Origin of the sequence: Dongia deserti, assembly GCF_003574735.1 — a bacterium.
GTDB classification, from domain to species: domain Bacteria; phylum Pseudomonadota; class Alphaproteobacteria; order Dongiales; family Dongiaceae; genus Dongia_A; species Dongia_A deserti.
This window is the reverse complement of record NZ_QORW01000001.1, coordinates 559,075-616,745: the sequence shown is the minus strand read 5'-3', so window position 1 is coordinate 616,745 and position 57,671 is coordinate 559,075. Positions and strand designations below refer to the sequence as shown.

General features: G+C 63.5%; 49 protein-coding genes and 2 pseudogenes (2 of these 51 only partly in view). 30 read left to right on the top strand and 21 right to left on the bottom strand.

Annotated elements, in window-relative coordinates; all coding sequences use genetic code 11:
• The 6 genes from DTX69_RS03000 to DTX69_RS02975 form a co-directional block, all read left to right on the top strand.
• On the top strand, positions 1-528 hold the 3' portion of the coding sequence (locus tag DTX69_RS03000) for a carbohydrate ABC transporter permease (protein ID WP_119299977.1). It extends 399 nt beyond the left edge of the window; 528 of the gene's 927 nt are visible here — the last part of the coding sequence; the start codon falls outside the window, past its left edge; its stop codon occupies positions 526-528.
• Positions 529-532: 4 nt separating this feature from the next.
• The gene (locus DTX69_RS02995; protein WP_119299976.1) at positions 533-1,639 is read left to right on the top strand and encodes an ABC transporter ATP-binding protein; all 1,107 of its coding nucleotides are present in this window, start codon (positions 533-535) and stop codon (positions 1,637-1,639) included.
• 81 nt (positions 1,640-1,720) lie between these two features.
• A complete protein-coding gene (locus DTX69_RS02990; protein ID WP_119299975.1) occupies positions 1,721-2,989 on the top strand; it encodes an ABC transporter substrate-binding protein in 1,269 nt (422 codons plus the stop codon).
• Positions 2,990-3,069: 80 nt separating this feature from the next.
• A complete protein-coding gene (locus tag DTX69_RS02985; RefSeq protein WP_284735510.1) occupies positions 3,070-4,617 on the top strand; it encodes a GMC oxidoreductase in 1,548 nt (515 codons plus the stop codon).
• Positions 4,614-5,642, top strand: a complete 1,029-nt coding sequence (locus DTX69_RS02980; protein WP_119299974.1) for a glycoside hydrolase family 3 N-terminal domain-containing protein — start codon at positions 4,614-4,616, stop codon at positions 5,640-5,642. The genes DTX69_RS02985 and DTX69_RS02980 overlap by 4 nt, the downstream gene beginning before the upstream one ends.
• Positions 5,639-6,805 (top strand): Gfo/Idh/MocA family protein, encoded by a 1,167-nt coding sequence (locus DTX69_RS02975; protein ID WP_119299973.1) that lies wholly within the window; start codon positions 5,639-5,641, stop codon positions 6,803-6,805. Before DTX69_RS02980 ends, DTX69_RS02975 begins: the two co-directional genes overlap by 4 nt.
• Before the next feature lie 360 nt (positions 6,806-7,165).
• Here DTX69_RS02975 and DTX69_RS30930 read toward each other — a convergent pair.
• The 3 genes and pseudogenes from DTX69_RS30930 to DTX69_RS29960 form a co-directional block, all read right to left on the bottom strand.
• A pseudogene (locus DTX69_RS30930) lies at positions 7,166-7,438 on the bottom strand (peptide-methionine (S)-S-oxide reductase); the annotation flags it as partial.
• Positions 7,439-7,772: 334 nt separating this feature from the next.
• A pseudogene (locus DTX69_RS30925) lies at positions 7,773-8,045 on the bottom strand (GFA family protein); the annotation flags it as partial.
• Positions 7,987-8,445 (bottom strand): hypothetical protein, encoded by a 459-nt coding sequence (locus tag DTX69_RS29960; protein WP_162916574.1) that lies wholly within the window; start codon positions 8,443-8,445, stop codon positions 7,987-7,989. The gene DTX69_RS29960 and the pseudogene DTX69_RS30925, both read right to left, overlap by 59 nt.
• Before the next feature lie 115 nt (positions 8,446-8,560).
• Here DTX69_RS29960 and DTX69_RS02960 point away from each other — a divergent pair, with 115 nt between their 5' ends.
• Positions 8,561-10,087, top strand: a complete 1,527-nt coding sequence (locus DTX69_RS02960; protein WP_119299972.1) for a winged helix-turn-helix domain-containing protein — start codon at positions 8,561-8,563, stop codon at positions 10,085-10,087.
• Positions 10,088-10,389: 302 nt separating this feature from the next.
• Positions 10,390-10,989 (top strand): cytochrome P460 family protein, encoded by a 600-nt coding sequence (locus tag DTX69_RS02950; protein WP_284735509.1) that lies wholly within the window; start codon positions 10,390-10,392, stop codon positions 10,987-10,989.
• Positions 10,990-11,051: 62 nt separating this feature from the next.
• Here DTX69_RS02950 and DTX69_RS02945 read toward each other — a convergent pair whose 3' ends face one another.
• The 3 genes from DTX69_RS02945 to DTX69_RS02935 are packed head-to-tail and all read right to left on the bottom strand — an operon-like array spanning position 11,052 to position 14,613.
• Positions 11,052-12,644 carry a DHA2 family efflux MFS transporter permease subunit gene (locus tag DTX69_RS02945; RefSeq protein ID WP_119299969.1) on the bottom strand — a complete coding sequence of 531 codons (1,593 nt, stop codon included), beginning with the start codon at positions 12,642-12,644 and terminating at the stop codon, positions 11,052-11,054.
• On the bottom strand, positions 12,641-13,747 hold the full coding sequence (locus DTX69_RS02940) for an HlyD family secretion protein (RefSeq protein ID WP_119299968.1): 1,107 nt from the start codon (positions 13,745-13,747) through the stop codon (positions 12,641-12,643). Before DTX69_RS02940 ends, DTX69_RS02945 begins: the two co-directional genes overlap by 4 nt.
• A gap of 44 nt (positions 13,748-13,791) precedes the next feature.
• A complete protein-coding gene (locus DTX69_RS02935) occupies positions 13,792-14,613 on the bottom strand; it encodes an SDR family NAD(P)-dependent oxidoreductase (RefSeq protein ID WP_119299967.1) in 822 nt (273 codons plus the stop codon).
• Positions 14,614-14,729: 116 nt separating this feature from the next.
• On the opposite strand from DTX69_RS02935, the gene DTX69_RS02930 reads away from it, so the two are divergent.
• The gene (locus DTX69_RS02930) at positions 14,730-15,674 is read left to right on the top strand and encodes a LysR family transcriptional regulator (protein WP_119299966.1); all 945 of its coding nucleotides are present in this window, start codon (positions 14,730-14,732) and stop codon (positions 15,672-15,674) included.
• 359 nt (positions 15,675-16,033) lie between these two features.
• Here the strand turns inward: DTX69_RS02930 and DTX69_RS02925 are convergent, their stop codons facing one another.
• From DTX69_RS02925 to DTX69_RS02870, 12 genes are all read right to left on the bottom strand, one after another.
• Positions 16,034-16,405, bottom strand: a complete 372-nt coding sequence (locus DTX69_RS02925; protein ID WP_119299965.1) for a C40 family peptidase — start codon at positions 16,403-16,405, stop codon at positions 16,034-16,036.
• A gap of 107 nt (positions 16,406-16,512) precedes the next feature.
• On the bottom strand, positions 16,513-16,857 hold the full coding sequence (locus DTX69_RS02920) for a hypothetical protein (RefSeq protein WP_162916572.1): 345 nt from the start codon (positions 16,855-16,857) through the stop codon (positions 16,513-16,515).
• Between the two features lie 5 nt (positions 16,858-16,862).
• Positions 16,863-20,405 (bottom strand): YcbK family protein, encoded by a 3,543-nt coding sequence (locus DTX69_RS30540; RefSeq protein ID WP_284735508.1) that lies wholly within the window; start codon positions 20,403-20,405, stop codon positions 16,863-16,865.
• Positions 20,406-20,549: 144 nt separating this feature from the next.
• Positions 20,550-21,680 (bottom strand): hypothetical protein, encoded by a 1,131-nt coding sequence (locus DTX69_RS02910; RefSeq protein WP_119299963.1) that lies wholly within the window; start codon positions 21,678-21,680, stop codon positions 20,550-20,552.
• Positions 21,677-22,081, bottom strand: a complete 405-nt coding sequence (locus DTX69_RS02905) for a hypothetical protein (protein ID WP_119299962.1) — start codon at positions 22,079-22,081, stop codon at positions 21,677-21,679. Before DTX69_RS02905 ends, DTX69_RS02910 begins: the two co-directional genes overlap by 4 nt.
• Before the next feature lie 15 nt (positions 22,082-22,096).
• Positions 22,097-23,362: a hypothetical protein gene (locus DTX69_RS02900; protein WP_119299961.1), complete on the bottom strand. Its 1,266-nt coding sequence runs from the start codon at positions 23,360-23,362 to the stop codon at positions 22,097-22,099.
• Positions 23,359-25,749 carry a hypothetical protein gene (locus DTX69_RS02895; RefSeq protein WP_119299960.1) on the bottom strand — a complete coding sequence of 797 codons (2,391 nt, stop codon included), beginning with the start codon at positions 25,747-25,749 and terminating at the stop codon, positions 23,359-23,361. The genes DTX69_RS02900 and DTX69_RS02895 overlap by 4 nt, the downstream gene beginning before the upstream one ends.
• A gap of 244 nt (positions 25,750-25,993) precedes the next feature.
• A complete protein-coding gene (locus tag DTX69_RS02890) occupies positions 25,994-26,662 on the bottom strand; it encodes an AfsR/SARP family transcriptional regulator (protein ID WP_284735507.1) in 669 nt (222 codons plus the stop codon).
• Between the two features lie 564 nt (positions 26,663-27,226).
• Complete coding sequence (locus tag DTX69_RS02885; protein ID WP_119299958.1) at positions 27,227-27,751, bottom strand: PAS domain-containing protein; 525 nt, start codon at positions 27,749-27,751, stop codon at positions 27,227-27,229.
• The gene (locus DTX69_RS02880; protein ID WP_119299957.1) at positions 27,738-28,190 is read right to left on the bottom strand and encodes a response regulator; all 453 of its coding nucleotides are present in this window, start codon (positions 28,188-28,190) and stop codon (positions 27,738-27,740) included. The genes DTX69_RS02885 and DTX69_RS02880 overlap by 14 nt, the downstream gene beginning before the upstream one ends.
• A gap of 2,005 nt (positions 28,191-30,195) precedes the next feature.
• Positions 30,196-30,618 carry a response regulator gene (locus tag DTX69_RS02875; RefSeq protein WP_119299956.1) on the bottom strand — a complete coding sequence of 141 codons (423 nt, stop codon included), beginning with the start codon at positions 30,616-30,618 and terminating at the stop codon, positions 30,196-30,198.
• A 54-nt stretch (positions 30,619-30,672) separates the two neighbouring features.
• Positions 30,673-31,191, bottom strand: coding sequence for a response regulator (locus DTX69_RS02870; protein ID WP_284735506.1), 519 nt, complete (start codon positions 31,189-31,191; stop codon positions 30,673-30,675).
• A gap of 754 nt (positions 31,192-31,945) precedes the next feature.
• Between DTX69_RS02870 and DTX69_RS02865 the strand changes: the two genes are divergently transcribed.
• The 8 genes from DTX69_RS02865 to DTX69_RS02830 all read left to right on the top strand — a co-directional run bounded on the left by DTX69_RS02865 (position 31,946) and on the right by DTX69_RS02830 (position 42,073).
• Positions 31,946-32,692: a GntR family transcriptional regulator gene (locus DTX69_RS02865; RefSeq protein ID WP_119299954.1), complete on the top strand. Its 747-nt coding sequence runs from the start codon at positions 31,946-31,948 to the stop codon at positions 32,690-32,692.
• The gene (locus DTX69_RS02860; RefSeq protein WP_119299953.1) at positions 32,689-33,696 is read left to right on the top strand and encodes an adenosine deaminase; all 1,008 of its coding nucleotides are present in this window, start codon (positions 32,689-32,691) and stop codon (positions 33,694-33,696) included. Before DTX69_RS02865 ends, DTX69_RS02860 begins: the two co-directional genes overlap by 4 nt.
• Before the next feature lie 66 nt (positions 33,697-33,762).
• Complete coding sequence (locus DTX69_RS02855) at positions 33,763-35,529, top strand: adenine deaminase (RefSeq protein WP_119299952.1); 1,767 nt, start codon at positions 33,763-33,765, stop codon at positions 35,527-35,529.
• Between the two features lie 42 nt (positions 35,530-35,571).
• Complete coding sequence (locus tag DTX69_RS02850; protein ID WP_119299951.1) at positions 35,572-36,588, top strand: BMP family protein; 1,017 nt, start codon at positions 35,572-35,574, stop codon at positions 36,586-36,588.
• 42 nt (positions 36,589-36,630) lie between these two features.
• Positions 36,631-38,145, top strand: coding sequence for an ABC transporter ATP-binding protein (locus DTX69_RS02845; RefSeq protein WP_119299950.1), 1,515 nt, complete (start codon positions 36,631-36,633; stop codon positions 38,143-38,145).
• Complete coding sequence (locus DTX69_RS02840; protein ID WP_119299949.1) at positions 38,142-39,227, top strand: ABC transporter permease; 1,086 nt, start codon at positions 38,142-38,144, stop codon at positions 39,225-39,227. Before DTX69_RS02845 ends, DTX69_RS02840 begins: the two co-directional genes overlap by 4 nt.
• Positions 39,217-40,155 carry an ABC transporter permease gene (locus DTX69_RS02835; protein ID WP_119299948.1) on the top strand — a complete coding sequence of 313 codons (939 nt, stop codon included), beginning with the start codon at positions 39,217-39,219 and terminating at the stop codon, positions 40,153-40,155. Before DTX69_RS02840 ends, DTX69_RS02835 begins: the two co-directional genes overlap by 11 nt.
• A gap of 166 nt (positions 40,156-40,321) precedes the next feature.
• Positions 40,322-42,073 (top strand): adenylate/guanylate cyclase domain-containing protein, encoded by a 1,752-nt coding sequence (locus DTX69_RS02830; RefSeq protein ID WP_119299947.1) that lies wholly within the window; start codon positions 40,322-40,324, stop codon positions 42,071-42,073.
• 97 nt (positions 42,074-42,170) lie between these two features.
• Here the strand turns inward: DTX69_RS02830 and DTX69_RS02825 are convergent, their stop codons facing one another.
• The gene (locus tag DTX69_RS02825; protein WP_162916568.1) at positions 42,171-42,941 is read right to left on the bottom strand and encodes a hypothetical protein; all 771 of its coding nucleotides are present in this window, start codon (positions 42,939-42,941) and stop codon (positions 42,171-42,173) included.
• 465 nt (positions 42,942-43,406) lie between these two features.
• Between DTX69_RS02825 and DTX69_RS29955 the strand changes: the two genes are divergently transcribed.
• The gene (locus DTX69_RS29955; RefSeq protein WP_162916566.1) at positions 43,407-43,562 is read left to right on the top strand and encodes a hypothetical protein; all 156 of its coding nucleotides are present in this window, start codon (positions 43,407-43,409) and stop codon (positions 43,560-43,562) included.
• Positions 43,563-43,682: 120 nt separating this feature from the next.
• Here the strand turns inward: DTX69_RS29955 and DTX69_RS02820 are convergent, their stop codons facing one another.
• Positions 43,683-44,153: a mobile mystery protein A gene (locus tag DTX69_RS02820; RefSeq protein WP_284735505.1), complete on the bottom strand. Its 471-nt coding sequence runs from the start codon at positions 44,151-44,153 to the stop codon at positions 43,683-43,685.
• Positions 44,154-44,549: 396 nt separating this feature from the next.
• Here DTX69_RS02820 and DTX69_RS02815 point away from each other — a divergent pair, with 396 nt between their 5' ends.
• From DTX69_RS02815 to DTX69_RS02775, 9 genes are all read left to right on the top strand, one after another.
• Positions 44,550-45,983, top strand: a complete 1,434-nt coding sequence (locus DTX69_RS02815) for an AAA family ATPase (protein ID WP_284735504.1) — start codon at positions 44,550-44,552, stop codon at positions 45,981-45,983.
• A 168-nt stretch (positions 45,984-46,151) separates the two neighbouring features.
• Positions 46,152-47,468: a mechanosensitive ion channel family protein gene (locus DTX69_RS02810; RefSeq protein ID WP_119299944.1), complete on the top strand. Its 1,317-nt coding sequence runs from the start codon at positions 46,152-46,154 to the stop codon at positions 47,466-47,468.
• Between the two features lie 106 nt (positions 47,469-47,574).
• Positions 47,575-48,399: an alpha/beta fold hydrolase gene (locus tag DTX69_RS02805; protein ID WP_119299943.1), complete on the top strand. Its 825-nt coding sequence runs from the start codon at positions 47,575-47,577 to the stop codon at positions 48,397-48,399.
• A 123-nt stretch (positions 48,400-48,522) separates the two neighbouring features.
• Entirely contained in the window at positions 48,523-50,187 is a 1,665-nt protein-coding gene (locus DTX69_RS02800) for a PQQ-dependent sugar dehydrogenase (RefSeq protein WP_119299942.1), read from the top strand.
• A 160-nt stretch (positions 50,188-50,347) separates the two neighbouring features.
• On the top strand, positions 50,348-50,875 hold the full coding sequence (locus DTX69_RS02795; RefSeq protein ID WP_284735503.1) for a hypothetical protein: 528 nt from the start codon (positions 50,348-50,350) through the stop codon (positions 50,873-50,875).
• A 218-nt stretch (positions 50,876-51,093) separates the two neighbouring features.
• Entirely contained in the window at positions 51,094-52,269 is a 1,176-nt protein-coding gene (locus DTX69_RS02790; RefSeq protein ID WP_119299940.1) for an aspartate aminotransferase family protein, read from the top strand.
• The gene (argF, locus tag DTX69_RS02785) at positions 52,262-53,203 is read left to right on the top strand and encodes an ornithine carbamoyltransferase (protein ID WP_119299939.1); all 942 of its coding nucleotides are present in this window, start codon (positions 52,262-52,264) and stop codon (positions 53,201-53,203) included. The genes DTX69_RS02790 and argF overlap by 8 nt, the downstream gene beginning before the upstream one ends.
• Before the next feature lie 159 nt (positions 53,204-53,362).
• The gene (gene hslO, locus DTX69_RS02780; RefSeq protein WP_119299938.1) at positions 53,363-54,274 is read left to right on the top strand and encodes an Hsp33 family molecular chaperone HslO; all 912 of its coding nucleotides are present in this window, start codon (positions 53,363-53,365) and stop codon (positions 54,272-54,274) included.
• Between the two features lie 173 nt (positions 54,275-54,447).
• Positions 54,448-55,029, top strand: a complete 582-nt coding sequence (locus DTX69_RS02775) for a hypothetical protein (protein ID WP_119299937.1) — start codon at positions 54,448-54,450, stop codon at positions 55,027-55,029.
• A gap of 97 nt (positions 55,030-55,126) precedes the next feature.
• Here DTX69_RS02775 and DTX69_RS02770 read toward each other — a convergent pair whose 3' ends face one another.
• Positions 55,127-56,086, bottom strand: coding sequence for an arginase family protein (locus tag DTX69_RS02770; RefSeq protein WP_119299936.1), 960 nt, complete (start codon positions 56,084-56,086; stop codon positions 55,127-55,129).
• Positions 56,087-56,188: 102 nt separating this feature from the next.
• Here DTX69_RS02770 and DTX69_RS02765 point away from each other — a divergent pair, with 102 nt between their 5' ends.
• From DTX69_RS02765 to DTX69_RS02755, 3 genes are all read left to right on the top strand, one after another.
• Positions 56,189-56,719: a MarR family winged helix-turn-helix transcriptional regulator gene (locus DTX69_RS02765; RefSeq protein ID WP_162916562.1), complete on the top strand. Its 531-nt coding sequence runs from the start codon at positions 56,189-56,191 to the stop codon at positions 56,717-56,719.
• A gap of 90 nt (positions 56,720-56,809) precedes the next feature.
• A complete protein-coding gene (locus tag DTX69_RS02760; protein ID WP_119299934.1) occupies positions 56,810-57,223 on the top strand; it encodes a hypothetical protein in 414 nt (137 codons plus the stop codon).
• Between the two features lie 129 nt (positions 57,224-57,352).
• Positions 57,353-57,671, top strand: partial view of a MaoC family dehydratase gene (locus DTX69_RS02755; RefSeq protein WP_119299933.1) — the 5' portion only. Its footprint extends 137 nt past the window's final position; 319 of the gene's 456 nt are visible here — the first part of the coding sequence; the start codon lies at positions 57,353-57,355; the stop codon falls past the right edge of the window.

The following is a 57,671-nucleotide window of genomic DNA, read 5'->3' as shown; positions in this document are numbered from 1 at the left end:
TCGCGCTTTATCTATGGGCTGCTGATGCTCGGGTGCTTCACGCCGTACCAGGGCGTCATGATTCCCGTCGCGCGCACCCTGGGTTTCCTCGACCTCGCGGGTAGCCTTTCCGGCCTGGTGTTGATCCACACGATCTATGGCGTCTGCTTCACCACCATGTTCTTCCGGAACTACTTCCTCGATGTTCCCAAGGAGCTGACGCGCGCGGCGCGGGTCGACGGCGCCGGGTTCTTCCAGATCTTCTTCGCGATCATGCTGCCGATGTCTCTGCCCATCATGGTGGTGACCGTGATCTGGCAGTTCACCAGCATCTGGAACGATTTCCTGTTCGGCGTCGCGTTCACCACCGGCGAGAACGCGCCGATCATGGTGGCACTAAACAACATCGTGAACTCCTCCACCGGCGAGCGTGAGTACAACGTCGACATGGCTGCCGCGCTGCTGGCCGCGCTCCCGACGATCGTCATCTATGTCCTCGCTGGAAAGTACTTCATCCGCGGCCTGATGGCCGGCTCGGTCAAGGGGTAGGGTCATGGCAACGCTTGCAATCCGCAATGTGACCAAGAACTACGGCGACCTGGAGGTGCTGCGCGGCATCAACATCGACGCCGACGACGGTGAGTTCCTGGTGTTGCTCGGGCCTTCGGGCTGCGGCAAGTCGACCTTGCTCAATGCGATCGCCGGACTCGAGGCCATCAGCGGCGGCGACATCCTGATCGACGGCTCGATCGTGACGGGCCTGGAACCGCGCGAGCGGGACATCGCCATGGTGTTCCAGTCTTACGCTCTCTACCCGACCATGAGCGTGCGCAAGAACATCGAGTTCGGCATGCGGGTGCGCGGCGTGCCCCCCGGCGAGCGGCGGGCGGCCGTCGAGAAGGTGGCGCAAACGTTGCAGCTCTCGTCATTGCTCGATCGCAAGCCGTCACAGCTTTCGGGCGGACAGCGCCAGCGCGTTGCGATGGGGCGCGCCTTGGTCCGAGAGCCCAAGGTGTTCCTGTTCGACGAGCCGTTGTCCAACCTCGATGCCAAGCTTCGGATCGAGATGCGGGCTGAGATCAAACGCCTGCACCAGAACCTGGAAACCACCATCGTCTATGTCACCCACGACCAGATCGAGGCGATGACGCTCGCGACCAAGGTCGTCGTCATGCGCGGCGGCGTGGTGCAGCAGGTGGGTCGCCCGCAGGACATCTATGACCGGCCTGCCAATCTCTACGTCGCAGGCTTCATCGGCTCCCCGCCGATGAACTTCATTCCGGCCGACTTGACGGTCGAAGGAGAGCGGATCCAGGCCCGCATTGCCCGGAACGGCGCCGCTCCGGTAGCGATCGATGTCGGTCCAATCACGGCGGATCGCGCGGTCCTTGCCGGACGCGAGGTGATCCTGGGCGTTCGGCCAGAGGCTCTGACCGAGGCCGGTGAGGCTGTGAGGCCGGGCAAAGTCGCGATTGATGCCACCATTGAGATTCTCGAGCCCACGGGAGCTGACACGTTCGCTGTCATATCGCTCGGTGGCGCGGCAGTGACCGCCCGCTGCCATCCGCGCGCGTTCCACAGCCGCGGCCCCGCGCGCTTCGAGCTCGATACCGCATCAGTGCTCATCTTCGATCCGGGGTCGGAGCGGCGGATAGATTGACGCGGGGAAGCAACCGGACCATCCGCGCCGTCGGCGGGCGCATGGGTCCCGGAACCAATCAGCCGATATCAGGAGGAAGCTATGCGTTCGAGACGTTATCGGAAGTGCAGTGCAATCATTGCGGCGGCGGTGGCCGTACCGGCACTGGCCATTGCAGCAACCACCAAAGAGCTGGAAGTGATGCATCTCTGGACCTCAGGCGGTGAAGCCGCCGCGCTCCAGGTGCTGAAGGACGCAGTGGAGAAGGAGGGCATCACCTGGGTTGATTCCGCGATCGCCGGCGATGGCGGGCGGACGCAGCAGCAGGCCCTGCAGGCGCGATTTGCCGCGGGCAATCCGCCGGCTTCGGCGCTGGCGCCTGGCCAGCTGGTGCTCGAGTACTATGCGCAAGACTCGCTGGGTGACCTCACCGCAGTCGGCACGGCGGAGAACTGGGACGAGCTGATTGCGCCGGCGCTTCAGCCGTTCGCCAAGGCCGACGGCAAATGGGTGGCGGTGCCGTTCAACATGCATCGCGAGAACAACGCCTACTACAACAAGGCTATTCTCGACGAGAATGGCGGCAAGGTGCCGGAGACCTGGGACGAATTCCTCGCTTATCTCGATAAGGTGAAGCAAGGCGGCAAGGTCATTCCGCTGGCTCTTGGGGGCGACGATTGGCAGGAGACGGAGATTTTCTCCAACATCCTGATCGGGCAGGCCGGCGTCGATTTCTACAAGAAGGCGATCATGGGCCTCGATAAGGAGGCTCTTGGCAGCGATCATATGATCAAGGCTCTGGAGACCTTCCGCAAGGTGCTGTCCTATGCCGATGCCAACAGGCCGGGCCGCGACTGGGCGTTGGCGACGGGCATGGTGATGCGCGGCGAAGCGGCCGTGCAATTCCAGGGTGACTGGGCGGTTGGCGACTTCACTAAGGCCGACAAGAAGCCAGGCGTTGACTATGTCTGCGCCAGCGCGCCTGGCAATCGCTCGTCCTTCGTCTTCGTCACCGATTTCATGGCGATGTTCGAGCAGCCGACCGAGGAGACACGAGCCAATCAGGAGGTGCTGGCCCGCCTGATCATGGATCGGGACGTCCAGGAGCAGTTCAACATCAAGAAGGGATCGATCCCGGCCCGCCTCGATGTGAAGCCGGATCATTTCAACGACTGCGCCAAGCAGGCATTTGCCGACCGCGACGCCGCGATCAAGGAAGGGAGCCTGCTGCCCTCGCTGGTCGAGAGCGTCGCCGTGCCCAATGATGCGAAAGCCGCGATCATTGACGTGATCCATGCGTTGGCAAACGACGCATCGATGTCGCCGCAGGATGCAGCTGCGCAGTTCGTGGAAAATCTCGAGGCGCTGTAAATACGACGATCGGAAGCGCGGTGACCCCGCGCTTCCGGATGCCTCTCGGCCCGCAGCAAGAGCCGGGCTGATCGCTTACTATGCAGGTCCGGGATCAGATTATCGACAGCGAGCGCGAAGTGAACGACTTTCCGGACTTTGTCATCATCGGCTCAGGAATCGGCGGCTCAACCATGGCGCACGGTCTCGCCCCGTCTGGAGCAAGGATCACCATTCTCGAGCGCGGGGAGCGTTTGCGAGACACGCCAGAAACCCGCGATCTCGATGCGATCTTCAAGCGCGGTATGTTTCGGCCCAAGGAACACTGGTTAAATGCGCGAAGTGAGCCGTTCAATCCCGGCAATTTCTACAATGTCGGCGGCAATTCGAAATTTTATGGCGCGGTCATGTATCGGTATCGCGCCGAGGATTTTCAGGCGCGTCAGCACCTGGAAGGGACGACCGAAGCCTGGCCCTTCACGTATGACGAACTCGAGCCCTGGTATTGCCAGGCGGAGGAGTTGTATGCGGTGCGGGGGTCGACTGACGCCGACCGAACGGAGCCGTACCATTCCCGGCCATATCCCTTTCTGCCCATCCCGCACGAACCCGCAATATCCGATGCGGAATGCCGTCTGCGCCGGCTTGGCCTCAATCCGTCACCGCTGCCGCTCGCGGTCGACCTGGAGCGGTGGCTGCAGCGCGGTCGCACACCGTGGGACGGAGTGCCGGACACCTTTTCCGGTAAGATCGATGCCGAGACCGGCCCTTTGGCGGGGGCGCTCTCACATCCGAATGTCCGTTTGGAGACAGGCGCGCATGTCTTACGTCTCGAGATTGATCCGTCCGGTCGGCAGGTGAATGCGGTCGTCTATCGGCAGAATGGCGAGTTGAAGCGCCTCGCGGCCAAGGTCTTCATCCTGGCCTCGGGCGCTGTCAATTCCGCGATCATCCTTCAGCGTTCCGACAACCGGAAAAACGACCGCGGCCTGGCCAACAGCTCCGGCGTGGTGGGCCGCTACTTCATGAACCACAACACGACGGCGATGATCACCATCGACCCACGTGTCCGGTTCCGTACCGTCTACCAGAAGACACTCGGTCTGAACGACTTCTATCTCCACGACACGGAAAGCGGGTGTCCACTCGGCAACGTGCAGCTGCTTGGTAAGGTTTCTGGCCCAATCCTCAAGGCCAATGTGCCGTTGGCTCCCGAGTTCCTGTTGGAGCAGGTCTCACGCCACGCGGTCGACTGGTATCTCATGAGCGAGGATCTGCCGGCCCTTGAAAGTCGCGTCTTCCCCAAGGGCGACCAGATCGTTCTGGATTGGCAGCCGACTAATCTCAAGGCGCATGGACTGCTGGTCGAGAAGATGCGCCGGATCTTCCGCGCAGCCGGCTATCCGATCATCCTGACCAAGCCTTTCGGTAATCGGTCGCCTTCGCACCAGTGCGGCACTGCGCGCATGGGATCGGACCCGGCGACCGCGGCGCTGGATTCCTACTGTCGGAGCTACGATCACCGGAACCTCTATGTGGTCGACGCAAGCTTCCTGCCGACTTCTGCGGCCGTGAACCCTGCTTTGACCATCGCGGCCCAGGCGCTGCGCGTCGCCGCGCATGTTGTCGATCGCGGGAGGTTGCATTGAGCACCATCATCGAAGACGCGCATGCGGTGCTCCTGCCCGCCATCGCCGACCTGGAGCTGCCTGATGCGTTGAAGCAGTTCCTTGATCGCGGCGGCCGCTCGATCCTGCTGGGCGAGACGCGCGGCGAGTACGTCGCGAGGCGCATGGCGCCGGAACGCATCCAGGCTGAATCGCGCGATCACTTCATTGAACTGGCCGAACAGGTTCGGCGCCGCGCAGGTCCGTCTCTGATTGCCGTGGACCAGGAGCCCGCCGGTATCCAACGGCTGCACAGCCTCGTGCCGTCCTTGGCGGACTTGGCCGAACTCCAGCAGATGTCGGATTCGGCCATTGAAACGAGCTGCCGTGAGATTGCATCGGCTGCGCGCAGCATGGGCGTTACCATGTTCCTGGCGCCAATCCTCGATGTGGTCACTGGTCGCAACCCTTGGCTTGCTGGGAGAACGCTTGGCGCCGACCACAGGGAGGTCGCACGCATCGCTGCCGCCAGCGTCAGGGGTTTCCAGACCGGCGGAGTGATCGCGGTGGCGAAGCACTTCCCGGGTCATCCCGACATCGACTGCGACCCGGCGGTCGCCGAGGCGACGGTGCCCCTGTCGATGGCGCAGCTTGAGCCAGGCTTGGCAGTCTTCCGATCTGTCATCGCCGCTCGTGTACATGCTGTGATGCTCGGCCCGGCGCTCGTGCCAGCGGTCGATCCAAAGGAGCCGTCGTCGACCTCGAGGACCACGGCTCGGATGCTCCGCAAGGGCCTTGGTTTCCGCGGATTGGTGGTAAGCGACGACCTTGACGCCAAGGCGACGCTGCGCGGCCGGCCACTCGCCGAGACAGCGGTAGCGTCGTTAAAGGCCGGCGCCGACCTGCTTCTCGTCGCGGCAGGCGATCATCTCGAAGCGTTGTGTGGCGCAATCGCGCAGGCGGTTGCGGATGGCCGGCTTGATCGCGAACGGCTTTCAGCGGCTGCCGATCGGGTCAGGGCCGCGGCGCGCGACCTTCCACCCATGAAGAAAGGAATCGAGACATGAGACACATCAATGTTGCCGTGCTGGGCGCCTGTGGTTGGATGGGACGGGTGCATAGCAATGCCTATGCTGCCATGGCGCGGCAATTCCCCGAAATCCAGGCCAAGGTGCATGTCCGATGGCTGATCGACGACAATTTCGCCGGCGCCACCCGGGCCGCCGATGGCTTCCCGGGGTCGAAGGCCAGCCGCGACTGGGCCGACGCTGCCTCCGATCCGGAGGTCGACCTGATCGACATCTGCCTGCCGGACAAGCTGCACTACGAGGTCGCCAAGGCGGCGTTGCAGGCGGGCAAGCATGTGTATTGCGAAAAGCCGCTGACGGACACCACGGAACAGGCCACTGAGCTGGTGGCGCTGGCGCAGGCGAAAGGCCTGATCACGCGGGTGGGTCACGGTTTTCCCATCAACCCTGTGCATCAGCTCGCGCGCGAGATCATTCAGTCGGGAAAGATCGGCGACGTTACGCTGTTCCGGGGCGCACAGCATGTCGACAGCCATGGCAGCCCGGACGCGCCGTTCATTTGGCGCCTGGATGGCGATCTGGCGCGCACCGGCATCGTGGGTGACACGGGGTCGCATGTGTTTAGCTTTATCGACTATCTGGTAGGCGAGGTGGAGGAGATCACCGCCCATTGCCCGGTCGTGTTCAAGGAGCGCCCCGAGGTCGAGGGTGCCGCCTACGGATCCTTTTCAGGCGGCAGGAACACGGGAAGGCGGAAGGCCGTCACCAATCCGGATCTCGGGATGGTCCTGTGCCGCTTCAAGTCGGGCGGCGTCGGCACGATCGATTTCAGCCGAATCGCCACCGGCAGGCGCTTCATGCAGCGCTACGAGATCTATGGAACGAAGGGCGCAATCACGTACGATTATGACGAGATCACCAGGCTGAACGTTTTCTATCTGAATGACGCGAACGGGGAGCAGGGGTTTCGGGCGATCGATGTCGGTCCGGAAATAAAGGACTACCGCAGTTTCCTTCCGCTGGCAAACTTCGGACTCGGCTACAACGAGGTGAAGGCGCTCGAGGCAAGTCAAGTGATCCAGTCGATCATCGACAACCTGCCGGCCTGGCCGACCTTTGCCGACGCCAAGCGGATCGTCGCACTGGTGGACGCCTGCATGGCCTCCCACGCATCGCGGCAGTGGGAGAAGGTGAGGAGTTGATGCTCGATAACCGCTGCGTCTGGTTCTGTGAAAGCTAACCGGACCTATTGCGGATGCGGGCTTCCTCCCGCCTTTGACCCCAAGCCGCCATCGATGACTCGAAAGGTGGCCGCTCCATCTCTGCGCCTCCCACGGCAAAGCGAGCGGTCCGCAAGATCCTGGCTGGGACCGATGCGGCTGCGCGCCAGCGGCGCGGGCTACGGCTTCGAGTGGCGCGTGGGTGGCACCCTCGGCTACTTCGCACGGTTCAGGAAGCCGTAGCCGGCTCGCTCTGCCCGGGGAAGGGCGCCGGGCAGCGACCGGAAAGCGCTGGAAATAGTCCTGTTGCTCAGCGGCTTCCTCCCAGAACCGGCCTGCGTTGCTGGCGCGGGTCACTACCTTGCCGGGCCAATAGCCGGATGCGTCGCGGATGGTCTCCTCGGCGACCACACGCTGCTCCTCGCGTGTATGCAAGATCTCCGAGCGGTAGCCGCTCTCGGCGACGTCCTCGCCGAGATCGGCCCGGTGGACCATGAAGAAGTACTCGAGCAGCTCTCGGTAGGACAGGCGATCCGGATCGAAGGTGACCTCGACCGCCCCGGCATGACTGACGTTGTTCTTCTCGGTCGGGTTCTCGTTCTCCCGCCGATCCAACCCACGCGGGTGCAGATGATCCCGTCGCGGTGGCGAAGCAGGTGCTGCATGGTCCAGAAGCAGCCTCCCGCGAGGATCGCGCGCTCGGTGTTTTCGCTCTTCTGGTGCTCCTTCCTCGGAGTTCCGCCGACGCTACCCCCTGGGGCCCGCCGATCGACCGGCGTTCAGCGGATTCCTTCGCTGCATTGATGTCAGGATCTTCCTCGGTTCGCGTCCGCGGCAGATCATCATGGATGACGTTCCATGGAATGTGACTTTCGATGCCCGTGTGAGCTGCGTTTGGCGGCCATTCTTCGGGGTGATCGAGAGTGCCAATCATGACAGCGTGTCCCTGCGGGCTACGCATTCCAAGCGGACTGCCACAGTTGGAGCAGAAGCCACGCTCATACCATGCAGACGTTTGGTAATACATTGGCATCCCCTTGGTGAACCGAAACGCCTCCTTTTGCGCCCCCTTGAACCCCACGAAAATGCCGGAGGGATGACCGTAGCCCTTCTGACACATTCGGCAATGGCAATGGGCGACCCACGTAGGCGGCTCAGTCGCCTCAAACCGCACGGCTCCGCACAGGCAGCCGCCGGTGATTGGCAAGGTCTTGCCGGTCATGATTTCCTCCCTGAGTGGATGGCGCGCTGTAGGCCACTGATTCTCTCCCGCTTGCCTCGGCCGAGCTGATCTGCCGGCGTACCATACGCGGGTCTATCAGAAGGCGAGCAATGCGCCGGACAAACGCGGCAATGGTACGGAAAAACCAGCCGATGCTGACCACCAGATAGCCAGCTCGCATCAACTGCTCGTCGCGCTCGTCCGTGGAACTTTTTGGCAAGCCCTTCTGCATCCGTACTGGTACGCAGATCGTCGCATACTCATCGAGGAGATCAAAGCGCTGCATCGGCATACACCGTCCATTCTGAATCGCGATAATGGCGCCGGATGGCTTGCCAGGGAGTATCGCCCGGTCTTTCTCTTGATGGTCTTGGTTGCCGTATTGCGGCGAGAATGACACTCCTTACCCACTCAGGTCCTTGGTTTGGACCTGAAAAGAACTGAACCGCCCTGAAGTTCGCCTTCGGGACCGTTTTGGACTATCCTGCCTCAGCCGGGGGAGGGGCTCTTGGCCAATGGACTGGGAGTTTGGAAACTATCGGCTGAACCGCGCCAAACGGCTGCTGATCGGGCCTGAGGGGCCGGCGGAGCTTTCGGCCCGATCATTCGACATTCTCGACGTCCTCCTGGGCAAGCCGGATGAGGTGGTCAGCAAGGACGACCTATTCGGCGCGGTCTGGCCCGGCCTGGTGGTGGAGGAAAACACCCTGCAGGTTCACATCTCCGTGTTGCGCAAGGCACTCCCCCCGGAAATGATCATGACGGTGCACGGCCGGGGCTACAAATATGTCGGCCCCAAGCCGTTCGTGGCCGCGGCTGACTCACAGGAAAAGCGCAGGCCATCGATCGCCGTTCTCCCCTTCGACAACATGAGCGGCGACCCCGGACAGGATTATTTCAGCGACGGCATCACCGAGGACATTATCATCGAGCTATCCCACTTTCGGCAGCTCTTTGTCACCGCGCGGAATTCTTCATTCCAGTATAGGGATAAAGCCGTTGATGTCCGGCGCGTGGCGCGTGACTTGGGCGTGCAGTATGTCGTGGAGGGCAGCGCTCGTAAGGCTGGCAATCGCGTGCGGGTGACTGCTCAATTGATCGATGGGGCGACGGGAAATCACCTCTGGGCCGAGCGTTATGATCGCGATCTGCATGACGTTCTTACTGTACAGTCCGATCTCGCGCACGCCATTGCAACAAGGGTCAGCGGACGCGCCGATCGCCACGAACGCGCGCGTGCAGTTACCCTCAACCCGACCAACTTGCGTGCCTATGACTGCTATCTACGTGGAGTTCACTATTGGCTGCGCCTCACGCGCGAAGACAACGAGAAGGCTCGGCATGAGCTGGAGGCCGCCATTCGACTCGACCCCACGATGGCTGAGGCCTATGCCGAGTTGGGCCAGTGCCATATGGTGGACTACTATGCGTGGTGGGTAAAGGATCGGGCAACCGCCTTGATTGCAGCCTTGAATTTGGCCAAGCGTGCCGTCGAGCTGGACGAACGAAGCAGCCGATGCCGATGGACACTTGGGCTCGCCCACCTCTTCCGGGGTGACTATGACTTGGCCCGTCTGCACCTCGAGACTGGCATCGAGCTAAACCCGAACGACACGCGCCTGCGTGCGATCCATGGAGTCTATCTCGTGGCGGTCGGGCGAGTAGGCGAGGCGATCCAGCAGTACGAAACTGCAGCGCAACTCGACCCACGTGACCAATACTGGATCCCCTGGCTGCGGGGAAGCGCTCTGTTCGTGGCGCGTCGGTATGCTGAGGCGATCGACAGTTTCAAGCAGATGGTGGATCCAATCAACGAAGTTCGCGGCTGGCTTGCTGCCAGTTTGGCGCACGCCGGTCGCCCGCAAGAAGCGGCGGCAATGCTTGATGAGTTCCTGCGCGTAGCCGAACGCGAGATGGTGGGCTTTCCAGGTCAGCGGCTCAAGGACTGGGAATCTTACTGGCAAGATACCACGAAGTTTCAACATCGGGCGGACCTGGAGCATCTGTTGGATGGTTTGCATAAAGCGGGACTGCCCCACTAACCGCTTACTTTGGCACCGCAGTCTACGTTGGTCTGGTAATGGCAGGCACAAAGCGGACATTTCAACCGGAGCCGTTTAGAGCCTTCTTTTGAATGACTTCGGAATCGAACCCAATAGACTCCTGACCGGAGTAGTTATAAGAGTCCATGTTGCTGTGTTCTCTGAACGCGGCGGCTCGTGATTGACGAACGCGTCCACCGGCAAACTCGCCGGCATTCTTGAACACTCCGCACCACCCATTCAACGATCGGCCCAATAAGTCCTGCGTCACTTCCGGCGCATGGAAGGACAGGAGCGAATCAATGACTAGCTTCCTCAAGGGCACCTCTCCAGCGATGAGGCGTTTTCTCCCCGGCGTGCTGGTGCTTTCCAGCGCCTTTGCCATCATGGCCGCGGTAGCACACTCCGAATGGGACACTGCCGAGGCGGCTTCGGATCCGCAGACATTGCTGCACGTGCCGAATGTCGATTACCGCCGCGACTGGACTCTGCTGGGGTCGTTCTCGGTGCTGGCCGACGATCCGGAGGCGGGCGCCAAGGAATTTCACGTCGTCTATACGCTGCCCGAAAACGTGGACGCCTACCGCAAGACCGGTGCGTTCCCGGACGGCGCCGTTCTGGTCAAGGACGTCTTTGCCACCAACACGGAAGCGATGACAACCGGCACGTCCAGTTACGCTGACACGCTCATCGGGCGCTTCGTCATGGTGAGGGACGAAGCCAACAAATATGCCGGCGCATCACCGCTCTGGGGTGAGGGCTGGGGTTGGGCCTTCTACGACGGAACGGAGAAAGTGAAGACTGTCTCGACTGATTACAAGCAGGATTGTCTTGGATGCCACGAACCAGTGCGCAATCAGAATTTCCTGCACTTCCAGGGCTATCCGATCCTCAAGAACTAGCCAGATGCTCGGCGTCGCCGGATCGGGCTCGGTCCCGGTCGCGGCGGTGCTGACGTCAAGACTCAGTGGGCATCCGCGGGTGCGCGCCGCGCCGATGCAACCTTTCGCATGAGCGGCACCATGATGGTGGCGATCACAAAGCAGATCATGATCAGGAAGAACGCGTCGGCGTAGGTGAGCGTCTGCGCCTCACGCAGGGTCAGCGACCAGAGCAGCTTCAGAGCGCCGACCTTCGCCTGCTCAGCATCGCCGCCGTTGATGGCCGCCAGCCGCTCCGTTGAGGCCCGCAATAGTTCCACGGCGGCCTGATTCGAGGCATCGAGATTCTCAGCAAGCCGCAGGAAGTGCAGGTTCACACGGTCGTTCAAAATCGTGCCGCAGGCCGCGATGCCAATCGCACCACCCAGGTTGCGCATCAGGTTGAACAGACCGGACGCCTGCTTCAGCCGCTCCGGCGCCAAGCCGCCCAAGGTCAAGATCACAGTCGGGGCCACGGCGAATTGCTGGGCGAAGCCGCGTAGCGCCTGAGGAAGCAACAGCTCCTCCCATCCCCAGTCGTGGGTGATGGGCGTGAAACACCACAGGCTGAGGGCGAAGCAGGCCAGGCCAAACATCATCAGCCAGCGCAGATCGACCATGCGGGCGAGATAGGTGTAAACCGGGATCGAGAGCACCTGGAAAACTCCCGTGGCGAAGACGGCGCTGCCGATCTGCAGGGCGCTCAAGCCACGCACATGGCCGAGGAACAGGGGCGTCAGAAAGATCGTCGCGAAGAGGCCGATGCCGGTCACGAAGGAGAAGAAGCACCCGAGAGCGAAGTTGCGGCTCTTGAGCGCTCGCAGATCCACGACGGGCTGGGCATGAGTGAGGCTGCGCCAGACGAAGGCCAGGCCGGCGAATCCAGAGAGCCAGGCCGTTGTGCGGATCGCATCGTCGCTGAACCAGTTCCAGCGCGGCCCCTCTTCCAGGGTGTACTGCAGGCAGCCGAGGAAAACCGCCATCAGAGCCATACCGAGGTAGTCCGCGCCCTTAAGCAGGCTCAAGTCCGGTTCATCGATCTTCACCAGCATCGGCACTGCGACCGCCACGAACACGCCAGGCACTAGGTTGATGAAGAACAACCAGTGCCAGGAATAATGGTCGGTGATCCACCCGCCCACCGTCGGCCCGAGAGTTGGTGCCAGCGAGGCCAAGGCACCGATGGTGGCAGCGGCGATCACGACCCGTGGACCGGAAAAGAGCGCAAACCCCGCGGTGAAGACAGCCGGGATCATGGATCCGCCCAGGAAGCCTTGCAGCGCGCGGAACACGATCATGCTCTCGATGTCCCAGGCCCAGCCGCACATCAGGCTTGTGATGGTGAAGCCGGCGGCCGAGACAGAGAACAACCACCGCGTCGACATGACGCGCGCGAGCCAGCCGGAGAGCGGGATTACGATGATCTCCGCGATCAAGTAGCTGGTCTGCACCCAGGCGGTCTCGTCCGCGCCCGCCGACAGCCCGCCGCCGATGTCGCGCAGCGATGCGGAAACAATCTGAATGTCCAGCAGCGCGAGGAAGAAGCCGACGCACATCACCGCAAACGCGAAGATCTTCTTGGAGGATGCTGGATCGCCGGCAGCACTCTGTGTCATCGCACTGGCCTGGTCGGTCATGGCTGATGTCCTGGCTTCGGGCGCGCGTCGATCCGGACGGTGACGGACAGGCCAGGGCGGAGGCGGCCGAAGTCGGATACATCCCCGTCGAGCAGAATGCGTACCGGGACGCGCTGGACGATCTTGGTGAAATTGCCTGTCGCATTCTCTGCCGGCAGGACGCTGAACTGTGCGCCCGTCGCCGGCGCCAGGCTTGCGACACGTCCGTGGAAGACCTCGCCCGGCAGGATGTCCGCCTCGATGATTGCTTCCTGCCCTTGGCGCATATGCGCCAGCTGGTCTTCCTTGAAATTGGCGTCCACCCACAGGCCGCGCGCCGGCACGATGGAAACCAGCTGTGTTCCGACCGACGCATAAGAGCCTTTGCGGGCGCTGCGATTTCCGACCACGCCGTCGATCGGGGCCCGCAGCTCCGTGTAACCGACGTTGAGTTGGGCGGTCTCGCGGTCGGCCTCGGCGCCCGCCAGGGCGGCTTCGGCCTGCCGAATCTGTGTGTCGATCACTTCGATCTGCTGCCGCGCGGCCTCGAGCAAAGCGCCGGCCCGTTTTCTGCCGGCTACCGCCTGCTTGTGGTCGGCGTCGGCGCGCTGGAAGTCTTGGAGGGACGCCGCTGCCGTTACCGAGAGTTTTCTGTAGCGATCCTGGTCGAACCGCGTGACGACGATCTCGGCTTCGGCCGCTTCGATATCGGCTTCGGCGCCCGCGATGACTGCCTGCTGCAGGCGGCGTATGGCCGCTAGGTTCTGCAGCCGCGCCTGCTCTGCCGCGACCGCGGCCTCGGCTTTGGCCAGGGCCGCTCGATAGTCGCGATCGTCGATCTTGACCAGCAGATCACCGGTCCGGACGACTTGGTTATCGGTGATTGACACTTCCGCGACGAAGCCAGGGATCTTAGTCGCGATCACCGTCACGTCGCCGCCGACATAGGCGTCGTCGGTGCTCTCAACGAAGCGGTTGACGCTCCACCAATCGTGTCCGTACCAGACCGCCCCACCTGCTGCAAAAGCGACCAGTGCGAGGACCAAGACTTTCTTGGCTTTAACTCGCCGCTGGTTCCTTCTCGATGAGGCGATCAGTTCACGATCGAGCAATCCGCTATCCATGGCCGTATTCCCGACTGTGTGGGATCAAAACTGAGTCCGCGTTTTCAGCAATCTTCCGCCATTCGGTTGGCGAAGTTGTAGCGCGGTGCTGGGATCGCGCTCGAAAGGTTGCCCGACATGGCGCGGCGCGCCGCCTCATAGCGATCCCATTCGGCGATGCTCGCCAGCGATGGGATGGTCACGGTTTCCCCGAGATCGAGCCCCGCGAGCGCGGCATCGACCATGTTGTCGGCCGACATCACGATTTGTGCCGGCAGCTGGTGAACCGGCGTCCCAGCGATGTCCCAAAACTCGGTCGCCGTGGCCCCCGGCAGCACCGCTTGCACGCGAATGCCCTTCGACGCGAGTTCCTGGACTAGGGAGTGAGTGAGGGCGAGCACAAAGGCTTTCGAAGCGCCATAGACGCCGTTCAGCAGCTCCGGCGCGATCGCGACGATCGACGAGATGTTGATGATGGTGCCATTACCGCGGGCGACAAATCGCGGAACCGCCGCATATGTCAACCTGGTCAGAGCCGTGACGTTCAGGCGGATCATGTCTTCCATCTTGTCGACGTCGGAAGCGATCAGAGGAGCTGTGGCGCCGACGCCCGCGTTGTTGACCAGCATGGAAATGTCGGCATTGGTTCGCAAAACGTGCTCGACGACTTGGAGGTCCGCTTGAGACGCCAGATCGGCCTCGATCGTCTCCACCTTCCGATCCGTGCTGTTTGTCAGGCGCCGCGCGAGAGACGCGAGGCGCTCCCTGTTGCGAGCGACCAGGATGAGGTCGTGTCCGCGCTTCGCTAGGCGATCCGCGTAGATCGCGCCAATACCGGTCGATGCGCCGGTGACGAGTGCAGTACGTTTGGGCTGGATCGGGTTCATCTGGATCTCCTTGCGTCGGTGGTCGAGGGGTTTGCTCGAGCGACTAGATAGACCCTTCCGAAAACCACGGGTATCTGGCAAAATTGGGATCTAGGCTTCCAGAAAATGGAAACGTCATGGATCGCTTTGAGGCTATGTCGATGGTGCTGGCTGTCGCTGAGGCCGGAAGCTTGTCTGCTGCGGCGCGTCAGCAGAAGGCGCCACTCGCCACGGTGAGCCGGAAAGTGTCCGAGCTCGAAGCGCATCTGCAGACGAAGTTGTTCAATCGCTCGAGCCGAGCGCTCGTGCCGACGGACGCGGGCCGCTCCTATATCGCTGCCGCAAAACGAATCCTGGCCGATGTGGCGGAAGCAGAGCAGGCCGCCTCCGGCGAATACACAACACCGCGCGGAGATCTCAGCGTGTCTGCTCCAGTCGCCCTTGGCCGCCTATATCTACAGCCCGTGCTCGCGGAGTTCCTTGCGGCCTACCCTGAGGTTGACGTTCACCTCGGCCTGCAAGACCGCGCCGTCAATCTCCTGGAAGAGCACGTCGATATCGGCCTGCGCCTTGGCACGCTCGCCGATAGCAGCCTGATTGCAGTGCGGATCGGGGAAATCTACCGCGTAGCCTGCGCGAGTCCGTCATATCTGAAAGCGAGGGGAACGCCCAAATCGCCCATCGATCTTTCCACCCATGACTGCATCAGCTATCCGCCCATCCAATCGCCCAACGTATGGGTCTTCAAACGTGACCAGACCCATGCCGTGCCGGTGCGATCGCGGCTGGTCGTGAGCAATCTTGAATCGGCTTGCGACGCCGCGCGCGCCGGCATCGGAATCACGGTGGCGTTCTCCTATCACGTCGCGGAATCGATCAAATCTGGAGAGCTCATTCCGCTGTTGCAGGATTTCCAGCCGCCCGCGCTTCCCGTCAGCTTCGTGTATTCGCCCAACCGTTTCATGCCGGTCAAACTGCGCGCTTTTCTGGATTTTGCGCAGCCGCGCCTCAAAGCGCGCCTTGCCGATCTGCCCAAGAGTATCGTTGGCGGAGGCACTCGGCGGCGGGATGTTGATCGCTGATAGACCCTTGTATCCGAATCGTACATCTCAGATCGACGATCGGCCGCGGCGGGGGAACGCCGCCAGCGCCGACGAAGGTCGCTGCAAGGTAAGTCTTCCAGCGGTCGACGCCGCCAAGCGCGTCCAAGATCTTACCCACCACGGGTAAGGATGGAACTCACCATGTTGAACGAAGTCACTGGCCGTGAGAATGGATACGCAAAGGCCATCAAGATCGCGAGGCGTCCGTTTTCAGACGGTCAGCTCGACCTTCCGGAGCAGCGTCCGATGTCTGAGATTGGCACATAGCGGCCCTTAGCGAGGCGCTCGTAGCGGAGGCGCTTGAAGATGTGTCAAAAACCTCGCTAATAACTTGTGGATCAGAGGCGGCGCGCCTCACAGAACGCGTTCGCATATAACCCATCGCCGTCGAGGATCGACTTGCCGCCGGTGTCGCCCATCGTGGGGCCGTCGGCACGCTTGCGGCTGGAGAGGAAGCGGCGGTGGCCCTTGGTGTCGCAGCCCAGGTAAATGCCGACGTGGTCGATTCGCGGTCCGTCGTCGGCATCGGTGTTGAAGAACATCAGATCGCCAGGAACCGCTTCATCGCGCGGTACTCTGACGCCCGGCGCGTGGCTGGCCATCTCGTGCGCGCGGCGCGGAATGGCCGCGTGGTCATCCCGCGGTGCGCGGCACAACGCCATCTTGCTGCGGTAGCCGTAGACCATGCGCACATAGCCGGAGCAGTCCATGCATCCGAACTGGTGTTGTTCCGGCGGGTCGATTGGCTCGTCGGGGTAGTACCATGCGATGCCGAGGTAGTCGTTGAAATCCGAGCCTTCTTCGCGCGTGCCGCCGATCAGGGGCCATAACTCGCGGCATCGCCGATGTACTGCATCGCGATCGCGAGAATGTCGGGTTCGCCGCCGAGATTCGCCGCGAGCGCCTGTGCGAGCCAGTCGGGATCGATGTTCCGTTCGCAGAAGGGCTCAGGCAACACGCGCACCCAGGCCGCATGTCCGACCACGTGTCCGGCTTCGCGGAATCGCCGGGGCGGCCCGCGCAACGACACCGTGTGCGCGCCGACGGTGAACGAGGCGAGCCATGCGCCGCTGCGCGGATCGAACACCACCATTTCGACGGGCTTGCCATCGTGGCCGCCGATCCGGATGGCATAGGGCAGGGCACGGGCCAAGGCGCGCATCGTGTTCACCAAGACAGCGAGTCGCGCACAACATCGATAAGCTTGGTGGAATTGTCGACCAGGTCCTTCACCTCGCGGCTAAGCCGTTCCAGGTCGGCCTTCGACAGTCGCCGCACTTGCAGAACGATGGCCGCTGCGTCGGCCACACCTAGTTTCTTCAGACGCTCCTCCGCCATATTCAGTGCGCGCTCGCCGCTCACGCCCGTCGATCCCACGACCGCTGGCCCGAGCACGATCACGTGCTTGATGACTTCCCACAGTGCGGACAGGCCGGTTTTGATCGCCTTCCACGCCTTGTTGAGGAAGCCGGTCACCGCCTCGGAGGCATAGGACCCGCTCACCACGCGCGCCTGCCGCATCATAACCAGGCGAATCACGACCTTCAGCCACGCGCCGGGATCAGGGTTCTGCAACGGATTGAAGAGCGCGGCGTTGCGCTTGTCGAGCACCGCGTCCCAGATCTTCGGCAGCACGCCGGGCAGCAGCTTGTCTATATTGCCATAAGCCAACTTGATGCTCTCGTAGCTGCTTTCCAGCGCCGCTTGATTTTTTTTCAGCTTGAACGCCGCGTTGAGCACGTCCGTGGCCATGAGCCCGTAGCGCACGACCGGGAATACCGCGCCCGCCAGGCCAATCACCCATTTCGTCAGCGCGATGGCGCCCTGCGACTTCCTGCCTGCCTCGGCATAGATGCCATACAGCTGTTCGTCGCCGAAGCCTTCGAGCGTTTGCTGGTAGAATTTCTTGGTCGGGAGGTGCTGGTAGATCACCTTGCTGCTGTCCACCCGCAGCAGGAAGATCGGTTCGCCCTTGATGTTGGTGAGGTGCAGGCCGCCGTGCACGATCCAAAACGTGGTGTGCAGCTTCTCCTGGTGTGTAGGTTCGTAGTTCTCAAGGATGAACTTCGCCGCATCATCCACCGCGATCTCGTGCGGGCGCAGGTGTTCGTTGCGCGCGTGCTTCCGGTCTTCTTCGCGTTGGCGGAGGATCTGCGCATTCAGCGTGTCGCGCGTAGTCGTGGTGAGTTCGAAGATCGCCTTCGCCCATTGCGCCCATGTCCACTTGTCGAGGTCCGTGATCTGCGGATCGCGCTCGGCCCAATGCAGGGCGAGGTTGCGCTTGAACGCGGCGCGCCATGCGGCTGCGGCGGGGTGGCGCTTGGCTACTTCGATCACCGAGCCCGGGTGCTTGTCGATCAGGCGCTTGATCAGTTCGACGGTCATCCGCTTCGCCGCAAGCGCTTTTGCGGAGAAGTGCGGCACGAGTTGATGGAAGCTGCCGAACGCCGAGCGCAGGGCGAATTCAAGGAATGCGGTCTCGCCGAACCGCAGACGCCAGGCCTCGACCATGTCCTTCCGCGTCAGGTTCAGCGCCCGTGCGAGGCCGTCCAACGCGGCGGGGGTGACTATGATGGCGTGCACTGCGCCTTCGCCCTTGGCCATGCGTTTCTCGGGCGTATATTTCACGCCGGTCCCGGCGAGCTGCGCGAACACCTTCTCCACCCGCGCGGCGGTGACGCCGCCCATGTATATGGCGTTGAGGGCGGCGCCGACACCGCCTTCGGTCAGCGCGCGTGCGGTATAAGCCTTGGTCCAGGCGTCCCGCGCGAGGTTGATGTGGAGGTTTTCGCCAACGAGGGAGACTTTGTAGAGCGACCGGCGGCTCGCAAGGAAGTCGTCGACCTTGTCCTTCGGAGGTGCTTCTTCCTCGAAGTCGGCGAAGGCATCATCCAGGGCTTCATCATTGGCAGCCAGGAAGTCGGCCTCGTCGGTGAGGGTATCGAGGTGGCTCACGGATTCGGAGTCTTCCAGAGTTTCCGGTTCCAGGTCTTCGAGGGTTTCGGGTTCGAAGGACTCAGGGTCTTCGTCTTTCACCTCGTATTCCTCTTCTTCGGCCTCGTACGCGGTATCGTACTCAGCTTCGACTTCCTCGCCCTCCGGTTCGATTTCTCCCTCCGCTTCCCACAGCTGCTCGCCCACCTCTTCGTATTCGAGCGCTTCGTCCAGCCCATTATTTTCCACGTCGAGCCAGGCGAGCGATTCGGTTTCGGGATCCTCGCCCCATTCCGCTTCGCGCGACGTCCTGGACGGGCAGGAGAACGTAGTCGTGCGCGGAAGCGTCTGGCCGGCGTTCCCCAGCAATGTCCCCCCGTACTCGCGGGGGATGTCGTTATGCCCGACCGGCGTCATGTCGACGCGAAAGAACGGCGCGAGGCCCGAGGCCTCATTCGACGTCAGCAGCGAGCACAGGCCGCGTGCCACAGTTTCGCTGTGTGGCATCGTGCCGGGCTTTGCTTTTGTGCCCGCGCGATACAGCACGCGCAGGGCAGGCCGCACTGGTGCGGGCGAGGCGACCTGGCGCGCGATGCGCTTCCTCGCCCAGTCGACCAGCGCCGCGCCGGATTGATACAGCGCGTCGAACACATGGATCTCGTCGGGGTCGTTGTGGGCGAGCGCTCTCAACAGCGTGGCGCCACCGCCCGAGTGCGCGGTCAGGATGAGGCGACCGCGGCGAAGGTCGTGGCCGGTCTGGCGGCCGAGGCGTGCGAGCGCATCATCGATAAGCGCGTCCAACGCGCCCGGCTTGATCAGCGCGGGGAAATCGTAGCTGTCGGGATTCCGGCCCGGCCGATCGCCAGCGTAACTGCCACGCGGCAGGATGCCGAGGATCGGGCGACTGACGCTGCCGAAATCGAGGCCGCTGATGCTCTCCTTGTGGGTTGGCAGGCGCATGCCGGCCTTGTGGTCCGAGTATCCATGGAAGTGCACCACGACATCGACGGCACCCGGCGCGTCGACGTTTGCCCATCGCAGCACGAGATCCGGTGCGGTTCCTCTGTGGCCTTTCAGGAGCGGATGGTGTTCGACCACCAGACGATTCGACTGCGAAGGCGCCGGTGACGGTGGCGTCGGCTTGGGTGGCGCGGGCGTGGGGGCTCTGCCTTTCAACACGGCCGCGCGATGCTGCGTGACTTCGGCCATCGCAGCCTTGCCTCCGGCGTTCTTGGAGTACTCCCACAAGGTCCACGTGCCGCGAACGTCGACGTGGATGAAGTCGGACCCCAGGCCGATCGCGAGGTTCGTGCCTGCTGCATCGATCGCCAGCTTGGCCAATTCGACGCCATTCATGCCGGCAATCTTGAAGTCGACGGCCTGTCCCGAGCAGTGGCGGCTAAGCGTGGGGCGCTGGCCGCGCGCGCGGTAGATATCCTGGTTGCGCCGCCACGAGCGATAGCCCGACGTGATGCGGACGGGCTTGCCGGCGCGGACGCGGATCGCCTCAAGGACGCGCACGAGTTGTGGCGAAATCCGGGCGAGCGGCGATGCCACGCCGCCACTCGACACCATCTCGCGCACCGTGAAGTGCGGCGATACGCGTTCGCCGTGCGTCGCCGGGCCGGTCGCGAGCAGGGGCAGGCCCGTGTTGTGCGGATCCCAGTGGTCTTCGTGATCGCCGGTGGGACCGTCGCCCAGTTGCAGCACTAGTCCCGACGGGAACGTGGCGCCGCCGCGCTGGCGAATCGGCCGCTCGACGTCTTCCGCCAGCATTTCGAATCCGCCGGTGAACGGCATTTCGTGGAGGGTCGCGAGCTCAAGCCGCGCGTCCTGCTCCTCCGACGCGTCGAAGCCCTCGGCGAACGGACTATCGAGGTCGAGAATGCCCGGGTCTCTTGCGCTGGCCATGATGTCCTCCTAGCGCACGGCAATCAATTGGCGACGTTGCGTCTCGACCGGCCGCGCGCGGGACTTCAGGTCCTTGCCTGTGGCCGATGACCATTCGGTGATGACGCGATGAGTCGCCTCGCCGACCGGTGTTGCCGGCGTGTACAATACTGCCGCGGTGCTTGGGCCGGTGATGAGGTTGGACTCGAGGGTACGCAGGAACAGCGAAAGTTCGGCGGCCATGGAGAAGAACTCCCCGGATTTGCCGTGCGCGGGCAGGCCGACGCGTTGGCCGATGAGTTTCAAGCGGGTCGCGGATGAGGTCGCGTTCGCCTTGAGGTCCTGCACGACGGGCGTGTCGGTGGCGAGCGTGAGGTCGACCCAGCCCAGCACCATCGCTGCGGCCAGTTCCTCGCGCGCGAGCAACTGGCCCTGTCGCCGCGAGCGCAGCATGAACTGCAGTTCCTCGGCGATGCGGTAGATGCGGTCGTTGTCGGCGACGTTGACGCCTGACATGTTCTTCAGGTTTGCCAGTGCCTGCCACAACTCGTACAACAACTCCTCGAACAGTCGGACGAATCCAACGTTCGCCGCGTTTGCCTTGTTGTAGACCGGCGGACGGTTGTCTTCGCTGCCGAAGGCGAGCTCCAGCCCAAGCAGGCGGAAATACGCTGCGCGGCGTTCCGCTTCGGGTTCGAGCGGAGGAGAGCCCATCACCAGCCACGGCGACATCGGGTTCATCGTGCCGAACAGCAACGCTTCGGACACATTCAACCAACGTTGCGTCGCGACCGACGGTATGCCGAGACCTTCGCCCGAACGGTATTCGCGCACGACGCGGCGCAGAATCTGCACCGCGCGCGTGTTCTCGATGACGAAGCTGTAGCCCAGGTGGTCCCATGCCGGGTTGCCATTGGTGCCGAGCATGTTGAAGCGGCCGGTCGTCCACAGGTTCCTGCGCGCCGGGCCCGCGGGCTTGGGATTCGGATTCCACGGATCGAACAGATCCCAGATCTGTTCCATGTACAGCACCAGGTCCAGCGGATCGGAAGTGAGCACCACGGCCGCGGCGGCGTTGAGGTCGTTCGCGGGCACCGCGGGCATGCCGCCGAACGCGGGCAGGCCGACGTCGAAGATGCGTCTGACGAGTTGCTGGATCATTGTGCCGCGCTCCTCTCTTGGACGTCCTCGTCCAGAGCCATCAGGGGTTGCTCAGGCAGGGATTGCCCGATGTAGCGGACGGGGAGTTCGGGGATGGACACCGCGGCAAGAGTCCACCGCGGCGCCGTCAATGACTTGACCAGGTATTTCAGGCGTACCCTCTGGTCATGATCGAGATTGGCCTTCGGCCCGCTGAGTTGGCGGAGCGGCGCCATCTGCTCGTTGATGCCCTGCAAGTAGCGAGTCATCGATTCGAGCTGGTCTGCGACATTGCTGAATCCGCCACCGATGACGTTCTGGGTGGCTTCATCGCGCGCGAACTTGCAGAAGACTTCTTCCAGGAGCGCCAGTCGGGCTTCGAGCTTTGGATCAATCGGTCCGGAGGGTTGAGCTTGCGGCATGGTTTTGTCCTTCCGTCAGGCGACGCGTGCTTCGGTGGTGAGCCACGCGCGGGCGCGGTCGATCCACGCGGGCGCGGTGTCGGGGTGTTCGGCTTCGCGCAGGCCGGCGAGCGCGATGAGGCGAATGCCCTCGCTTCGCCGCCAATGCAGTGAGCTCCAGAGCGCGGGACCGCCGGTGCGCTCGAGTTCCGCAAGCGCGGTGGGCGACACGCGCTGTGGATCGAGAATGTCGGTCATCGGTTTGCCGCCCAGCGCCGGGACGGGTGCCGACAGGCAGGCGGCGGCGATCGCAGGCATCGCCTTCGTCGAGCGTACGAGAAGCCCTTGCAGCGTGGGATCGACTCCGTGCGTCGGATGGCGTGCCTGCATCGCGCGCAGCAGTTTGGTCCACGGACCTTGCCGGCCGTAGCACTGCGCGGAAAATGCGCAGCCCAGGGCGGTGCGCAGCCAGCCGATCGGGTGTGGATCGCCGACGGGCCAGCGCAGGATGGTGTTAACATCGCCGACCACATCGTACAACGCGGCGACCGAGGCATAGCCGGTGTGCAGGAACGCGTACACGTCGGCTGCGATCTCCGAGGCCCAGGGCGTCCACATCGCCTGCAGTTCGGCGTCGCCGGCGAGCGCGCGGGAGATGGCATCGCGCACCGACGGCACCCAGCCGGTGAGGAACGCGACCTGGTGGCCCGTTTCATGGAAGAGGGAGGTCGGACGATAGAGGTTGTGACGCACGATCTTGATCGCCGCGACGGGCATGATCGCCCCAGGCGCCCACAGACGGACGCCCGCGCGCAGGATCGATGCGCCGGTGCCTTTGTCCTGGTACACGAGCACGCGCGGCACGGGCTTGTTCGCGCGTTGCAGCACCGGCGCCATGCTGGCGACAGCGAGCCGATCCAGGTTGGTCAGCGCAGCGCGTAGGACTGGGCTCGTGCGCGAGTTCACCGCGTCGCCAAGGAAATCGAGAGTGGTGTCGACCTGCTGGTAGCGACGCCGAAACCGCTGCACCCCCGCGGACGCGTGCGGGATCCTCGACGGGTCACGGTGCGCCGCCTGGATGAGCGCGGCCGTGGCGTTGCCCAGCGCGATGAGTTCTTCCACGGTCGCATGCATTTGCCTGCGCAGTGGCGCACCGGTGTCGCGCTCGACCGAGCGCCAGGCTTCGAGCGACGCGAACTCTTCCGCATCGCGGAACGTGCGCGCGGCGGCGAGCCAGTGCGCGAGTTGCCGTTCCAGGTCGGCGACGACCAACGCATCATCGATGTGGGCGGTGCTGGTCATGACTTCGGGCGACCCGGCTTCACGGTGATCGCGATCGTCGGCGTGCCCATCGGCGCACCGCGCGCGGCGTTCGCACGCGGGTTCGCCAACGATTCCAATCCCGGCACCGACGTCAGGCGCATGCGCACCGTCACGCCTGGTTCGGGATGCGAGGCAGCGCGTGCGAAGGCTTCGCCGTTGGTGCGCACCCACGCGGCCAGCGCGGGTAACACCCACCCGCGGAGGCGGCGGCGTAGGGCGGCGAACGCGGGCAGGTGTCCGGCGCGCGCCGCGAGCTCTTCGAACGCCTCGCCGTCTTCGCGCACGACGCGGATATGAGCTTGCGGACTGGGTCCACCGCGATTTATCGCACGGTAGGCGGACACGAACAGCTTCAGCAGCGCTGGACCGCCACGGCCCTGGCGGATGGCCTCGACGACGCCCTGCGACTCCACCTCGGACAGATAGAACCCGACGGTCACGCGCGACTTTCGTAGGTTGGCGGTGATCCACGCGCGGCTTGGGGCAAGCCGCGCGCCAGCGGCGTGACTGCCGCGCGTGACCGGCAGCGCGAGCGCACCGGCGGCACCCATCGGCTCGAGCACGTAGAACCGCTGGCCCACCGCGATCCGGTTGCGCGAGCGCAGGAACGCGGGGGGCACCGCCACACCGAGCTGCGGTTCGCGCAGCAGCATTCCTGCGGCGGCGGGTGTCAACGGGTGCACGCTGGACGTGGTGACGTAGCCGCGACCCGAGGCGTTTGCGCGATCGAGCCGCACCATGCGCGGCAGCGTCGTGCCGGCTGCCGACTGGTAGATGTGCATGCGCGCGCGAATCGGAAACGTCGCGCCGGCCGCACGCATGACCGCGCCGAGGGTCGCGCCGCCGAACGTGGGCAGCGCGTCGGCGATCTGTGCGGTGACGTCTACTTCCGGTACGCGGCTGTATTTGCGATAGGTGCGCACGCTGCGCGGCCGCTTTGCGATGAAAGTACCGCCGATCGACGGCGCCTGCTGCAGCGCGGGCTTCACGTACTTCGCGGGGAAATGCGTGGCGACGGCCGCGCCGAAGGCTTCGGCCGCAGCCAGCTGCAGGAGGTCTTCGTTGTCGAGGACGTAGTCTTCGCTTTCGGCGACGCGGCGCACCGTGTCTTCGATGACGCTGGCCAGTGCGACTGGCGCGGCCTCGTCGTTGAGCGATTCGGTATCGCTCGACTCGCTTTCCAGCGACACCAGCCGCAGGCCGGTGTCGACGATCGCGTTGGACAGCGGACCGGATTGCGCCGGCCCCACCCAGCGGCGGATCGCCTGGTCGAGATACTTCGCGAGGAAGCGAACGACCTTCGGTCGCCCGATAAGCTTCACACCCAGGCGTAGCGCACCGAGCAGCGCCGGGACGAATTGTTCGACGTCGGGTGCGAGGCCTTCATCGTCGCCGGCGGCGCGCAGTCGATCAATGAGGACGCCGCGCTCCTGCGCCAGGGTTTCGAGTTCGCGGCCGCCCATATCCGCTTCGTCCTCCCCGGTGTCGAACGAGTCAGCTTCCGGCGTTCCCACAGCACCATCGACCAAGGCTTCGGCCAATGCGGCGTCGAACGACTCGGACAACGCTTCCACGTCGCTGAGGTTGGCGGGGGACATCGGCGCTTCATCGAAGCTGTCCTCGGCCTCCGCTTCGGACGTGATCTTCGCCGCGAGCGTGCGCGCGACGGGTTGCAGCGCGGCGGGCAGGCGGCCGATGGCGAAGGCCAGCACGCGGCGGAGCAGGGGGTTGATCAGCCCGCGCAATTTCTGCAGCACGGGGCCTAACATCTTGCCGGCGATCTTGCCGACACTTTTCGCGGTGTTGGCGACGACGTTAACGACCTTCTTCGCCTTGCGTACGATCGCGCCGACGAATTCCTCACCGGCGGGCGTGAGTTCGCCGGTTTGCGGATCAAAGCGATCCAGAACTTCGGCGAGCTGTGCTTCGCTTAGCGAACCGATTTCCATACCCGACAGGCCGGCTTCGAGCGCTTCCAGGTACTGTTGCGCCTCGAACCGCACGGGGGCAAGCTGCGCGTCGGCATAGCGCTCGCGCTCCTGCGACGACGACGGGGACTCGCCGATGAAACGTTCGCCGACAGCCTGTTCGGTTTCCTCGGCGAGCATGGACACGGCCTCGTCGAACCCCTCGTCGCGAAACTCGGCGAAGGCTTCGTTGAGGAGGCGGTCGGCTTCGGACTCAGGCAGTGCTTCGCCCAGGGTCTCAGAGAAGGGATTGAGGCTTTCGTTCCACGAGACGAGCGCCTCCGATGTAGTCGCGGCGCTCTCGGGCTCCGCGCGCGCTTCCGACAGGCTTTCCGCAAACGGGTTCTGCTCCGACTGCGCGCTCCATTCGCGCTCTTGTTCGTCGTATGCGATTGTCATGATACGGCTCTCCGCCAGGGACTGGGGCGAAGTCGACCATGCCAGCCGTCCATCGGCGTCCAAGCTGGCGTCCCGGCTGGCGTTGTGGAACGCGCACGGCGGCGTCGCCGATCCGTCCGCGCAGCGTCCTCGTTGCGTCGTGCGAGTCACGCACCGGTTCGGCGACGACCGCGGTCGCCCACGGTGTCCCGATGGCATCCACCAGGTTCCGATGAAGAAATGATGACGCTATATGTCCCGAGTATCAGGACGCCAGTCGATCCAGATCGATCCCGACGAGACGCTTAGTCAGTGCAGGATCCGGCGCGACGCCGAGTTCATCGTGGAGTCTCTTCGCCAACGTCCGGAAGCATTGCGCCGCCTCATACCGATTTCGCTGTGCCAAGTGCGCGGTGATGAGAGCTTCGGCAGCCGACTCCCGCAGCGGTTCAGCGGCGATGGCGGCTGCCCCCGCCTGTGTTGCGAGCGCATAGGTGCCCGATGCCGCCATGGTTCGACAAGCTGCCTCCAAGGCTTGTACGCGAAGCAGGTGGAAAGCATCCTGGGCTGGTAGGACCCACTCTTCGTGCCATCCCGGCAGAATGTCATTCGAGAGCAGTGTGATTTCGTCAAACGTGAGGGGCTCACCATTCAATGCCCGCCCAGCCACGCGACGCGCGCGCGCGAGGTCGTTCTCTGCCGCAAGCAGCAGCTCGTCGCCGACGGCGTCCACCCACCCGCGCGGCACGTGCCACAGCGCTCGGCGAAGATTGGCGCGGCCGATATCGTCCACGACATCCGGCCAAAGATCAGCCGACACCACCCCCCGGGCGACGGGCTGCCCACGAAGCGCCAAGTAAGCAAGGATCCGCCGAGCAGCGAGGGACAGCCGCACCATCGGGTATATCCCGAGGCGGCCGACGATCCCGACCATGCGACCTGCATCGACCATATCGTCAGCTTCCGTAAACGAGTTCGAGGGCGGCGAGCGGGCACGCGTACATCTGCCCCTGGGTTTCGTCCGCGGCGTAAGGTCGTTCAGAATTCAGAGGAAGCTATATGTGTTACTCGACCACAAAAATGCTGGACTCGCAACAATCGATGAAGGATCGGGCGGATATTTCTTCACTCGATCTCTGACTCTCATCCCCATGTGCTATCAAGCAGCACCATCAAAAAAATGCGGGATGGGTGACGGAGCTGGGGTGGCCAGCCCTGTGGTAAAAGGCGGTGTACGCATCAGTAGCATGGGTGCCACTGGCACAAGCGCGACATGAGGGCGCGAGCTATATGGGTCAGCTTTTGGCACTTCGGCGACATACTGGTCTCCGCCATGAAAGTCCGGTGCTGAATGTTTAGCTGACCAGTGCTGCAACTACGTTCCGGCCTCGGTATGTCAACTGACGTGCGCGGGAACCTGTCGAAGCGCCGCCTTTGACTCCTTCCGCACACTTTCTTGCATGGTGACGTGGCCCTGGCTCAATGGGTGCCACGGAGGTTAGGGTTGCGGCCGGGTCTGTGCATCGAAAAACTCCCTCAGCTCGCGGCCGTCCTGGTTTGCGCTGTCCACGGCCATCAACATGTTGACCTGCTCGCCATCGTTGGACAGTGGCAGGAGGAGTCTAGCGTATGCCCGGCTGCGATGTGCCAGATCGAGAATGATCAAGTGAAGGAGAGGTCGACGTTCGGAGACGCATTGCCTGTAGTGACGGTCAATCAAGCGGCCATATTCGACGGGCTTGAGATCGAGCGGGGCAAGGCCGGTCAGCTCCTCCCCGTGGATGTCGGAAATCCCGGTGCCGCTGAGGCGATAGCGGAAACCCAAGGGATCAGATAGCACATCCGCTAACATGATGCGGGGCAAGACGCCTATCAGGTCCAGCGGTTCGATGTCGGCGCGGCTGGGCGCGAACCGCTGGCCATGCTTCCCATCCCAGTAGTCGAGAGCATCGATGAGGTCAGGATAGTTTGGATCGCGGAGCTCCAGCTCCAGGCAGGAAAGACTCAATTCAGGCTGGTACATGAGGTCTCGAGTCGGAGTGCCGGCGGTCGTCGCGCATATCAAGGGCAGCAGCAAGCGCGGATTCGATTTCGACCTTCCTGGCCGGCTTCATCAGAATTGCTGCTATTTCGAAACCAGCTACCCTCGGCCTGCCAGCGCTGGTGTGGTCCGGAGGAGTTCCACTGATCATGATCACCCGTCTCTCGAGCCGCCACGCCGATAGAACTCGTAGCACTTCAAGCCCATTGCGGCCCGGCATGTCCGTATCAAGCGTGATGATGTCTGGAGAGCTAACCGCGAGTGTCTGCTCGAGCTGTATGGGATCAGTCAGGATCTGAGTGTGCAGCCCCATGCCCTCGGCGACTCGCTGCACGAAAGTTGCGAAGGCGACTTCGTTGTCGATGACAAGGCACGTCCCGGAAGCAGCACTCATGGCTTTCTGGTCTTCGAAGGCATCCACCCCGTTTTACACAGTAGGTCTTGAGATTCGGTACTCTTGGAGCGCGGCAGAAGCGCTAGTTCATTTGGACTAGACGCGAGTGCCGGTAAACTTCGAAGGGCTGACATCATGACTGCGCCCTCATAAGCGAAAAGTTCACTTGGATGCAGGGCTTCATCCGCTAGTCAAGCAGTTGAAGAACAAATTGTCAGGACTTGGTCTTGACCGTATGGCGCGCCAGGCGCACTCTCGGATTGTCTGTCTAACGCCCTCCCAGAAAGGAGGTGCTCATATGACCCCACCCAAGCAGGCACTGCCGGATATCGCCTGACCTCAGGAGTGCATCCGGCTCGGATCTGAGCCGTGGAGGCCATAGTGGCCGCAGCATCGCAGACATCGAGAGCCGCCGCTGGTTGACGATCAGGGGCCCCGCCCTTTGGAGCGCGCCGAGCCGGCATCATGCGCAAGCTGGCTACATGCCACGAGGATCCAAGGAACGAAGTGCCCGGCAGATTCGGATTGAGGGATGGCTCTCGATCTTCAGGGAACGATGCCGGGCCTCGGGGTCGCAACAATTCACAGGAGGTGCCGTAACCGACATGAACCCACCGCACTGCTACCTGAAAAATCGACTTCTCGACAAAGCCGAAAGGTCCGGTCGTAGTACCGGGCCAGCAGAGGATTCGCCCGTGCTCGCCGAGCGAGCCATTCGATGAGAGCTGAGAGCCTCGCCGGGGCGCTTCCACAACGCATAGCCCCGCCAGCCACGAAAAGGTTGGCGGGGCTTTATATGTGAACTTTAGTCCGCCGCATCCGGCCGCCACCTCAATAACCTTGGGTTAAAGCAGACAGCGCCGCGCGCCTTCGCCTACGCTTGCGGCCGCCGCGTCGATCAGTTTGTCGCCGTCGAGGATTATTTCGACTTCTCCGGCCCAGACGACGAACTCATCGGGTGGCGACCGCGTACGGATGCCGCGTTAGACCGGAGCCGATAGGTCGTTCAGGTGGAAGTGCGATGGCGTCGCGGCCGCGCATACTAAGTCCAGTTGGCTTCTCAGAGAGCGGATGATGTCGTAGCCTACCAGCGAATCGTCGACAGGTGTCCGAAATGCATCCAGCGGGGTGGGGCGGAATAGAATGATAACGGAAACACGACAAATCACCTTCTCGCCAGACGAGCTTATCGAAGCAATCGTCGCTCATTTCCGTTCGCTAAAGCAGAAGTTGCCAGCGGGGACGATTACGGCGCTTCAGTTGGAGGAAGCACCAGACATTACCGTAGCGCTGGTGATCGAACCAGTTGATACACAAAAGCCCCAGCGGGTTGTCGTGCGGCCGGCAGCTGTCGGAGCCGCCATGATTCCACTGCAGAAGCAAGCGCATTCCAATCCCTCGTGCCGGCGTCAAGTCTCTCATCGTATCGGGCGATAGCGTTGGCTTGGTCATCTCAACGGGCAGCAAGCCAACCTCGCTCTTCGAGATTGCTGAGGAGTAATTGCTTCGATCATGACTGAGGGTCCTGCGGTCGACAGTATGCCTTCCGCCACTCCTATGGCAGCTGGAAAGTACCGGACCAGATGCCGAGCCGTCCTGCCTTGGCCCGATCGGCGGCATCTCTGATCACCTCGCAATGGCAATCATGGTAGGCAAGGAGAGGCGGCAAACGGTTACTTTGGTGCTTTATCTGATTTGAAATACCAAGCGAACGGCTGCTGCAGAGCAGGGGCCGGTTCTGGCACTGCAGCGACATCCTGCGATAGATAGAGTGTGGCCGCCTTCGGCCCGAAAGGGGAACCACGGGTTGCGACCACTCAGGCCGGGCCGAACGGGTCTCGGCGTTGGTTGCGGAGGATCTGCTTCAGGAGCGTCGACCATCCGGTGCCACGACTGGGGCCGGGGAAAGCGCGCTCTGGCCGACAGTGACGCGACGGCGAAGATCTCAGTCGAAGAATGCCGGCATCGCAGTGAGATGGATTGGCCTCGCTCCAAGGGCTTAGCCGAGTCCTGGATTCGAGGATGCGCCTGTTCAGCTGCCGCCGGACTGCCCCGAACAGGCAAGGAGCGAGGCGATCTGGCCTGCGACTTCATCGGGGTCGTAGGGCTTGGCGATGAAGGGAACCGGGCGTCCAGACACAACTCTCTCAGCCACCGGCAAGTTGCCCGAAGTCAGGATGACAGGCATTGATGGGAAGTGCTCACGGGCCCAGACAGTGAAGGAAAGACCGCCGATCGAGCCGGGAAGCTGCACATCGCAGAAGACCACGTCCACGGGGTCGCGGGCGCTGAGAACGGCCATGGCTTCCTCGGCCGTCGCAGCCTCGATGACATGATAGCCTTTGCTGCGTAGATACTCGCAGGTGTCCAGGCGCAAAATCACGTCGTCCTCAATGACGAGGACCGTCCCATCCCTTGCCCGGGCCACATCCGGCGTATGCTGCACCTGCCCCATAAGGCAGTGAACACGTCAGTGTTAGGAGGGTTCCAGTCCCGCTCTGAGAATACCTTAGCGCCCCGCCTTGCGGCGCCTTTCGAACAACATCCTGAGGCGCCGAACGACTTGCCTCGGATGATACGGCTTTTCCAGTGGGCCCTCGTCGCACAATTCACCGGCCTTGTCTGCAGTCGCTGTCACACCGGTGGTCAAAATGACCTCCATCCGTGGGTGATTGGCCCGGATCCACTGCGCCAGCCGGAAACCGTCCATCGCACCGTGCAGCTTGACCTCGGAGAACACGGCATCGACCTTCCGCCCGGCGTTGAGGATTGTCATCGCCTCCTCCGCGCCGGTCGCTTCGATGACTTTGTATCCACATTCCCGCAGATAGTCTGCGACCACCATCCGGACGAGAATGTCCGGTTCAATGACCAGAATCGTTTCGGCATTGACCTGCAGAGGGACTCGTTTCGATCGGTTCGACATGAGTCGCAAACGTGAGACTGTAAGCGAGGTTCCACATGGCTTCGGAAACGTTTTATGGTGCGACAAAGGCGCGCGCTGGCTGCTGTCATCGCCATTGTGCATCGCACGAAGTCAGGGTCGTCTTCGATGATGAGGCATCGCCCTGGACGATGAGCGGAAAATCCCAGGCGAGCGCATTAAGCTGTTCCTCAGTCCAGCCGAATGACTCCCCGATCCGGTGCCTGGCTTTGTGGCACACGCCTCTCGACCGAACCTCGTTCGCAACTGTCCGCTGAATTGCTCGAAGCACGTCATGGCTTTGAACTACTTGCCATCGCCGCAGGCCGTATCAGCGAGGGTGGTTCAGCTATCCGACGTAGACCGGACTTGTCGCCGACCTCCGCGTACTGTTGCCTTTGACCCAAAACCGCCGTTGTGAGCGCGATGCGGTGCAGGTCAGACCTGGCTTTGGCGCATGCGGACGGCTCCTCGTCCGTGGTGCGTCTTCACTGAACTCATTCGGGATGGATGGCGGCTGACAACGGCAGTGACCTCCAATCCATCGGCGGCAATTCGGATCGGCAGCAGACCACCATGTTGGTCCAGCCCCGCGACACCCCTGCTGACTTGGTTGGCCGTCAGGGATGTGCTGGTGATGTTTGCCCGAGAGCGGCCAGACTGCAGTTTCGCCTGGCCGGCGGTGGGGGCGAGGCATATGGGCGCCGGGGCACAGGCAAATGCATCTCTCTTATGCCGGCATCTTTCATTCTCAGCTGGCGAAAGCCATTGATGCGGATACCTATCGCTGATAGATTGGTATCCACTTTCAGATCATGCGTAATCCAATCTGGATCGCGTCGGCGGTGCTGGGGGACAGGTGAGCGGACGGTCGGAGCAGATAGCTGCCACGATTTGCGAGGCCATTCTCGCTCACCGGCTGGTGCCCGGCGCGAAGCTTGGCGAGCGCGAGCTGGCCGAGATCTTCGAAGTGAGCCGCATTGTCGTCCGCCAAGCTCTTATACGGCTATCTGAGGACGGGTTGGTAACCGTCGAGCGCAATCGTGGCGCCTTCGTCGCGAAGCCGAGCCTGGCAGAGGCGGTCGAGGTATTTGAGACGCTAACCATCGTCGAGCAGGGTGTGATCGCTCAGCTTGGCAATCGTCCGCGCACCAGCCTGCTGACAGAACTGCGCGGCAATGTCGAACGTCAGAAGGCGGCCCTTGCCAATGGCAACGAGCAGCTGGCCGGCGAGTTCGGCCTCGAATTCCACGATCTCTTGGTTGCCCTCACACGCAACCGCGTTGCGATCGAGTTGCACGCCCAGCTCAAGCGGCGCGCGCGGCTGCTTGAGGCGCTGTATCGCTGCGATTTCGATCATTGCCAGCTGTGCGACGAGCATGAGCGCCTAGTGGCGCTGATCGATCGCAAGCAGTGGACGCGTGCCCAGCAGCTGATGGACGAGCATTACCGGCTGGTGGCCAGAGGCTACCGCATCGACGACGAGGCGCTGCTCATGCAGCCGCTTCACCTGGCGCTCGGCAAGCCGATGAAGACCCCGATCGCCGCGGTCCGAAAGAAGGGGAATGGCAAGCACGCCCAACGCATCACGGGAGGAGAGGCATGACCAATCTGAGATCTTTCATTGAGGGGATGCCGAAGTGCGAGCTGCACGTCCATATCGAAGGCACGCTTGAGCCTGAGATGAAGTTCCAGCTCGCCAAGCGCAATAACGTGCAGCTCCCTTACAAGGACGAGAAGGCCCTTAAGGCGGCCTACGATTTCGATGATCTGCCGTCATTCCTGGCCGTGTATTACGAGGGCATGAGCGTGCTCCTGACCGAGCAGGACTTCTTCGATGTTACTTATGCCTATTTGACCAAGGCGCGCTCGCAGAATGTCCGTTATGCCGAGATGTTCTTCGACCCTCAGGCGCACACAGCGCGCGGCGTAACCTTCGACACGGTCATCCGGGGCATCCGCCGGGCACAACTCCAGGCCGAAACCGCACTCGGCATCCGGTCCCAGCTCATCATGTGCTTCTTGCGCGACTGGAGTGCGGAGTTCGCGATGGCGACGCTGCTGCAATCGCTGCCCTATAAGGAATGGATCATCGGCGTGGGCCTGGATTCCGACGAGAAGAACAATCCGCCCGTCAAGTTCGCAAAGGTATTCCAGCGCGCGCGGGCGGAGGGCTTTCTCCTCACCATGCATTGCGACGTCGACCAGGAAGGCTCGGTCGGTCACATCTGGCAGACCATCCGCGACATCGGCGTCAACCGCATCGACCACGGCGTCAACTCGCTCGAAGATCCGGGACTGTGTGAGGAGATCAAGCACCGCTCGCTCGCGCTCACGGTGTGTCCGATCTCCAACGCGTACGTCACCGACGGCAGCAAGTCGCAGGCGATCGCGGAGATGCTGCGACGGGGCATGCGCGTCACTGTCAACTCCGACGACCCGGCCTATTTCCCGGGCTATATGAATGAGAACTTGCAGCGTGTCCAGGAGGAGATCGGGTTGGACAAACAGCAGCTGGTTCAACTGGCGGCAAACGCGTTCGAGAGCGCCTGGCTGCCACGCGCGACGCGCGACAGCTATCTCGCCGAGCTGCGGGCCTACGCGGCTTAACGCGCAGCATCCAGACTGACTGGATTAGGGACTGCCGGCACGTTCGGCAGCAAGGAAGGTTTGTGCATGGAATTGCGTGAGCTGATCAGGGCCGGGCGGGGCGAGATCAAGGCGGATCTCGTCATCGAGGGCGGTAAGCTGGTCAACGTGGTATCAGAGGAGATCTACCCCGCGGACGTCGCGATCTTCGGGGACCGGATCGTCGCGACAGGCGGGGTCGAGTCCTATATCGGTCCGCAAACGCGCGTGCTCGATGCCGCCGGTAAGTATCTCTGTCCGGGGCTCATCGACGGACATCTCCATGTCGAATGCTCGAAGATGTCTATCACGAGCTTCGCCAAGGCCGTGGTGCCGCTCGGCACAACCGGGATCGTCTCCGGCCTGGATCAGATCCTGGTGGTCGCCGGGCTCGAGGGCGCGCGCGAGTTCCTCGACGAGGCCAAGGCCGGTCCCTTGAAGGTATTCTGGGGCGCTCCCTGCAAGACGCCGTACACGCTGCCGCGCTCCAATGTCGGCCACTATTTCGGGCCACGGGATCACGAGGCCACGCATCATTGGCCCGAATGCGTCGGCATCTGGGAGACGGTGCGGGAGTTCATTCAGGAGACAGACGAGGACGTCCTGTCCGCGCTGGAGATCGCGCGTAGGAGCCGCCTCCCGGTGCTCGGCTGCTCACCGATGGCACGCGGACCAAACCTCAACTCCTACCTTGCCGCCGGAATCCGGCTCGACCACGAGAGCTACACTGCCGAGGAGATGCTGGAGAAACTCCGCAACGGCATGTTCGTGTTGATCCGCGAATCCTCGATTTCTCATTTCCTCAACGAGAACCTGCGCCTGGTCACCGAGATGGGCATCCGGGCGACGCGCCGCATCAGCTTCTGTACCGACGATGTGGTCGCGAGCGATATCCTGCGCCGCGGCCATCTTGATAACATGGTGCGGATGGCGATCGCGATGGGGATCTCGCCGCTGACCGCCATCCAGATGGCGACCATCAACAGCGCCGAGGCGTATCGCATCGACCACCTCGTCGGGTCGATTTCGCCGGGCCGGATCGCCGACATCCTCGTCGTCGATGACTTGCGGCGTTTCAAGGTGGAACGCGTCATCACCAATGGCAAACTGGTGGCGGAAGGCGGCAAGCTGACGGGGAAGCTCGAGCCGCCGGCGCGCAGTGAAGCTCTGATGCACACAGTCAAGGTCGCGCCGATTGCACCGGAAGAGATCCGGGTTTCGTCGCAGAGCCGCCATGGACGAACGCGCGTGCTCGCGATGGCCGTATCGCCCGACCAGATCTTCGTGCGCAAGCGCTTCGACGTCTCGCTGCCGGTCGTGGACGGAGCGGTGCAGGCGGACCCGGCCCAGGACGTGCAGTATGTTACCGTGGTGGAGCGCTACGGCCGCACACGCAACCGGCCGACGGCTTTCGTCTCCGGCTTTGGCCTCAGATCCGGGGCGCTCGCCACCTCAACCGCACCGGATGACAACAATATCGTCTGCGTCGGAACCAATGCCGAGGACATGGCCGTCGCAATCAACCAGATCATCGCCAACAATGGCGGGCAGGTCGTGGTCGACAAGGGGAAGGTCACCTCCTTCCTGCCGCTACCGATCGGCGGGATCGTCTCGGACCTGGAGCCCGATGAGATGGCCGCGCGCGAGGCCGAGCTGGACGAGGCGGCCCGCGCGCTGGGCTGCAAGCTGCCCTGGCCCTTCATGTACATGTTCGTGCTGCAGATCACGGCCATACCGGACTATGCCATCACGGACCTTGGACCTATCGACTGCGTCAAGCTGAAGGTGTTCGATCCGGTGACCGCCGCGTTCTGAGAACCGGCACAGGGCCGCAACGGCAATCAAAGGGAGGACAACATGCCAAAGCACGCATCAATCGCCATCGCCGCAGCCCTTGGAATGGCGGCGGCGCTCACCAGCTCTGCCCTCGCGGAGGACCCGAAGGAGCTGCGGATCGCTGGCGTTCTGTCGGCTGGAAAAGAAGCGCCATGGGAAAAGTCGCTGATCGATTCCTTCAATCGCGTAATCGAGGCGAAGCCGCATGGCCTCGACATCTCGATCGACTACACCGAGAACGTCTATGACAATGCGGAGCAGGTGTTCCGCACTTATGCCGAGACCGGCGACTACGACATCATCTTCGGCGACACCGCCTATGCCGACGCGATCGAGAAGGTGATGGCCGATTATCCGGAAACCATGTTTGTCATGTCCGGGTCCGGTAACCGCGGTCTCGGCGCCAATGCCTACTGGATCTTCATCCACGCCCACGAGCCCGCCTACGCCATGGGCGCGCTGGCGGGCAAGCTCACCCAGTCCAACATCATCGGCGTGGTCAGCACGTTCCCGGCGGAAGACACGAACGACCAGATCAACGCCTTCATTGCCGGCGCCAAGGAGGCGAACCCGGCGGTGAAGGCCAAGCTGACCTTCATCCAGTCCTGGTTCGATCCACAGAAATCGAACGAGGCGACAACCGCCCAGATCGCGGCGGGCGCCGACCAGATCTACCAGATGTCCGGCGCCTTCGAGGTGTGCCAGCAGAAGAAGGTGGGCTGCTACGGGAACTACATCGACATGTCGCCGATCGCGCCCGATGCGATCGTCGCCTCGGCGGTCGCCAAGTGGGATCCGCACGTGAACTGGGTCATCGACCAGTGGTGGAACGCCAAGACCACGGGCGCACCCTTCGATGCGCCGAAGGAACCGAAGTGGTTCGGCTGGAAGGATGGAGGCGGTGATCTCGTCATTAATCCCGCCATGGCGGGCAAGATCCCGGCTGAGGCCAGGGGAGCGGCCGAGGAGACAGCGGAAGCCATCAAGTCCGGGGCCAGGGAAGTGCCACTGGACCTGTCGCAGCCGAAGTCCGAGTAGCATGAAGGCCGGCGCCGGAGTGGCCCGGCGCCGGATTCCATCATGACAGCGCGGCTTTCGATCTCGAATCTGAGCAAGCGGTTCGGGCCGGTTATCGCCAATGACGGCGTGTCGCTGGAGATCCGGCCCGGCGAGCTGCATTGCTTGCTGGGCGAGAACGGCGCGGGCAAGTCCACCTTGTCGTCGTGCTTGTACGGGCTTTACCAGCCGGACCAGGGGCGGATCGTCATTGATGGAGAGGAGCGGCGGTTCCGCTCGCCTGCCGATGCGATCCGCGCGAGCATCGGAATGGTGCACCAGCACTTCGTGCTGGTTCCGACTTTCACGGTTCTGGAGAACATTGTGGTCGGGACCGGCGCTGGATGGCGGCTGGACACCCGCGCGGCCCGCCGCCGCGTAAGTGAGCTCTGTCAGCGTAACGGCCTCCAGCTGAATCTCGATGCCCTGGTCGGGGATCTCTCGGTCGGCGAGCAGCAATGGGTGGAGATCGTGAAGGCCCTCTATCTCGGGGCGCGCGTGCTGATCTTGGACGAACCCACCGCCGTGCTCACGCCACAGGAATCGGAGCGGTTGTTCACCCTGCTGCAGCAGATGACCGCCGACGGATTGTCGATCATCCTCATCACCCACAAGATGAACGAGGTGATGCGGTCCGATCGGGTGACCGTGCTGCGCAGGGGCAGAGTGGTCGGCACGGTCGAAACCGGATCGATCACGCGCGAAGAGCTCACGCAGATGATGATCGGTCGTCAGCTCAAGCAAATCGAGGCCGAAGACCGCGCCGGCAGCGGCGCGCCAGCAGTGGTGACGATCTCCGCCGTTTCGTTGCGCGACGCGCGCAGAGTCGCGGTGCTCGACAATCTTTCGCTTGAGCTGCGCGCGGGAGAGGTCCTGGGGCTCGCCGGCGTGGCGGGGAACGGGCAGCGGGAGCTGTTCGAGGCCATCGCGGGCGTGCGGCGTACCGAGCGTGGCGAGATCAGGCTGGACGGCAAGTCCGTCGCAAATCTGTCCGCAGCCGATATCGCGCGGCGGGGTGTCGGATACGTGCCGGAGGACCGCTTCCGCGACGGGCTGGTCCCCGATTTGACGATCGCCGAGAACATCGTTTTGGGGCAGCAGTGGCAGGCGCCATGGCGTCGCGGCGTGCTGCTCGACGCGGCACGGATGCGCGAGCATGCCGCCCGCTCCATCGCGGACTTCTCGATCGCAACGACCGGTCCCGGCGAACGGATACGACGCCTTTCCGGCGGGAATGCGCAGAAGGTGATCCTGGCACGAGAGCTGGCCAAGGCGACGCGCTGCCTGCTTTGCAACCAGCCGACGCGTGGTCTTGACGTTGGCGTGATCGAATACGTGCACGGGCAGATTCTGCGCAAGCGGCAGGACGGCGTCGCAATCCTGCTGGCGAGTGAAGAGCTGGAGGACCTCATGAGGCTGAGCGACCGGATCGCGGTGATCTTCCGCGGGCGTATCATGGGCATCCTGCCCCGCCACTCTGCCAGTATCGCGCTGCTGGGGCAGATGATGGCGGGAACGCCTTTGGAGCAGGCTGCGTGACGCTGCTGGCGTGGAGCGGCTGGCGGATCGAGCGGCGCAGTGGACGCTCCTCATTCGCGCTGGTCTCGGCATTGCTGTCCGCGGGCGCTGGCGCCGTCCTCTGTTGCGCCCTGCTGTTCCTGGCTGCAGGCGCAGACCCGATCGCAGCATTCGCCGCGCTGGCCAAGGGCAGCTTCGGGAGCACACGCGCGATCGCCGACACCCTCGTGCGCGCGACACCGCTGATCCTGACTGGGCTTGCGACCGCAATCGCATTCAGGGCCCGACTTTGGAACATCGGTGCCGAGGGCCAGGTGTTCGCTGGCGCAATGTTCGCGTTCTGGTGCCAGAGCGCGATCGGCGCCGCACCGGCCTATCTGCAGATCCCCGTCATCGTGCTGGGCAGCCTTTGCGGCGGTGCCCTGTTCGGAGCGCTGGCCGGCGCGCTGAAGGCGCGCTTCCAGGTGGACGAGGTGATCGCCACGGTGATGCTGAACTACATCATCATCTATGCGCTGTCGCTGTTGCTGCAGCAAGGCCCGTGGACCGAGCCTGGCGGCTTCTTCGAGCAGACCGCGATGGTCCCCGACCAAGCCAAGCTGCCTATCCTGATCGAGAAGACGCGGCTGCACCTGGGATTTGTCCTGGCCCTCGTCCTTGCCGCGATCCTGCATGTCGTGCTCCACCACTCGCCGCTTGGCTACGAGATCCGCGCCGCCGGCTCTAACCTGCGCGCCTTGCAGGTCCAAGGGGTCCATGCCGGCCGTCTCATCCTGGTCGTCTTCGCGCTGAGTGGCGCGATCGCGGGACTCGCTGGCGCGTTCGAGGTGTACGGCGTGCAGTACAGGCTGAAGAGCGGTACCCTTGGCGGTCTCGGCTACACCGGGATCATCATTGCGATCCTTGGCCAGCTCAGCCCGCGGGCCGTGGTGATCGCGGGGCTCCTGTTCGGTGCGCTGCTGAACGGTTCGACGCTGATGCAGATCAGGACCGGCGTGCCATCCGCCCTCATCTATGCCATCGAGGCCATCATCCTGATGTTCTTCCTGATCGCATGGGCGATCAGCCAGTTCCGGCTGCGGAGGCTCCGCGATGTGGACTGACCTGCTCGAGGCCGGGATCATCGTCAGCGTGCTCGCCGCGGCCATCCGGATCGCGACACCGATCCTGTTCACGGCGCTTGGCGAGTTGGTGGCGGAACGCGCCGGGATCTACAACATGGGCCTCGAAGGCATGATGCTGATGGGGGCCTTCGCCGGCTGGCTCGGTACTTATCACAGCGGCTCGGCGCTGGTCGGGATCGGTGCGGCCGTGCTGGCGGGGCTGGTCATGAGCCTGCTGTTCGCCTTCATGGTCATCACGCTGCAGATCGAACAGATTGTGACCGGACTTGCGCTCAACCTGCTGGCATCCGGACTTTCGACTTTCTGGCTGCGCTCGGCCTTCTCTGACGTGAACAAGGTGCCGGGGATCTCGATCCTGCAGAATGCACCTATCCCGCTGCTGGCCGACATTCCCTATCTCGGCGCAGTCCTGTTCGACCAACGGGTCGTCACTTATGCCGCACTGCTGGCAGTGCCGGCCGTCTGGCTCTTCCTCTACCGGTCGCGGCTCGGCCTGGAGATACGCTGCATCGGTGAGAATCCGAAGGCGCTGGACATCAAGGGACACAGCGTGGCGTTGCGGCAGTATGCAGCCGTCCTGTTCGGCGGCGCGATGGCGGGGCTCGGGGGCGCCTGCCTCACGGTAGCCGCAACCGCGCATTTCGTGCCGGACATGGTCAACGGCCGCGGCTGGCTTGCGCTGGTCATCGTCATCGCCGGAGGATGGAGCCCCGGCCGCGTGCTGGCCGCCGCGCTGATATTCTCTTTCCTCGATGCCCTGCAGCTTCAGATTCAGGGTGTCGGCATCCAAATCCCGTATCAACTTCTGCTGGCGATGCCCTATGTCGCAGCCATCCTCGCTCTCATGCTTCGGCGCAAGGCTGGGCGCGCTCCCACGATGTTGGGCATGTCCTATCGGCGCGAATGACGATGCGCGAACGGATGGGGCACCTGCAATACAAGCATCGCTGAATTAGCGTAAAGGGGCAGCTTTTGGAGGTGAACCAGACCACCTCGAAACGTGCCAGACAGTCTCTACCTGACTCCAACCAGACTCGCAATTCTGCCGTTCCGGGCCTAGGATTTTCGCGATCATGGCATCCCACTTGCCTGGGCACCGTCCGATGGAGCGCCGCCTCGCCGCCATCCTCGCCGCCGACGTGGTCGGGTACAGCCGGCTCATGGAGCGGGATGAGGCCGCCACATTGGCGGCATTGACGGAGCGGCGCAAAGGCATCCTAAAGCCGCTCGTCGTCCGGTATCATGGCCGCATCTTCAAGCTGATGGGCGACGAGGCGTTTGTCGAATTCGCAAGCGCGGTCAATGCCGTCGAGTGCGCGGTTGCGCTGCAAGACGGCATGTCGAAGGCGAACGCGAGAGTGCCTGCGAGCGATCACATCCTGCTGCGGATCGGCATTAATCTTGGCGACGTCGTGGTGGAGGGGCGCGATCTCTATGGCGACGGCGTCATCCTTGCGAAGCGACTGCAGGGCTTTGCCGAGCCTGGCGGCATCTGCATCTCCCGCAACCTCCACGAACAGGTCAGCAAGCGGCTGACCTTCGGCTTCGAGGACTTGGGCGAGCGCGAGGTCAAGAACATCGCCACGCCAGTGCGCATTTATCGCGTCCGGACCGAGGCGCCGGTCGGCCCCCGCGCACCACTGGGCCCGCCCGAGAGGCCGTCCATTGCGGTCCTGCCATTCGCCAATTACAGCGGAGATCCTGGCCAGCAGTATTTCAGCGATGGCATCACCGAGGACATCATCACTGAGCTGTCGCGCTGGCGTCAGCTCCAAGTTTTCTCGCGGCACGCAACCTTTCGGTATCGTGAGAAATCCACTGACGCCAAGGAGGTCCACCGCGAACTCGGCGCTCAGTATCTCGTGGAGGGCAGCGTCCGTCGCGTCGGAGAGCGGATTCGCATTACGGCGCAACTCATCGACACCCGCTCCGGCAGTCATGTCTGGGCAGAGCGCTACGATCGCGAAATGAGCGACGTGATCACGATCCAGGACGACGTCGTGCGCACCATCGTGGGAACGCTCGTGGGACGGGTCCAGGCAGCGGGTGCGGAGCACGCAAGGCGAAGACCGCCCGCAAGCCTTGCGGCATATGACTGTGTGCTGCGTGGACATGCATTGCCTTGGGGTGACCCAGAGGCCGACGCAGAGGCCCGCCGTCTCTACGAGAAGGCCATTGAACTTGATCCGGGTTACGGGTTGGCTCACGCCTTGCTCGCACTCATGATGTACGCAGAATGGAACCGGGACACGACGGGCTCGGATGCTGCACTCGACCGCGCCTTCGAATTGGCGAAGAAGGCGGTCGAACTTGATGAGAACGAAAGCTACTGCCATTTCATGCTTGGCCAGGTGTACCTCTTTCGCAGGTCTTTCGACTTGGCGGAGCAGTATCATCGGCGCGCGGTCGAGATGAATCCGAACAACCCGGAGCACCTCGCCGACATGGGCGGTCTGCTCTTATGCGTCGGCAGGCCCGAGGAAGCGCTCGAATGGCTCCATAAAGCGCGGCGCGTTGATCCCTATTTCGGACCGGCGTGGTACTGGCACCAGATGGGCATGGCGCACTTTGTGGCCCACCACTATGAGGAAGCAATAGCAGCGTTCGAGCGGTCGCCCACAATGCCGCACTGGGTACATGCTTGGGTAGGTGCCTGTCACGCCTACTTGGGGAGAGGTGAACGTGCCAAGAAATGCGTGGCCGAGTCCTTGCGCCGCCAGCCGAACTACTCAGTAGCGATCTGCGCAGCGAAGCACCCGTTCAAGAATCCGGCCGATCTCGATCATCTGCGCGCGGGTCTGCGCGAGGCAGGGCTACCCGAGTGAGTGCGACGGCCAGGTACGTTCGTCCGGTTGTGGCACTTAGCCGACACTCCATTCCGCGTTAGCGTCATTGGTGCTCGACAGTCGAGCGGAGAGCCGATCAGTTACCTGATCCGAGCCATGAATGAATGAGCTGTAGCTTGTCGTTATGCGAGGCGACGAGCCGGAGCACGACGGAATTGTCGATCAGAGAGAGAAACGCCTGGCGAAGCTGGCTGAGGACACGTTCTCGATCAGGGTCCTGGATCACAAGGATCCTCATGCCATCGAGCGCGACGCGGGCCGGGTATCGGCCATCAATGCACTCTATGGAATTATCCGGCTGCCGTATCTCGTCAGCTTGGGTAACGTTGAGGCTGATGACCACGGCTATCGCTTTCTCCTCCGCCAGCGCGACTTCGCGGGCGTGCACATAGAACTCCATGAGCATCTCATGGCAGCTCCACTTATCATTGACGACCATGGGATAGGTGCCCGGGTACCGGAGCTTGATGTCATCAGATAGCTCCAGCTCCTCGATGCGGGCTTCGATCGCGTCCATGACGAACTTACCAAGGAATACTTGGTCCTCGATCGGGAGATGGATGCCAGGCTGACTCAAGGTGCCGACACCGGTGACGCCGGGCATGAGGATGTCGAAACGGCGTGTGACGGGAAGGTCATACCCTTGGATGCCTGGCTCTCCCAGAAACCGAATCCTCTTGATCACACCCTGCAAGGCTTCTCGATTTCCGCGGAGCGACGGCAGGCTGTCGGTAGCCTCGTCAGCATGGGCTGCGGCATTGGTGGAAATGACGGCGAGCGCAATCCACACCATCGACAAAAGGACGGTTAGGGAGCTGCGCCGCACGATTTTTGCACCTTTCGACATTGACACCGCGGTTTGCCCGGAGGGGCAGATACAACGCTAGGTCGCAACAACAAAGGAATGCTTAATACTGCCCGGGGCTATGAGAGTCGCGTTTTGGCACTTCTCGGAAGAAACGCCAGCTCTTGGCTTCGTTCGCTCCGAGTTCCAAACCAGACTACGCGTCTCACTCAGCGTGAGGGGATATCACCCGGTCTGGTCGGCTTCAGAAATACGCGTAATGATCGGTTAGCCCCGTTCCGGCAGATTGCTAGATACAGTATGTCCCTTAGACAAGTAGATAAGTCCTCTACATAATTATGTATTTTCCCACTGGATGCTGGGAACAATGAACGTGTTCCGACCGGCGCAGGCGATTGGGCGCTCCAGAGCAAGTATCTGAATTTTCTTGTGTATTCGGGGTTCAACGGATTCGGCTAACAAGGTCGACTCCTGGCTAGGCCGAACACCCGATGAAGCTATGCTGCGGTGTTCGAGCCGCCGGCGCGCATCGTCGTCACGGCGCCCTATGCGACCGCTGTCTATGGGGACCAGAAGCTGACCGATGCTGCCGCCGGCGATCCGCGCACGCGCATGTGCATCATGCTCTATGCCCAGGTGATGCAGGCCGACAGCAGCAACTGATGGAGTGTTCTGCTAGGACGCGAGTTCGCGTGGCCTGGCTGAGCGGCGTTGCGCCATCTTCGGCGGCGAAGAGGCCGTCATAGCTTTCCCCGTGCGCGGCCGTGATCGTCCCGGGTGGCTTCACTCGAGACGGTCCCAGAGCATGCGCGGATCGAGCCGGGTGCGGATGTAGTCATCGAGCTGAGCCTTGGCCTCCTCATCGCTCAAAGACTGATTCTCCAGCCGCATAGTCTGCTCGATGGGCTTCAGGTGCTCGGCCGCGACAACCCGCGCCCGCTTCTGGACGAAGGCCTCCAGCGACTCATTGGGGACAAGAGCATAGACGAGGGTGCAGTTCATCGCCTCCGCGGCCCGCTTGAGGGAAGAAAGCTGGATGGAGCCCTTCGCTTCGGCCTTCTCCATGTTGGTGAGGGTCGCCTGGGAGATGCCCATGCGCGCCGCCAGCTGCGCCGCAGTCATCCCGAGGCTCTCCCGGATCGCCCTGACCCAGCCTTTGACCGGGATGGCAAGATGCCGGCCGACATGGCCGGCCGCCCGGAATCGTTGGTCCAGGTGTCGCCGTGCATTGGCAGCGCGTTGCATAGGCGTCATCGGATTGATCCCTTAAACGCTATCAGCATGGCGTGCACGTATAGCATTAAGGCTATCGCTTCGAGCCCGGAAAATAGCTTTTGGGCTATGGGCTGCAACCGATCGAATAGCTTGTAAGCTATGCGAGTTTTGATCAGTCGGCAACTTTCCGGCCCTTCGACACACCCAATGGGCTTTCCCCGGCTTCAGTAAGTCCAACCTGGATAAGCTACTGTTCTGGCAAGGTTTTATTTGTGTAACGCCAAATCTCAATATCCGCTGTCAAAACGACGGTGAATCTCGGGTTCCAGCGTTGGCGAATCTCAGTTTCGACTGTTCTCGCCCAGCGGAATCAATAATTTAGCTGGAAAGGAGTCTCGGTTAGATCAGCTGCCTATACTGCGCCGCATTGCCGGATTGTCCAGGAAGCAGCCGCTGAAAAAGCCAGCCGCCAAGGTGCGTAAGGCGCCACCCCGCAGAGCGGCGAGCAAGTCCCTCAAGAAGGGACGGGCGCCGCAGGTCTACTGCAGCGATCTGCTCGGCCAACTCTTCAAGGGCTATCAAGCGGAGGAGATCAAGGTCTGGGGCGATCGCTTTCCGGCCTATCTGCGCGCCAATCTGCAGCCGGTGATCGAGGAGTTGCTCATGGCCAGCGCCGACCAGTGCGTTGGCGCTGTGCCGCGCTACAGTTCGCAGACCCTGACCATGAACGAACTGATGAGCCGCGATCGGGACGACCGCATCGCCGCCGGCCCGATCGCGCACGTCGCGGTCGATACTGGCGAGGACCAGCCGGTGCGCTGCGTGCGCAACGTGCTGATCCTGAGACGCGCGCCGATCCCGCATGCGATCTTCATCTATGTGCGCACCGATCCGGGCGGAGACGAGCGTTATATAGATGTCGACATCGCGGTGCCGCGTGATCATCCCGGCAGCGAAGCCTTCGCGGTCGAATGCTTGGTTCCGCTGGAGGAGGCGATGGACCAGTGCCGCGCCTATCGTGGCAAGGTCCTGTCGCTGGAGAACCAGGAGCATTACAGCGGCCGCGTCGGACGCATCCAGGTGCACCGCTTGAAGCCGGTCGAATCCGCGCAGGTGATCCTGCCCGCGCCGACACGGAAACTGCTCGATCGCAGCGTGATCGACTTCATGAAGGCGCGCGGATCCTTGCGTGCCATGGGCTTCCAGACCAAGCGCGGCATCCTGCTCTATGGCCCACCCGGCACGGGCAAGACCCACACCATCCGTTACCTCGCCAGCAACTTGCCCGGTACCACCACGTTCCTCATCACTGCGGAGCAGGTAGGTCTGCTGCCGCACTACATGAGCCTCGCGCGTCTGCTGCAGCCCGCCATGGTGGTGATCGAGGATGTGGACCTGATCGCGCGCTCGCGCGACCGCATGCGCAGCGCCTGCGACGAGACGATGCTGAATAGCCTTTTGAACGAGATGGACGGGCTGAAGGAGAACAGCGACATTCTCTTCATCCTCACCACCAACCGCCCGCAGGACTTGGAGGCGGCCCTCGCCAACCGCCCGGGCCGCATCGACCAGGCGATCGAGGTGCCCGTGCCCGACGCGCCCAGCCGCGAGAAACTGGTGCGCCTCTATGGCCGAGGCCTGAAGCTCTCGGACACGCTTGTGGTGGAGGCGGTGAAGCGCACCGATGGCGTCAGCGCGGCCTTCATCAAGGAACTGATGCGCCGCACCGCGCAGGCGGCGATCACCCGCGGCGGCGACGCGAAGAAGACGGTCGAGCCGAACGAGGTGGATTTGAACGAAGCGCTCAACGACATGCTGTTCAGCGGCGGGACGCTGAACGTGAAGCTGCTGGGCGGTGCTGCCGCCTAGAGAGTCCTGCTGCCCTCCGTGGTCCATCACGTGGGACCCCACGCATAACCCGATTCATTCGAATCGGGCGCATGCTCTAGTCTCATCCGGCGACTCGGCCGTACGCCGCTTCCAGGGGTGCGGCGCCGCATGCGCTTTGCCGACGGAACGCCCTGGGGGAGGCCAGTGATGGAAGAACTCTTCGATCCGGGGTACTACGCGGAGGAGATCGCGGCCGCGCGGCTCTGGCTGGAGGAGAACGCGCTGGCGCTCAGCATCGCGACCCTGGGTCAGGCGCTGGTGCTCGGCCTTGCCTTCCTTGCGGCGCGGCTCGCGGCGCCGCGTCTGCGGGTGCTGCTGGCGCGCCCCGCCCACGGGCGGTTCGAGCCGCAGATCGTGCGCCTGACCCAGGCGCTGCAGCCGCTCGCCTTGCCGATCATGTGGCTGCTCGGCCTGTGGCTGGCCGTCCTGCTGGCCTCCACCGTGGATCTGCCATTCACGCTGATGAAGACGGTGGTGAGCCTGCTGACCGCCTGGGTCGTGATCCGTTTCACCGCCTCGCTGGTGCGCGATCCCTTGTGGTCGCGCTTCGTTGCCATCGTCGTGTGGGTGATCGCGGCACTCAGCATCTTAGGGCTGCTGGCGCCGACCATGGCGACCCTCGACGGCATCGCGATCAATCTCGGCGATCTGCGCGTCTCCGCCTTGACGGTGGTGAAGGCGGTGCTGTCCCTGGCGCTGCTGCTGTGGATCGCGACGTTTTCGGGTCGCGTGCTGGAGCGGCGCATCACCGCCGCCACCAACTTGACGCCCTCGGTCCAGGTCCTGCTCATCAAGCTGCTGAAGATCGTGCTGACGGTGATTGCGCTGGTGGTGGCGCTGCGCACCGTCGGCATCGATTTGACCGCCTTCGCGGTGCTGACCGGCGCGATCGGCGTCGGCATCGGCTTCGGCCTGCAGAAAATGGTGTCCAACTTCGTCAGCGGCATCACCATCCTGCTCGACAAGTCGATCAAGCCCGGCGACGTGCTGGTGGTAGGCGACACCTACGGGCGGGTGCACTCCCTTGGCGCGCGCTATGTCTCGCTCATCACCCGCGACGGCACCGAATACCTGATCCCGAACGAGGACCTGGTGACCCAGCAGGTCGTCAACTGGTCCTACAGCTCGGACCAGGTGCGCCTCAAGGTGTCGATCGGCATCTCCTACAGTGCCGACGTGCGCCAGGCGATCGCCCTCTGCCTCGAATCCGCCGGCCAGGTGCCGCGCGTGCTGAAGCAGCCGGCGCCGGTCTGCCTGCTCAAGGGCTTCGGCGACAGCTCGGTCGACCTGGAGCTCCGCTTCTGGATCCAGGACCCGATGAACGGCACCGCCAACGTGAAGAGCGAAGTCCTGCTCCACATCTGGGACCGCTTCCACGAGCACGGCATCGAGATCCCCTTCCCGCAGCGCGACCTCACCATCAAGACGCCGGTGGAGGTGAGGGTGAAGGGTGCGGAAACTTAGGACCGCCGCCGTCGAAATCCGGCAGTGGCGCGGCGAACGGCGGCAAGCTCCACGCTTGGCCGAGGCGCTAGCACCAGACGATTGCCGCGAGCGGGGAGGCATCGCCATGCCGCATTTCAAAGGCTCGGAATCCGAGATCTGGTTCGAGCAGGTCGGTCCGGAGAACGCGCCGCAGCTCGTCTGGGTCGGCGGTGGCGGCACCATGGGACGCGACTGGCACCGCTTCCAGACGCCGCATTTCGCGAAGTCCTGGCGCAACCTGGTGTTCGACAACCGCGGCGTTGGCCAAACGCGCTGCAGCGCGCCGATGCCGTGGCCGATCGAGCGCTTCGCGCGCGACCTCGGCGAGCTCACAACGGCCGTGTGCAGCGGCCCCGCCATCTTTATCGGCACGTCCTTGGGCTCCGCCATCGTGCAGCAGCTCTGCATCGACCGGCCGGATCTCGTCCGCTGCGCAATCGTGATGGGCACCGGCGCGTGGAGCACCGGCTGGGGCTGGGACTACCAGGAGGCGGAGATCGAATTCCGCCGCCGCGGCGGCCGGCTCGACGGCATGATGGGCGTCACGCACTACGCCGCGATGCTCTACCCGGCGCGCGCGCTCGGCGACCGCGCCCTCTGGCCGAAGCTGAAGGCACTCATGCTTGAATGGATGGAGAGCGGCGAAAACGAGGAGAGCCTGGTGTCGCAATGGGACGCCTCCCTCCGCTTCGACCAGCGCGCGGCCGCGCGCGGCATCACGGTGCCGGTCCACGTCATCGCCTTCGTCGAGGACGTACAGGCGCCGCCCCAGGACGGCGAAGAACTTGCGCGCCTCATCCCCGGCGCCAGGTTCCACCTACTGGAAGGCATGGGCCACGGCTCCTGGTACGGCCACACCCACCACCGCATCAACGCTGTAATCGAGGAGATTGTGCGAGAGGTGGGGTGAGATTCAAGGTCACGGAAATGCACGTGGAGTGGAACAGGGTTCGCGGGTAAATAGAAGTTGTGGCAAAAACGCTGTCCTGCGTTCTGCAAGCGTTAAATCGGCGTTCCGCTTGGGTTTGCGACATTGGACATCTTGCTGCGCGTCACGGCTGTGGCCGAGAGGTGGTGGAACCGACGCTCGCCGTGGGCCAAGCTCCTCTGCCTCTTGTCGGCACTGGCGCTCGTGGCCGCCTCGAGCGGTGTTCTTGGCATCCTTGTTGCGAAGCGGCTCGATCGCGCGGAGCGTCGCGACGCATCCGGCCCCCCGATCTGGGCGTCCAGCCCGGGCTCGCCGGTGGCGATGCGTCATTTGTCCAGCGGCTTGCTCGACCTCAAGCTGACGTCCTTCAATCTGCGACGGCTGGATCCGGCGTTCAGGCCCTATGCCGGCGCAATCCAGCTGATCGACGGCGGCATCCTGATCGCCGAGGCGGCGGGCGGCCTCTACAAGCTGACCTTCGATGGTCCCCGCACGCCGCGGCTACAGCGCCTGGCAACGCGCCTCGAGCTGAATGAAGCAGCCGAGAACGAGGTGTTTATGGAGACCATGAGGGGGCGCTATCCGCCAAATCCCGTGCGGGTCACCGACCTGCTGCTGTTGCAGGGAACGGACGAGATCGCGGTCGCCCACACCTTCTGGAATGTCGAGGAGAAGTGCATCACGCTGCGCGTTTCGACCCTGCCTGCATCCAGCCTCCTGTCCGTGGATCAGGACGCTAGTGCCGATTGGCGCCGCGTATTCGAATCGAAACCGTGCGCCAGGAAGGTGGCGCTGAGCCACGAGAGCGGCGGCCGGATGTTCCAGGTGCATCCCGGCTCGATCCTCCTCACGGTCGGACACCTGGAGGCGGACGAACTGGTGCGGGATCCGTCGGCGCATTACGGCAAGATTCTGTCCATCAGCCTGGCCGACGGGGCGATCGAGCGCGTCTCGACCGGCCATCGCAATCCTCAAGGACTGACGGCGGATCATCTCGGGCGATTGTGGTCAACGGAGCATGGTCCGCAGGGCGGCGACGAGCTCAATTTGCTGAAGCCGGAGCAGGATTACGGCTGGCCGCTGGTGACGCTCGGCACCGACTACGGCAGCCTGTCATGGCCCTTGTCCAATCATCAGGGCCGGCATGAGGGTTACCAGCCGCCCGTCTTCGCCTGGATCCCGTCGATCGGCATCAGCAATCTCACCGCGGTCGCCAATTTCAATGAGCGCTGGGACGGTGACCTGCTCGTCGCCAGCCTGCGCGGTGAATCGCTGTACAGGCTGCGCCTGGAGGGCGAGCGCGTGCTCTATGAGGAGCGGCTCCACATCGGCGAGCGGATCCGGGACATCGCGCAGGCGGCCGACGGCACCATCTGGCTGTGGACCGATTCAGGGAAGGTCATCGCCCTCACCACCTCCGATGCCAGCGCCACCATTGCCGCCATGATCGAGATGCAGCCGCCCGCGATCGCGGAGGCGCTTGCCCAATGTGCCGCATGTCATGCCTTCGATCCAGGAGCGCACGGCACGGAGCGGCTCACGTTATGGAACGTGCATGAGCGGCGCCTCGGCGACGGCGCGAACAAGACGCTCTATTCCGAGGCCATGCTGCAGGCCTCCAAGGACGGCGCAGTCTGGGACGACGCGCGGCTCGACCAGTTTCTCGCCGACCCAAGGAAGGCCCTTCCCGGAACGAAAATGGCGATCGGCGGCATCCCCGACGTCGAGACGCGGCGGGGGATCATCCGGTTCCTAGCCACGCTGAAGTGAATGAAATCATGCCCAATTCGTAGCGGACGAATCTTGGCTTCTCATCCGGCCCCATCACTTGACTTCACCGCCTCCCTCCCCCAACAGTTATCGCGCTTCTCCGACCTTCATTCTCAGGGAAGAGGGATCTTCCATGCCACCCCATTGCTTTGTGCCCCGCTTGACTCAAGTAGCGTTGGGGTGCGGGATATTGCTGTGCGCGGCGTTCGCTTCATCGCTGGCATCGGCTGAAAACCAGGCAAGGATCGAAGGGCTAAAGATCGAGGTCGACTTCGACGCGTGCACGACCGAGCAGACACAGAAAACCGAGTTCTGCGCCAACGAGAAGTGGAATATCGAGGTCGATGCGGACGGCTGGAGCGCCGAAGGCACTGGTACGGACGGCGCCCCGCCGGTGCTCGAGATGCAAGCAATCTGCCAGGATGGAAAATACAAGTCTGTCACCAATAGCCAAATCTGGCTTGCGAAGTGCGAGCTCACCGGCGATGCGGTCAACCCCTGCTTCCACATCATTGGCGGCGGCAGCAGAGAGGCCTTCACAAAGGTCGACACGCGGCAGTGCTTCAACATCGCTGAAAGCGCCTGCACCATGACGCTCGAGGGCATGATGATCGGGCAAGCTGAGGCGGTGAAAGGCGAATACGCCGTCGTGCTGAAGGAGCTCAAGAGCTGCCGGATTGTTAAATAGCCCGGCGTTCGGCCGATTGCCGGTCCCTTGACACCTCTCTTGCCTTCCCCCAATAGTCTCCGCCTATTTCCTGCGTTCTGAGTTCGTTCGCGGCGGGCCATTGCGCCCGCTGAATTGCTTTTGAGGAGTGGTGGTCGATGAACGACGCCCAGGCCGTGAAGGCTCAAGCCCCCGCTGCATCCCCCGCCCCAGCAGGCGCCGCGGGATCGCCGGCGCTGATGAACACCTATGCGCGCTCGGAGCTGTCGTTTGAGCGCGGAGAGGGGGCATGGCTCTACGCGACCGACGGGCGGCGCTTTCTCGACTTCGCGTGCGGGATCGCGGTCACGGCGCTCGGGCATTGCCATCCGCACCTGGTTACGGCGCTGGAAAAGCAGGCGCACAAGATCTGGCATTCTTCCAACCTCTACCGCGTGCCGGGGCAGGAGAAGCTGGCGGAGCGGCTGGTCGCGGCCTCGTTCGCGGGCGCCACCGGCGGCCAGGTGTTCTTCGGCAATTCCGGCGTCGAGGCCATCGAGTGCGGCCTCAAGCTGGTGCGCAAGTATCACGACGATTTCGGCGACCCCGCGCGCTACCGCGTCATCGCCTGCGAGGGCTCGTTCCACGGCCGCACGCTGGCCGGCCTCGCCGCCGCGGGCAACGAGAAGTACCTCAAGGGCTACGCGCCCTACGTCGAAGGCTTCGACCACGTGCCCTACGGCAACCTCAACGAGTTGCGCGCCAGGATCGGCGCTGAGACCGCCGCCATCCTGGTGGAGCCGGTGCAGGGCGAAGGCGGCATGCGCGCCGGTTCGATCGAGTATCTCAAAGGCCTGCGCGCTGTGTGCGACGAGTTCGGCCTGCTGCTCTTCTTCGACGAGGTGCAATGCGGCATGGGCCGCACCGGCAAGCTGTTCGCCCACGAATGGGCCGGCATCACGCCGGATATCGTGGCGACGGCCAAGGGCATCGGCGGCGGGTTCCCCCTGGGCGCGTGCCTTGCGACGGGCAAGGTCGCGGCCGCCTTCGGTCCCGGCAGCCACGGCACCACCTTCGGCGGCAACCCGCTCGCCATGGCGGTGGGCAATGCCGTGCTCGATGTCATCCTGGCACCGGGATTCCTGCCCGACGTGGTGAACAAGGGCGAGAGATTGGCCCGCGGCGTCGCACAGCTGGTCGACAAGCACCAGGACGTGTTCGTCGACTTCCGTGGGCGTGGGCTGATGCTCGGCCTCAAATGCGTTGGCTCGAATACCGAGATGGTCGAACGCCTCCGACGATGCGGTCTGCTGACGGTGGGCGCCGGCGACAATGTCGTGCGGCTGCTGCCACCCCTGATCGTCACCGATTCGGAAATCGACCAGGCCCTCGACATGCTCGATAGGGCCGCAACGGAAGCCAAGAGCAATGCCTAACACTGCGAAATCGCTGAAGCCTAACCAAAGACACTTCCTCGACCTCGACCGGCTCTCGAAAGAAGACCTGCGCAAGATCATCGACGTCTCGCGCGCGCTGAAGGCCGGCACCCATCCCTTCGCCAAATCGAAGCCGCTCGAGGGCAAGTCGCTGGCGATGATCTTCGAGAAGCCATCGACCCGCACCCGCGTCTCGTTCGAGCTCGGCATGAAGCGCCTCGGCGGCGACACCGTGGTGCTGGAGCGCGAGTCTTCGCAACTCGGCCGCGGCGAGACCGTCGCGGATACCGCGCGCGTGCTCTCGCGCTACGTCGACTGCATCATGGTGCGCACGACCCGCGAGCAGAAGCTGATGGAGCTGGCGGAATATTCGTCGGCGCCCGTCATCAACGGCCTGACCGACCGCACGCATCCTTGCCAGCTGATGGCCGACGTGATGACCTTCGAGGAGCATCGCGGCGCCATCCAGGGCAAGCGCATCACCTGGTCGGGCGACGGCAACAACATGGCGACCTCGTGGATCCATGCCGCCGCGATGTTCGATTTCGAGCTCAACGTCGCCTGCCCGGAGATGCTGCTGCCGCCCAAGGACGTGGTAGACTGGGCGCAGGCGAAAGGCGCCAAGGTGCGGATCGTGAATGACCCCACCGCGGCGGTCGCGGGCGCCGACTGCGTGGTGACGGACACCTGGGTTTCCATGGGCGATGCGGATACGTCCGACCGCCACAACATGCTGCGCGCGTTCCAGGTGGACGACCGGCTGATGGCCGCCGCCAAGCCGAACGCCATCTTCATGCACTGCCTGCCCGCCCATCGCGGGGAGGAGATGACGGCGAGCGTGATCGACGGCCCGCAATCGGTGGTCTGGGACGAAGCCGAGAACCGCCTCCACGCCCAGCAAGGCATCCTGCTCTGGTGCCTCGGTTTGATTTGAGGCGCGGCAGTTCCTATCTAAAACCGAGTGCCCCCCTCATCCCAGCCCTTCTCCCTCCAGGGGAGAAGGGCTTAGTCCATTCCCCTCTCCCCTCGAGGGAGAGGGCTAGGGTGAGGGGGCGTCTCCACAGACTCGATTGCGAGAGTACACACTGAGATCATGCGCACAGGATTGCCGGCGGGCGAGCAACGCGATTTCATTCAGCCATTCTCCATCGAAGGGCACGGCGTGCGCGGGCGCTTGGTGCGCCTCTCCGACGTGGCCGACCGCATCATCCAGCAGCACGCCTATCCGGACAGCGTCGCGCGCCTGCTGGCCGAGATGATGGCACTGACGGCGGTACTCGCCGCGGCGCTCAAATATGACGGCGTCTTCACGCTTCAGACCAAGGGCGAGGGGCCGGTGAAGCTGATGGTCGTGGACCTGACGAGCCACGGCGCGATGCGCGGCTATGCCCAGTTCGACCACGAGCAGGTGGCCGCGATCCCGCTGGAGCAGGCGTCCTTGCCGCGCCTGCACGGCAAGGGGTATCTCGCCTTCACCGTGGACCAGGGCCAGCACACGGACCGCTACCAGGGCATCGTGGAGATGGAAGGCGCGACGCTCAGCGACTGCGTGCATCACTATTTCCGCCAGTCGGAGCAGCTGCAGGCCGGCTTCAAGATCGCCGCGACCAAAGGCGAGGAAGGCTGGCGCGCCGGCGCCATCATGCTGCAGCGCCTGCCGCAGGAGAGCGTGACGGAGATGGGGGCGGAGATCGCCGACGATGCCTGGCGCCGCGCCTTCGTGCTGATGGCGAGCTGCACCGACCGCGAGCTCCTGGATATCGAAGTGCCGGCGACCGACGTGCTCTATCGCCTGTTCCACGAGGATGGCGTCAGGGCCTTCAAGGCGCAAGGCGTGGAGGCGAAATGCCGCTGCTCGCGCGGCCGCGTCGAAACCGTGCTGAAGGCGATGCGCCCGGACGATCTGGCCGATCTGCAGGTCGACGGCAGGCTGGAAGTGACCTGCGAGTTCTGCAACAGCCGCTACGACTTCCCCCTGGCGGACTTCCTTCCCGCACGGAACTGATTAGGCGCACCTTGGCGCCACTTCTGTAATGTCATCCCGGGCTTGACCCGGGACCCATGCGGCGGCGATATCTGCTAGGCCGTATGGGTCCCGGCTCTCGCGGAGCCTGTCCTTGGGCCGCGCAAAGCGCGGAGCCGAGGGCGCGGCCGGGATGACAGAAGGAGAGCGGTGGCATGCATCGACGGTCGTTTCTCTTGCTCAGCGGCGCATCCCTCCTCGCCGCCTGCGACACGCCACCGATGCGGCAGAGCTTCGCGACTCTTACCTTCCAGGACCGGCCGCAGATCCGCCTCGACGTGGCGCAGGTCGAGATCGTGCAGGCCTACAGGCCGCCGGGCGTCGCGCCCCATGTCGATCATCTCTTCCCTCAGAAGCCGGTGGATGTCGCGGCCGCGTGGGGTCGCGATGTGCTGCGTCCGGTGGGCCAGCGCGGCCTCGCGACCTACACCATCGTCGATGCGTCCGCGACCGAGACCGCGCTGCCGCGCTCAGGCGGGCTCGGTCAGGTCTTCCGCACCGAACAGTCGGAGCGTTACGACCTCCACATCGAAGTGAAGCTCGATATCGGCAACCCGCTGCTCGCCAAGACCGGTGCCATCACCGCCGTCGCCGACCGCAGCCAGACCGTCGCCGAGGACATGACCCTCAATCAACGCGAGGCCGTCTGGTTCCAGATGACCGAAAGCGCCATGCGCGAGCTCGACAAGAAACTCGAAACCGCCATCCGCGAAAAGCTCACGCCGTTTGTGCGCTGACTCACCGCTCCAGCACACATCGTCATGGTCGTGCTTGGCACGACCATCCACGAGTTCGTGTGCGAATACATGACCGTCCAAGCCACCTTCGTCCTTGCTAAGCGTAACGCGCCATCGAAAATCCCAATCCCATCCGCCGCTGTCGCAACGCGCACAGCTCCAGCCGTGCATCCGGTGAGCGCACCAGGGCGCGGGCGAGGCTGTCCACCAGGGCGCGGGCGATGCTTCCGTCCTTGTCCTGCGGCGGCTCGAAGATGGTGATGTTGATCCCGGCCGCGCGGCCGCTGCGCATGGCGGCGCGCAGGATCGTCTCGAGGTCTTCCCAGGAGAGGCCGTCGGGTATGCGATAGCCAACCGCCGGCATGATGGCATCGTCGAGCACGTCGACGTCGAGATGGATCCAGAAGCCGTCGATCTCCGGTCGGCACAGATGCTCGATGGCGGCGCGGGCCGCTTCCTCGGCCCCAATGCGACGAACCTCGGCGAGGTCCTGCGCAAAGACCTTGGGCGGCAAGGGCTGGCTGCCGTATTGGCGCGCTTGATCCGCATCGCGCGGGCCGAGCACGGCGACATCCGCATCGCGCACCAGCGGGCGCATTCCCTCGATATCGGTGAGGAGGGCCGGGCCGCGTCCTGTGCTGAGCGCCAGGTCCATGTCCGCCGCCTCGCCGGTGGGAGAGGCTTCGGGCTGGTAGAAGTCCGCATGGCCGTCGAGGAACAGCAGGCCATAGCGCCGGCCGCTGCGCCGCAATGCCAGCAGGTTGCCGAGCAGGATCGAGCAATCACCGCCGAGCACGATCGGAAAGGAGCCGCGCGCCACCACGGGGCCGACGATGTCCGCCAGCATGATGGCGAAGTCGCGGATGCGCGCTGGGTTCAGGATGTTGGTTTCAAGATCACGGCGCGCATCATAGGGCGGCACCGCCAGCCGCGCATGGCGCCGCGCGCCAAGCCGGCGCGCCAGGCCGGCGTTCAGCAGGGCGTCTGGCAGATGTTCCACGCCGCCGGGCCTGAGGCCCAAATGAGAGGGTGCCTCGATGATCGTGAAGTCCGGCATGGACAGCCTCCTTCATGAAATGGCTTTACGGTCCGCCCTCGACGTATTATATGTATGCAGTCTACATATGATTTGTCAAGACGATTATGCGGGAGAGCGGCTATGGCGGAGCGAGACCAGTCCTCGGATAGCGAAACCCAGCATACGGCCAACATCCTGGGTGCGCTGTCGCTGTTGATACAGGATCGGGTGGAACGCGCGTGGCAATCCACGCTCGATCTGTCGCCCATGGCGGCGGCGGCCGTAGTGCAGATCGACAACGAGCCCGGCTCGTCGATCGAGCAGGTGGCGGGGCGCATCGGCCTGACGCACTCGGCCACCGTGCGCGTGATCGACAAGCTGGCCGAGCGCGGCCTGGTCGAGAAGGACCGCGCGCGCAAGGATGCCCGTGCCCAGAGCCTGAAGCTGAGCAAGCCGGGCAAAGGGCTGGCGCGGCAGCTCCACGCCGCGCGCAATCAGGTGATCGATGGGCTGCTGAGCGGCCTCGGTCCGGTCCAGCGCGAAGCGCTCGAGGCGGCGATCAGCGCCATCCTGTACCAGTGTGTCGAGCCAGGCCGCGAGGCCGATGTCACGTGCCGGGTGTGCGATGACCGCCGCTGCACGCCCGATATCTGCCCAATTCGTGTGGTTTAGGGCTCCCGCGATCTTGATTTCCCCAAGCGAGTCACGCCTGCGCTAAATGCGCGCGCTGCGGATCTTCGTCTGGGACCATTGGAGACCGCCATGCTTCGCACTTCTCTGCTCTGCACCTGCCTGTTCGCTCTCGGCCTATCGTCCGCACCGGCCGCGGCCGAGGAAGCGTTGGATTTCTCCGGCACCTATCGGATGGAAGGGAAGGGCTTCGGCCCGAATGACAGCGCTTATCACGGGACCTGCAAATTGGCCTTGGAAGGCAGGGTCTATGCCGTGTCCTGCTTCAACGAAGACACCCGGCACACCTATGTGGGCAAGGGACTGGCGGAAGGCGACACCCTGTCCATCTTCATCGGCGACGAACTCAAGGGCGACCACAACTCGGTTTTCACCGGCGAATACCTGGTGGTCTATCGGCGGGCGGCGGACGGGCGCCTGGCCGGCACCTGGGTCTATGCCCAAGGCCCAGCGGCCGGCAGCGAGACCCTGACGCCGCTGCGCTGACCTCGGCCCCGCCGCCCCATTCGGGACGTTCCCTAGCCCGGCCCCTTCGCCTTCCGCCTGCCTTGCCCCGGCTGGCGCCTGGGCCCTATAGTGCCCGCCGTTTTTTGCACTGCAACAGGACTGCCGGAGATGGAAAAGCTGCCCGGGCGGCTCGACGAGCTGAGGGGGAAATACGCCGACGAACTCACCGTGGGGATGTCGGCGATCTTCACCAAGACCGTCACCGATGCCGATATCGTGCTGTTCGCGGGCGTGACCGGCGACACCAACCCCGTGCATCTGGACGAGGAATTCGCCAAGCCGACCATGTTCAAGGGCCGGATCGCCCATGGCATGCTGACGGCGGGCTTCATCTCAGCGGTGCTGGGCACCAAGCTGCCGGGCCCGGGCAGCATCTACTTGAGCCAGTCGCTCAAGTTCAAGGCACCGGTCAGGGTCGGCGACACGG

Excerpts from the sequence above, each read along its gene's own strand:
- DTX69_RS02935 (WP_119299967.1), bottom strand. The coding sequence starts at position 14,613 with ATGAACCCGATCCAGCCCAAACGTACTGCACTCGTCACCGGCGCATCG.
- DTX69_RS02905 (WP_119299962.1), bottom strand. The coding sequence starts at position 22,081 with ATGCCGCAAGCTCAACCCTCCGGACCGATTGATCCAAAGCTCGAAGCC.
- DTX69_RS02985 (WP_284735510.1), top strand. The coding sequence starts at position 3,070 with ATGCAGGTCCGGGATCAGATTATCGACAGCGAGCGCGAAGTGAACGAC.
- DTX69_RS02850 (WP_119299951.1), top strand. The coding sequence starts at position 35,572 with ATGCCAAAGCACGCATCAATCGCCATCGCCGCAGCCCTTGGAATGGCG.
- DTX69_RS02940 (WP_119299968.1), bottom strand. The coding sequence starts at position 13,747 with ATGGATAGCGGATTGCTCGATCGTGAACTGATCGCCTCATCGAGAAGG.
- DTX69_RS02975 (WP_119299973.1), top strand. The coding sequence starts at position 5,639 with ATGAGACACATCAATGTTGCCGTGCTGGGCGCCTGTGGTTGGATGGGA.
- DTX69_RS02830 (WP_119299947.1), top strand. The coding sequence starts at position 40,322 with ATGGCATCCCACTTGCCTGGGCACCGTCCGATGGAGCGCCGCCTCGCC.
- DTX69_RS02900 (WP_119299961.1), bottom strand. The coding sequence starts at position 23,362 with ATGACCAGCACCGCCCACATCGATGATGCGTTGGTCGTCGCCGACCTG.
- DTX69_RS02810 (WP_119299944.1), top strand. The coding sequence starts at position 46,152 with ATGGAAGAACTCTTCGATCCGGGGTACTACGCGGAGGAGATCGCGGCC.
- DTX69_RS02805 (WP_119299943.1), top strand. The coding sequence starts at position 47,575 with ATGCCGCATTTCAAAGGCTCGGAATCCGAGATCTGGTTCGAGCAGGTC.
- DTX69_RS02895 (WP_119299960.1), bottom strand. The coding sequence starts at position 25,749 with ATGACAATCGCATACGACGAACAAGAGCGCGAATGGAGCGCGCAGTCG.
- DTX69_RS02860 (WP_119299953.1), top strand. The coding sequence starts at position 32,689 with ATGACCAATCTGAGATCTTTCATTGAGGGGATGCCGAAGTGCGAGCTG.
- DTX69_RS02890 (WP_284735507.1), bottom strand. The coding sequence starts at position 26,662 with ATGGTCGGGATCGTCGGCCGCCTCGGGATATACCCGATGGTGCGGCTG.
- DTX69_RS02995 (WP_119299976.1), top strand. The coding sequence starts at position 533 with ATGGCAACGCTTGCAATCCGCAATGTGACCAAGAACTACGGCGACCTG.
- DTX69_RS02760 (WP_119299934.1), top strand. The coding sequence starts at position 56,810 with ATGCTTCGCACTTCTCTGCTCTGCACCTGCCTGTTCGCTCTCGGCCTA.
- DTX69_RS02990 (WP_119299975.1), top strand. The coding sequence starts at position 1,721 with ATGCGTTCGAGACGTTATCGGAAGTGCAGTGCAATCATTGCGGCGGCG.
- DTX69_RS02770 (WP_119299936.1), bottom strand. The coding sequence starts at position 56,086 with ATGCCGGACTTCACGATCATCGAGGCACCCTCTCATTTGGGCCTCAGG.
- DTX69_RS02925 (WP_119299965.1), bottom strand. The coding sequence starts at position 16,405 with ATGGACTGCTCCGGCTATGTGCGCATGGTCTACGGCTACCGCAGCAAG.
- DTX69_RS02875 (WP_119299956.1), bottom strand. The coding sequence starts at position 30,618 with ATGGGGCAGGTGCAGCATACGCCGGATGTGGCCCGGGCAAGGGATGGG.
- DTX69_RS02945 (WP_119299969.1), bottom strand. The coding sequence starts at position 12,644 with ATGACCGACCAGGCCAGTGCGATGACACAGAGTGCTGCCGGCGATCCA.
- DTX69_RS02835 (WP_119299948.1), top strand. The coding sequence starts at position 39,217 with ATGTGGACTGACCTGCTCGAGGCCGGGATCATCGTCAGCGTGCTCGCC.
- DTX69_RS02845 (WP_119299950.1), top strand. The coding sequence starts at position 36,631 with ATGACAGCGCGGCTTTCGATCTCGAATCTGAGCAAGCGGTTCGGGCCG.
- DTX69_RS30540 (WP_284735508.1), bottom strand. The coding sequence starts at position 20,405 with ATGCTGGCGGAAGACGTCGAGCGGCCGATTCGCCAGCGCGGCGGCGCC.
- DTX69_RS02775 (WP_119299937.1), top strand. The coding sequence starts at position 54,448 with ATGCATCGACGGTCGTTTCTCTTGCTCAGCGGCGCATCCCTCCTCGCC.
- DTX69_RS02950 (WP_284735509.1), top strand. The coding sequence starts at position 10,390 with ATGACTAGCTTCCTCAAGGGCACCTCTCCAGCGATGAGGCGTTTTCTC.
- DTX69_RS02790 (WP_119299940.1), top strand. The coding sequence starts at position 51,094 with ATGAACACCTATGCGCGCTCGGAGCTGTCGTTTGAGCGCGGAGAGGGG.
- DTX69_RS02885 (WP_119299958.1), bottom strand. The coding sequence starts at position 27,751 with ATGTACCAGCCTGAATTGAGTCTTTCCTGCCTGGAGCTGGAGCTCCGC.
- argF (WP_119299939.1), top strand. The coding sequence starts at position 52,262 with ATGCCTAACACTGCGAAATCGCTGAAGCCTAACCAAAGACACTTCCTC.
- DTX69_RS02855 (WP_119299952.1), top strand. The coding sequence starts at position 33,763 with ATGGAATTGCGTGAGCTGATCAGGGCCGGGCGGGGCGAGATCAAGGCG.
- DTX69_RS02960 (WP_119299972.1), top strand. The coding sequence starts at position 8,561 with ATGGACTGGGAGTTTGGAAACTATCGGCTGAACCGCGCCAAACGGCTG.
- DTX69_RS02930 (WP_119299966.1), top strand. The coding sequence starts at position 14,730 with ATGGATCGCTTTGAGGCTATGTCGATGGTGCTGGCTGTCGCTGAGGCC.
- DTX69_RS02870 (WP_284735506.1), bottom strand. The coding sequence starts at position 31,191 with ATGCACAATGGCGATGACAGCAGCCAGCGCGCGCCTTTGTCGCACCAT.
- DTX69_RS02910 (WP_119299963.1), bottom strand. The coding sequence starts at position 21,680 with ATGATCCAGCAACTCGTCAGACGCATCTTCGACGTCGGCCTGCCCGCG.
- DTX69_RS02765 (WP_162916562.1), top strand. The coding sequence starts at position 56,189 with ATGGCGGAGCGAGACCAGTCCTCGGATAGCGAAACCCAGCATACGGCC.
- DTX69_RS02820 (WP_284735505.1), bottom strand. The coding sequence starts at position 44,153 with ATGACGCCTATGCAACGCGCTGCCAATGCACGGCGACACCTGGACCAA.
- DTX69_RS02825 (WP_162916568.1), bottom strand. The coding sequence starts at position 42,941 with ATGTCGAAAGGTGCAAAAATCGTGCGGCGCAGCTCCCTAACCGTCCTT.
- hslO (WP_119299938.1), top strand. The coding sequence starts at position 53,363 with ATGCGCACAGGATTGCCGGCGGGCGAGCAACGCGATTTCATTCAGCCA.
- DTX69_RS02920 (WP_162916572.1), bottom strand. The coding sequence starts at position 16,857 with ATGCGCGCCTTGGCCCGTGCCCTGCCCTATGCCATCCGGATCGGCGGC.